At 62.3% G+C, this 57671-nt stretch carries 51 protein-coding genes and 2 riboswitches (1 of these 53 running past the window's edge); of the genes, 23 read left to right on the top strand and 28 right to left on the bottom strand.

The annotated features are described in order from the left end of the window. From ABX74_RS20775 to ABX74_RS20760, 4 genes are all read left to right on the top strand, one after another. Positions 1-1849 carry the 3' portion of a TerD family protein gene (locus ABX74_RS20775; RefSeq protein WP_047889595.1) on the top strand. Its footprint begins 146 nt before the window's first position, so 1849 of the gene's 1995 nt are visible here — the last part of the coding sequence; its start codon lies beyond the left edge, outside the window; it ends in the stop codon at positions 1847-1849. A gap of 22 nt (positions 1850-1871) precedes the next feature. Next, positions 1872-2096, top strand: a complete 225-nt coding sequence (locus ABX74_RS20770) for a GNAT family N-acetyltransferase (protein WP_262982278.1) — start codon at positions 1872-1874, stop codon at positions 2094-2096. 18 nt (positions 2097-2114) lie between these two features. After that, complete coding sequence (locus ABX74_RS20765; RefSeq protein WP_053062062.1) at positions 2115-2564, top strand: GNAT family N-acetyltransferase; 450 nt, start codon at positions 2115-2117, stop codon at positions 2562-2564. A 64-nt stretch (positions 2565-2628) separates the two neighbouring features. After that, the gene (locus ABX74_RS20760) at positions 2629-3990 is read left to right on the top strand and encodes a lipase family protein (protein ID WP_047889593.1); all 1362 of its coding nucleotides are present in this window, start codon (positions 2629-2631) and stop codon (positions 3988-3990) included. A 19-nt stretch (positions 3991-4009) separates the two neighbouring features. On the opposite strand, the gene ABX74_RS20755 is transcribed toward ABX74_RS20760, so the two are convergent. The 3 genes from ABX74_RS20755 to ABX74_RS20745 form a co-directional block, all read right to left on the bottom strand. Then, positions 4010-4714: an MgtC/SapB family protein gene (locus ABX74_RS20755; protein WP_003941187.1), complete on the bottom strand. Its 705-nt coding sequence runs from the start codon at positions 4712-4714 to the stop codon at positions 4010-4012. A 9-nt stretch (positions 4715-4723) separates the two neighbouring features. After that, the gene (gene mgtA, locus ABX74_RS20750; protein WP_047889592.1) at positions 4724-7417 is read right to left on the bottom strand and encodes a magnesium-translocating P-type ATPase; all 2694 of its coding nucleotides are present in this window, start codon (positions 7415-7417) and stop codon (positions 4724-4726) included. A 347-nt stretch (positions 7418-7764) separates the two neighbouring features. Further along, a riboswitch (M-box (ykoK) riboswitch) is annotated at positions 7765-7938 on the bottom strand. A gap of 45 nt (positions 7939-7983) precedes the next feature. Further along, positions 7984-8568 carry a TetR/AcrR family transcriptional regulator gene (locus tag ABX74_RS20745; protein ID WP_029254386.1) on the bottom strand — a complete coding sequence of 195 codons (585 nt, stop codon included), beginning with the start codon at positions 8566-8568 and terminating at the stop codon, positions 7984-7986. Between the two features lie 126 nt (positions 8569-8694). Between ABX74_RS20745 and ABX74_RS20740 the strand changes: the two genes are divergently transcribed. The 3 genes from ABX74_RS20740 to dszD all read left to right on the top strand — a co-directional run bounded on the left by ABX74_RS20740 (position 8695) and on the right by dszD (position 11074). Further along, on the top strand, positions 8695-9798 hold the full coding sequence (locus ABX74_RS20740) for a membrane protein (RefSeq protein WP_003941129.1): 1104 nt from the start codon (positions 8695-8697) through the stop codon (positions 9796-9798). Positions 9799-9813: 15 nt separating this feature from the next. Further along, entirely contained in the window at positions 9814-10287 is a 474-nt protein-coding gene (locus ABX74_RS20735; protein WP_019746727.1) for a YbaK/EbsC family protein, read from the top strand. A gap of 208 nt (positions 10288-10495) precedes the next feature. Further along, positions 10496-11074 carry an NADH:FMN oxidoreductase DszD gene (dszD, locus tag ABX74_RS20730; protein WP_047889591.1) on the top strand — a complete coding sequence of 193 codons (579 nt, stop codon included), beginning with the start codon at positions 10496-10498 and terminating at the stop codon, positions 11072-11074. A 52-nt stretch (positions 11075-11126) separates the two neighbouring features. Here dszD and ABX74_RS20725 read toward each other — a convergent pair whose 3' ends face one another. Beyond that, positions 11127-12572 (bottom strand): NAD-dependent succinate-semialdehyde dehydrogenase, encoded by a 1446-nt coding sequence (locus ABX74_RS20725; protein WP_047889590.1) that lies wholly within the window; start codon positions 12570-12572, stop codon positions 11127-11129. Between the two features lies 1 nt (position 12573). Continuing rightward, positions 12574-13938 carry a 4-aminobutyrate--2-oxoglutarate transaminase gene (gene gabT, locus ABX74_RS20720; protein WP_007727077.1) on the bottom strand — a complete coding sequence of 455 codons (1365 nt, stop codon included), beginning with the start codon at positions 13936-13938 and terminating at the stop codon, positions 12574-12576. A 128-nt stretch (positions 13939-14066) separates the two neighbouring features. Between gabT and ABX74_RS20715 the strand changes: the two genes are divergently transcribed. Further along, positions 14067-15584, top strand: coding sequence for a PucR family transcriptional regulator (locus tag ABX74_RS20715; RefSeq protein WP_047889589.1), 1518 nt, complete (start codon positions 14067-14069; stop codon positions 15582-15584). On the opposite strand, the gene ABX74_RS20710 is transcribed toward ABX74_RS20715, so the two are convergent. The 4 genes from ABX74_RS20710 to ABX74_RS20695 all read right to left on the bottom strand — a co-directional run bounded on the left by ABX74_RS20710 (position 15561) and on the right by ABX74_RS20695 (position 22224). Further along, positions 15561-18797: an NAD-glutamate dehydrogenase domain-containing protein gene (locus ABX74_RS20710; RefSeq protein WP_029254384.1), complete on the bottom strand. Its 3237-nt coding sequence runs from the start codon at positions 18795-18797 to the stop codon at positions 15561-15563. The two genes, ABX74_RS20715 and ABX74_RS20710, sit on opposite strands and share 24 nt — an antisense overlap. 127 nt (positions 18798-18924) lie before the next feature. After that, positions 18925-20613 carry a flavin monoamine oxidase family protein gene (locus ABX74_RS20705; RefSeq protein ID WP_029254383.1) on the bottom strand — a complete coding sequence of 563 codons (1689 nt, stop codon included), beginning with the start codon at positions 20611-20613 and terminating at the stop codon, positions 18925-18927. After that, complete coding sequence (locus tag ABX74_RS20700) at positions 20610-21455, bottom strand: carbon-nitrogen hydrolase family protein (protein ID WP_029254382.1); 846 nt, start codon at positions 21453-21455, stop codon at positions 20610-20612. Before ABX74_RS20700 ends, ABX74_RS20705 begins: the two co-directional genes overlap by 4 nt. Positions 21456-21588: 133 nt before the next feature. Next, positions 21589-22224 (bottom strand): helix-turn-helix domain-containing protein, encoded by a 636-nt coding sequence (locus ABX74_RS20695; protein ID WP_020968310.1) that lies wholly within the window; start codon positions 22222-22224, stop codon positions 21589-21591. A gap of 146 nt (positions 22225-22370) precedes the next feature. Between ABX74_RS20695 and speB the strand changes: the two genes are divergently transcribed. Further along, positions 22371-23327 (top strand): agmatinase, encoded by a 957-nt coding sequence (gene speB, locus ABX74_RS20690; protein WP_003941134.1) that lies wholly within the window; start codon positions 22371-22373, stop codon positions 23325-23327. Here the strand turns inward: speB and ABX74_RS20685 are convergent. Next, entirely contained in the window at positions 23291-23965 is a 675-nt protein-coding gene (locus tag ABX74_RS20685) for a class I SAM-dependent methyltransferase (protein ID WP_020968309.1), read from the bottom strand. The two genes, speB and ABX74_RS20685, sit on opposite strands and share 37 nt — an antisense overlap. A 111-nt stretch (positions 23966-24076) precedes the next feature. On the opposite strand from ABX74_RS20685, the gene ABX74_RS20680 reads away from it, so the two are divergent. Further along, a complete protein-coding gene (locus tag ABX74_RS20680) occupies positions 24077-24514 on the top strand; it encodes a hypothetical protein (RefSeq protein WP_029254381.1) in 438 nt (145 codons plus the stop codon). A gap of 168 nt (positions 24515-24682) precedes the next feature. Beyond that, positions 24683-26284 (top strand): ABC transporter substrate-binding protein, encoded by a 1602-nt coding sequence (locus ABX74_RS20675; protein WP_029254380.1) that lies wholly within the window; start codon positions 24683-24685, stop codon positions 26282-26284. 41 nt (positions 26285-26325) lie between these two features. On the opposite strand, the gene ABX74_RS20670 is transcribed toward ABX74_RS20675, so the two are convergent. The 3 genes from ABX74_RS20670 to ABX74_RS20660 form a co-directional block, all read right to left on the bottom strand. Further along, the gene (locus ABX74_RS20670; RefSeq protein ID WP_223257977.1) at positions 26326-26592 is read right to left on the bottom strand and encodes a 6-carboxytetrahydropterin synthase; all 267 of its coding nucleotides are present in this window, start codon (positions 26590-26592) and stop codon (positions 26326-26328) included. Between the two features lie 159 nt (positions 26593-26751). Next, positions 26752-27117 carry a metal-sensitive transcriptional regulator gene (locus tag ABX74_RS20665; RefSeq protein ID WP_020968305.1) on the bottom strand — a complete coding sequence of 122 codons (366 nt, stop codon included), beginning with the start codon at positions 27115-27117 and terminating at the stop codon, positions 26752-26754. 198 nt (positions 27118-27315) lie between these two features. Beyond that, on the bottom strand, positions 27316-28122 hold the full coding sequence (locus ABX74_RS20660) for a hypothetical protein (protein ID WP_024487558.1): 807 nt from the start codon (positions 28120-28122) through the stop codon (positions 27316-27318). Positions 28123-28373: 251 nt separating this feature from the next. On the opposite strand from ABX74_RS20660, the gene ABX74_RS20655 reads away from it, so the two are divergent. The 3 genes from ABX74_RS20655 (at position 28374) to ABX74_RS20645 (ending at position 31711) form a co-directional block, all read left to right on the top strand. Further along, the gene (locus ABX74_RS20655) at positions 28374-29804 is read left to right on the top strand and encodes an MFS transporter (RefSeq protein WP_020968303.1); all 1431 of its coding nucleotides are present in this window, start codon (positions 28374-28376) and stop codon (positions 29802-29804) included. Positions 29805-29877: 73 nt separating this feature from the next. Then, positions 29878-30405, top strand: coding sequence for a carboxymuconolactone decarboxylase family protein (locus tag ABX74_RS20650; RefSeq protein ID WP_029254378.1), 528 nt, complete (start codon positions 29878-29880; stop codon positions 30403-30405). Then, positions 30389-31711 carry an MFS transporter gene (locus tag ABX74_RS20645; protein ID WP_029254377.1) on the top strand — a complete coding sequence of 441 codons (1323 nt, stop codon included), beginning with the start codon at positions 30389-30391 and terminating at the stop codon, positions 31709-31711. Before ABX74_RS20650 ends, ABX74_RS20645 begins: the two co-directional genes overlap by 17 nt. 79 nt (positions 31712-31790) lie before the next feature. On the opposite strand, the gene ABX74_RS30850 is transcribed toward ABX74_RS20645, so the two are convergent. Beyond that, positions 31791-31934, bottom strand: a complete 144-nt coding sequence (locus ABX74_RS30850) for a YHS domain-containing protein (RefSeq protein ID WP_021342727.1) — start codon at positions 31932-31934, stop codon at positions 31791-31793. A 407-nt stretch (positions 31935-32341) separates the two neighbouring features. Here ABX74_RS30850 and ABX74_RS20635 point away from each other — a divergent pair, with 407 nt between their 5' ends. Beyond that, positions 32342-33301 carry a DMT family transporter gene (locus ABX74_RS20635; RefSeq protein WP_047889588.1) on the top strand — a complete coding sequence of 320 codons (960 nt, stop codon included), beginning with the start codon at positions 32342-32344 and terminating at the stop codon, positions 33299-33301. On the opposite strand, the gene ABX74_RS20630 is transcribed toward ABX74_RS20635, so the two are convergent. Further along, complete coding sequence (locus ABX74_RS20630; RefSeq protein ID WP_029254375.1) at positions 33291-33965, bottom strand: TetR/AcrR family transcriptional regulator; 675 nt, start codon at positions 33963-33965, stop codon at positions 33291-33293. The genes ABX74_RS20635 and ABX74_RS20630 overlap by 11 nt on opposite strands. A gap of 158 nt (positions 33966-34123) precedes the next feature. On the opposite strand from ABX74_RS20630, the gene ABX74_RS20625 reads away from it, so the two are divergent. Further along, positions 34124-35626 carry an MFS transporter gene (locus ABX74_RS20625; RefSeq protein ID WP_019746694.1) on the top strand — a complete coding sequence of 501 codons (1503 nt, stop codon included), beginning with the start codon at positions 34124-34126 and terminating at the stop codon, positions 35624-35626. Positions 35627-35967: 341 nt separating this feature from the next. On the opposite strand, the gene ABX74_RS20620 is transcribed toward ABX74_RS20625, so the two are convergent. Both ABX74_RS20620 and ABX74_RS20615 read right to left on the bottom strand, forming a co-directional pair. After that, positions 35968-37575 (bottom strand): ABC transporter substrate-binding protein, encoded by a 1608-nt coding sequence (locus tag ABX74_RS20620; RefSeq protein WP_029254374.1) that lies wholly within the window; start codon positions 37573-37575, stop codon positions 35968-35970. Between the two features lie 159 nt (positions 37576-37734). After that, positions 37735-38313: a CGNR zinc finger domain-containing protein gene (locus ABX74_RS20615; RefSeq protein ID WP_029254373.1), complete on the bottom strand. Its 579-nt coding sequence runs from the start codon at positions 38311-38313 to the stop codon at positions 37735-37737. Between the two features lie 63 nt (positions 38314-38376). Here ABX74_RS20615 and ABX74_RS20610 point away from each other — a divergent pair, with 63 nt between their 5' ends. Continuing rightward, on the top strand, positions 38377-38754 hold the full coding sequence (locus ABX74_RS20610) for a hypothetical protein (protein WP_003941183.1): 378 nt from the start codon (positions 38377-38379) through the stop codon (positions 38752-38754). A 92-nt stretch (positions 38755-38846) separates the two neighbouring features. After that, positions 38847-39191 carry a hypothetical protein gene (locus tag ABX74_RS20605; RefSeq protein ID WP_029254372.1) on the top strand — a complete coding sequence of 115 codons (345 nt, stop codon included), beginning with the start codon at positions 38847-38849 and terminating at the stop codon, positions 39189-39191. Here the strand turns inward: ABX74_RS20605 and ABX74_RS20600 are convergent, their stop codons facing one another. Together ABX74_RS20600 and ABX74_RS20595 are read right to left on the bottom strand one after the other, a co-directional pair. Beyond that, positions 39192-40403 carry a saccharopine dehydrogenase family protein gene (locus ABX74_RS20600; RefSeq protein WP_037119167.1) on the bottom strand — a complete coding sequence of 404 codons (1212 nt, stop codon included), beginning with the start codon at positions 40401-40403 and terminating at the stop codon, positions 39192-39194. Next, positions 40396-41394, bottom strand: a complete 999-nt coding sequence (locus ABX74_RS20595; protein ID WP_029254370.1) for an alpha/beta hydrolase family protein — start codon at positions 41392-41394, stop codon at positions 40396-40398. Before ABX74_RS20595 ends, ABX74_RS20600 begins: the two co-directional genes overlap by 8 nt. 143 nt (positions 41395-41537) lie before the next feature. Between ABX74_RS20595 and ABX74_RS20590 the strand changes: the two genes are divergently transcribed. Next, positions 41538-42416: a DNA-binding transcriptional regulator gene (locus ABX74_RS20590; RefSeq protein WP_047889597.1), complete on the top strand. Its 879-nt coding sequence runs from the start codon at positions 41538-41540 to the stop codon at positions 42414-42416. Here ABX74_RS20590 and ABX74_RS20585 read toward each other — a convergent pair. From ABX74_RS20585 to ABX74_RS20550, 8 genes are all read right to left on the bottom strand, one after another. After that, entirely contained in the window at positions 42395-43009 is a 615-nt protein-coding gene (locus tag ABX74_RS20585; RefSeq protein WP_047889587.1) for a hypothetical protein, read from the bottom strand. The genes ABX74_RS20590 and ABX74_RS20585 overlap by 22 nt on opposite strands. Positions 43010-43219: 210 nt before the next feature. Continuing rightward, on the bottom strand, positions 43220-44545 hold the full coding sequence (locus tag ABX74_RS20580) for an aminotransferase class V-fold PLP-dependent enzyme (RefSeq protein ID WP_047889586.1): 1326 nt from the start codon (positions 44543-44545) through the stop codon (positions 43220-43222). 53 nt (positions 44546-44598) lie between these two features. Beyond that, positions 44599-44713: riboswitch (SAM riboswitch) on the bottom strand. A 60-nt stretch (positions 44714-44773) separates the two neighbouring features. Further along, a complete protein-coding gene (locus tag ABX74_RS20575) occupies positions 44774-46309 on the bottom strand; it encodes a PucR family transcriptional regulator (protein ID WP_047889585.1) in 1536 nt (511 codons plus the stop codon). Beyond that, positions 46306-47364: a DUF917 domain-containing protein gene (locus ABX74_RS20570; RefSeq protein ID WP_020906014.1), complete on the bottom strand. Its 1059-nt coding sequence runs from the start codon at positions 47362-47364 to the stop codon at positions 46306-46308. The genes ABX74_RS20575 and ABX74_RS20570 overlap by 4 nt, the downstream gene beginning before the upstream one ends. A 6-nt stretch (positions 47365-47370) precedes the next feature. Next, entirely contained in the window at positions 47371-48480 is a 1110-nt protein-coding gene (locus tag ABX74_RS20565) for a DUF917 domain-containing protein (protein ID WP_047889584.1), read from the bottom strand. Further along, positions 48477-50057, bottom strand: a complete 1581-nt coding sequence (locus ABX74_RS20560; protein WP_047889583.1) for a hydantoinase/oxoprolinase N-terminal domain-containing protein — start codon at positions 50055-50057, stop codon at positions 48477-48479. Before ABX74_RS20560 ends, ABX74_RS20565 begins: the two co-directional genes overlap by 4 nt. A 30-nt stretch (positions 50058-50087) precedes the next feature. Beyond that, positions 50088-51455, bottom strand: coding sequence for a purine-cytosine permease family protein (locus ABX74_RS20555; RefSeq protein ID WP_021333723.1), 1368 nt, complete (start codon positions 51453-51455; stop codon positions 50088-50090). 166 nt (positions 51456-51621) lie between these two features. Next, positions 51622-52353: an SDR family oxidoreductase gene (locus ABX74_RS20550; RefSeq protein WP_047889582.1), complete on the bottom strand. Its 732-nt coding sequence runs from the start codon at positions 52351-52353 to the stop codon at positions 51622-51624. 244 nt (positions 52354-52597) lie between these two features. Here ABX74_RS20550 and ABX74_RS30465 point away from each other — a divergent pair, with 244 nt between their 5' ends. After that, complete coding sequence (locus ABX74_RS30465; RefSeq protein WP_003941170.1) at positions 52598-52738, top strand: hypothetical protein; 141 nt, start codon at positions 52598-52600, stop codon at positions 52736-52738. Between the two features lie 15 nt (positions 52739-52753). On the opposite strand, the gene ABX74_RS20545 is transcribed toward ABX74_RS30465, so the two are convergent. Next, positions 52754-53080, bottom strand: coding sequence for a hypothetical protein (locus tag ABX74_RS20545; RefSeq protein ID WP_030245220.1), 327 nt, complete (start codon positions 53078-53080; stop codon positions 52754-52756). A gap of 39 nt (positions 53081-53119) precedes the next feature. Between ABX74_RS20545 and ABX74_RS20540 the strand changes: the two genes are divergently transcribed. The 3 genes from ABX74_RS20540 to ABX74_RS20530 form a co-directional block, all read left to right on the top strand. Next, positions 53120-53524 carry a hypothetical protein gene (locus ABX74_RS20540; protein WP_047889581.1) on the top strand — a complete coding sequence of 135 codons (405 nt, stop codon included), beginning with the start codon at positions 53120-53122 and terminating at the stop codon, positions 53522-53524. A gap of 428 nt (positions 53525-53952) precedes the next feature. After that, positions 53953-55806, top strand: a complete 1854-nt coding sequence (locus tag ABX74_RS20535) for a BCCT family transporter (protein WP_007727149.1) — start codon at positions 53953-53955, stop codon at positions 55804-55806. 122 nt (positions 55807-55928) lie between these two features. Beyond that, positions 55929-57671 (top strand): non-ribosomal peptide synthetase (locus tag ABX74_RS20530; protein WP_047889580.1); only part of this gene is annotated, 1743 nt, incomplete at its 3' end.

Genomic DNA, 57671 nt, shown 5'->3' with positions numbered 1-57671 from the left:
CGACGCGGACTTCGTCTTCTACAACCAACAGGAATCTGCTGACGGCTCGGTTCGCTATCTCGGCCGCCGCGAAGCCGAATCCGGCCCGCACGAGCGCCTCCTCGTCCACCTCGCTGCTGTACCCGAACAGGTCGATGCGATCGCGTTGGTAGGCAGCGTCGACTCCGGCTCTTTCGGAGACCTCGGCAAACTTGCGCTCCAACTGGTCGATTCCGGCGGCTCTCCTATCGCCGAATACGTCACCGCCGACGCATCCACCGAAACCGCCTTCGTCTTCGGTCAGGTCTATCGGCGCAACGGGAAGTGGAAACTTCGCGCCATCGGCCAAGGTTGGGCTTCAGGACTCGCCGGGCTCGCCGAAGACTTCGGAGTCGACGTGAGCGAGGATGCCCCCGTCGAGGAGCCGTCGTCACCTGAGCTGGAGACACCCCAACCGATATCGGAATCCGATCCACCAGTCACCGAACCCACGACGCCACCAAAGCCCGCACGGCAGCGCGGGGTTCGTACAGCGAAGCCCGTGCCCAAGAAGGCTCCACTACCCGAATTCAAGCACGCCGAGTCCGAGACCTGGCAACCTGCACGACTCTTCTCGGTGATCGGCGTCGGAACCGGCGAGGAACAAGAACGACGCACGACGTCGGCATTGGTTTCCACGATGCAAGCGGTTCCATTGTTTGCGCGGGCGGTTTCGTCCCGCGTGGGCGCACCGGCCGGCTCGTTCGAGGGCTATGTCGAAGTTCCCTACGTCAAAGGTGAATCTCGGGTGATCCCGGATGCGGTGTGGCGCATCGCCCGCGGAAGCCGGCTCTGGACCGGCTTGCTCGAAGCAAAGACTGGAGCAGGCACCCATACCCGAGAGCAGCTCGAAAACTATCTCGACGTCGCCAAGAAGAACAAGTACGACGTCGTGATCAGCCTGTCCAACGACTTGCCTGCCGGCGCCGGCGAATTACCCGTCGAGGTGGACAAGCGCAAGCTCACCAAAGTTGCGCTGCGGCATCTGTCTTGGGCAGAAGTCATCCACGAGGCCCGGATGGTGCTCTCGCACGGCGGAATCGACAATCCTCTGCAAGGTTGGATTCTCAGCGAATTTCTCCGGTACATCGAACATCCCAAGTCAGGGGCCGAGGAGTTCGTTGACATGGGTCGTCACTGGGTATCGATACGCGATTCCGTCAGCGCCGGGACTCTACGTCCTGGAGATCCGAAGGCAGCGGCGGTCGCTCAGTCGTGGATCGCGCTCGCACGAAATCTTGCGCTGCGATTCACAGCTGATCTCGGTGTCATCGTCAAACATGTGTTGCCCCGCCGGGTAGTCAACGACGCGGAAGCGCGTACCGCGCTGACGGTCAACGAATTGGCGAACGACGGCACCTTCAGCGCCACCCTCCGGATCCCCGACGCAGCCGGAGAGTTACGGGTTACCGCTGATTTGAGAACCAACAAAGTGAGCTGCAGTACAACGGTTTCCGCTCCTGACGAAGGTACCGCAGGAAAACGGGTTACTTGGGCTTTGCGTCAATTGAAAAATGCACCCGAGGACTTGTTGGTCGAAGCGTTGTTCACCGGTCCTGCCGCGTCGACATGCGAGATTCTTACATCGGCCCGAGCAACACCGCGTCTACTGACGGACGGGCAAGGCGGTCAACTCACTTCATTCGTGCTGACACAGTCCTTCCCCCTCGGCAGCAAGCGTGCGGGCACTGCTGCAAGTTTCATCAGCAGCGTCACGAGTTCAGCCGAGGTGTTCTATTCCGAAGTCGTTCAACCACTCCGGGAATGGGTCCCCGCCGCACCTAAAGCGTCCGATCTCCCTCGTGAAGAACAAGTCGATAACGAAGACTGAAATTGAACGAGATAGTCATAGAGTGGCACCGGACTTGGCGGGCAACCGCCTCGGCCGACGCCTCTTGCAGCACGTGGAACAGAACGCTCCGGAGCACACCACAAGTTTCGAGCTGTTCACCGGAAGCAAGAGCGTGCGGAACATTCGCGTGTACACCCGAGCGGGCTACTCCCAATTGCCGCCGGACCCCAGCCACATCCCCGGAGTCGTCTACCTGTCCAAGCCGAACGCCATCAACTCCGAGTGAACGGCGATACTGACTTCTGTGGTGAACATTCGCGTCGCAGCGCAGACAGACTTGCCGTTCTTACGTGAGCACGACTCACACATCGCAGCCGAGGAACTCGCGTCAGTGATCCAACGCGGCCGGATACTCGTCGCCGAGGACAGCGGGAAACCAATCGGATGGCTGCGCTGGGGCTTGTTCTGGGACGAGATTCCGTTCATGAACATGCTGACCGTGCTGTCTTCGAACCGCGGCCAAGGCATCGGGCGCGCTTTGGTCACAGATTGGGAAAAACGCATGAGCCGCGCGGGACACTCGCAGGTCCTCACCTCCACACTCGCCGACGAATCAGCCCAGAACTTCTATCGCGCAATGGGATACAGCGACGCGGGAGTTCTGTTACTCCCAGGCGAGCCCTCCGAAATCTTCCTACGCCGAGACCTCGGGCCTGCGCCCGATCTGACCGATCCCCACATTACCCGCGAGTAATATATGGTGGTCGTCACACCGCGATCTCAGGGTGGGGCGTGGCACACCAATGTGGAGGACGAGTATGTCGTCAAGGGTCTTATCTCGCACAGCCGTCGGAGTACTCGCGGTTGCACTGACAGGCGTCGGTGCACCGGCAGCACTCGCGCAGCCGGCTCTTGCCCAGTCCCCTGATGACAGTTTCTACAGCTACGAGGGCGCGGCGCCTCTCTCGTCGTACGCTCCAGGCGCGGTCCTCGAGACTCGCACCGTGCCGTACACCATTCTCAACATCCCGACCCCGATACAGGCAGTGCAGGTTCTCTACCGATCAACCGACGCCCTCGGTCAGCCGTCGGCCAACGTCACCTCGATCCTGCGCCCGGCCAACGGTCAACCGGATAAAGTTGTTTCGTACCAATCCTTTTACGATTCACTGAACCCCGACGACAGTCCGTCGCGGGCCATCGCGGGCAACACCCCGATCGGAGATTGGACGCCGAGTGGGCGCAATTTCAACGTCGGCGGAACCTTCACGTCCATCGAGGCAGCCTTGTTCGGGCCGCTCTTCGCCCTCGGCTACACGATCGTCGTCCCGGACACCGAAGGCCCGGATGCAAACTTCGCTGCCGGACCCGAATACGGGATGATGACGCTCGACGCTCTGCGTGCGGCCAAAGATGTCCCGAAAACCGGAATCACCGACGACGCAGAGATCGCGCTGATGGGGTACTCCGGCGGAGCGATCGCCACCAACTGGGCTTCGATCCTCGCTCCCGCGTACGCACCGGAGATCAACGACAACTTGATCGGTGCCGCGCAGGGCGGCGTGCTGGTCAATCCGGCCAACAACCTTCGCTACGCGAGCGGAAGCATCGGGTGGGGCGGCGTCGTCGGCATGGCTATCGTCGGCGTTGCGCGTTCGTACGACATCGATTTCGGAAAGTATCTCAGTGACCGTGGACGCGACGTCATGGCTCGACTCGAAGACGCGTCCATCGGCAACGTGCTGGCACAGTACCCCGGTCTGACCTGGCAGGAACTGGTCAAGCCCGAGTACGCCGATCCCAATACGGTTCCCGAGTACGTCGATGTCGTGAACAAGATCAACATGGGCACCGCAGCCACACCGACGATTCCGATGTTCATCGCCCAGGCAGCCAACGGCACTATCGAGGGCACCCAACCCGGTGGCCCCGGCGTCGGAGCGGGCGACGGCGTCATGATCACGGGCGACGTCCGTACCCTCGCACGCAAGTATTGCGACGCCGGCCTGCCGATTCAGTACGACCAGTACGACACCATCAGCCACTTCCTCGGCGCCATGCTCTGGCTCCCCGGTGCGCTCACCTGGATCGACGACCGATTCACCGGCAAGCCTGCTCCGTCCAACTGCGCAAGCATCGCACCCGGGAACTCCCTTGCACCACAGGAACATGCCCGCTAGCTGACAGAGACGTCCGTTTCTACTTCGACGGCTCCACCTCCCAGCGAACGTGTGTCACCAACGGTTCCAGGCTCAGCCGGCTGACGGCGGATTCCAGGAGTCCGTCGTCACGCTCCGCTGCGGCCAATTCCGCGACCACTCGTACGCGGTCGCTGTCCGGGATGTCGAAGGACTGCACTGACCGGAGTTGGAACTCCGGCCTCGAAATGGACTGCACGGTAAGCCCTCTGATGTGAGCTTCGGCGTCACCGTGGCAGGTCACCTCGAAGGTGTAGTCAGCCGGCGGTTCCTCGCGCCCGGTGCGGGCAGGCTGGTGATCCATCATCCGGCCCAACGGCCTCAACAACGTATTCGCCAACATGATTGCACCGGCACCGAACACCGCAACCCAGTACATTCCGCCGCCTGCCAGCGCACCGACGGCGGCCGTGGCCCACAAGGTTGCGGCGGTGTTCAGGCCGGTGACCGAGGCTCCCTGCTTCATGATCACCCCGGCACCGAGGAAGCCGATCCCCGAGACGATCTGCGCTGCGACGCGCGTCGGATCAGCGTCCGGCCCCTGAAACCCGTACGCGCCCATGATGACGAAGAGCGTCGCACCCAAGCTCACCAACGCGTTGGTTCGCAGACCCGCCATCCTTGCGCGCCATTGCCTTTCGATCCCGACGGCAGCGCCGAGGACGAGTCCGAGCGCTATCCGCACAAGGATGACGTGGATTTCCACGGTGAACTCCTAGAGCCAGGTCGCGAATCGACGGATGAACATTCCCTTGGCCACCTGCGTGACGACGCAGTAAGCCGCGAGAGTGAGGACCAGCCACGGGAAGTAGTTCCACGGCAGTGAAACCAACCCGAGGGAATGGCCCCAGGACGTGAACGGGAACACCAGCGCGAAGACGCAGGCGGCGCCCGTGCTGAGCAGTACCGGAAGCGAAGCACGCGACTGGATGAATGGGATCTTGCGGGTGCGGATCATGTGAACGATCAGCGTCTGCGAGATCAATGACTCGATGAACCAACCCGATTGGAACAGCGCTGCATGCTCGGGAGAGTTGGCAGCGAACACGAACCACATCAGCGCGAAGGTCGAGATGTCGAAGATCGAACTGATCGGGCCGATGAACACCATGAACCGGCGAAGGCTCTTGGTCTCCCACTTGCGGGGCTTCGCGAGGAAGTCGTCGTCGACGCGGTCCCACGGGATCGTGAGCATCGAGAGATCGTAGATCAGGTTCTGCAACAACAGAACTACGGGAATCATGGGGATGAACGGCAGCAAGGCACTGGCGACGAGCACCGAGAAGACGTTCCCGAAGTTCGACGACGCAGTCATCTTGATGTACTTCTGGATGTTTCCGAAGGTACGACGCCCTTCGATGACTCCTTGTTCGAGTACGCCGAGGTCCTTCTCCAGCAAGATGATGTCCGCGGATTCGCGGGCGATGTCCGCCGCTGTGTCGACGGAGATGCCGACGTCCGCCGCCCGAAGTGCGGGTGCGTCGTTGACACCGTCACCAAGGAAACCAACCGTGTGGCCGACCCGGCGCAGCGATTCGACAATGCGTGCCTTCTGCATCGGATCCGTCTTCGCGAAGACGGTTGTCCGCTGCACCAACTCGTCGAGGGCGTCGTCGTTCAACGCTTCGATCTCGGCGCCGGAGACCACGGTCCCGACATCGATACCGACTTTGCCGCAGACGGTTTCGGCGACCAATTCGTTGTCACCCGTCACTACCTTGACCGCGACTCCGTGGCTCGCGAGGGCTTCGATCGCCCCGGCCGCAGATTCCTTCGGCGGGTCGAGGAAGGCCAGCAGTCCAACCAGGGTCATACCCTCTTCGTCGGCCGTCGAGTACTCGCGGCGCTGCTCTTCGACGACTGTCTTGGTTGCCACCGCAAGCACTCGCTTGCCCTGACCGTTCAGTTCCGCGACCAGACGGTCGACTCGGGCCAGCCATCCCGGCGTCAATTGGTGGGTCACCCCGTCCAGTTCCACCGATTCACAGACCGAAAGGAGCTCTTCCACTGCACCTTTGGTGACGATCAGATCGGCGTCGCCGTGGTCGACCACCACGGAGAGTCGACGGCGCTTGAAGTCGAAGGGAATCTCGTCCACCAACCCGTGCCGACGCGAGATCTCCTCGACCACTTCGGGACCGGCGGCCTCGATCACCGCGTCGTCGAGAAGACTGCGCAATCCGGTCTGATTCACGGAATTGACTGCCGCTAGCCGCAATACGTCCTCGGACTTGCGTCCGGCAGTATCGAGATGCTCACCGAGAACGATGCGGTCCTCGGTGAGAGTTCCGGTCTTGTCCGTGCACAGAACGTCCATGGCGCCGAAGTTCTGAATCGCGTTGATCTGCTTGACGATCACCTTCTTGCGCGACATGTGGAGCGCACCCTTGGCCAGGTTCGCAGTCACGATGAGCGGCAACATTTCGGGGGTCAACCCCACCGCGGTGGCGACGCCGAAGAGTAGTGCTTGGCTCCAGTCCTTGGTCAGTCCGTTGATGATGAAAACCGCGGGAACCATGATCAGCATGAACTTGATCAGCAGGTAGCTGACACTGCGGACCCCGACGTCGAAGCTGGTTTCGGGTCGCTTGGACGCCAATTGTGCTGTCATGGCGCCGAAGTAAGTCCGCTTGCCGGTGTGCACCGCGACGGCGGTGCCGCTGCCCGACACGACGGAAGTACCCATGAACCCGATGTTCTCGGCCTCGAGCAGCCGATCGACGTCGATCCCCGTCGACGGTTCCGCCGACTTCTCGGCCGGCATCGACTCACCGCTGAGCATTGACTGATTGACCTGTAGATCCTTGGCCCGGATGATGCGGACATCGGCCGGGATCATGTCGCCGGCGGCAAGCTGGACTACATCACCTGGCAGTAGCTGCTCGATCGGAATCTCAGCCGTGACCACGGTGTTGTTGATCTTGCGGGTGGCCGCGACAGTTGTCGTGACCATGGCCTTGAGTGCCTCGGCAGCCCGAGTCGAACGGTATTCCTGCCAGAACCTCAGGGACACACTGACAAAGATCATCAGCCCGAGGGTGATGATGCCCTCGTAGGAGGGACCGTCTTCCGGGTCTGCCCACACCACGTCGGTCCCGACCATGATCAGTGCGAGGAACACCAGGATCAAGATGAACGGATTCTTGAAAGCTTGCGCGAACTGCACTATCGCCGGTGCCGGGCGGTCGTGGCGGACATCGTTGCGCCCGTATTGCCGACGAAGATCGTCGATCTGATCGTCACGAAGGCCGTTGGCCGTCGTGGTCAGATCTGCGAGAACGGTGCGCGTGTCCGAGGCCGAGTAGTCGACCAATTCCTGTGCGCTTTCTTTTGCCAGGACCGTTGAAGGTGTTTGTTGTGCACTGTTTCTCGTGGGCCGTGGCCGCAATGCGAGAACGGAAAATGACATGACGAATCTCCTCGACTGCCGGCGTGCACGGGACAGTGCCAGCGCATGAGGGCAGCAGAATGCGCTGAACGACAACGGAAGTCGTCAGCGGACGCGACAAAGCCGCGCAGATGAAACCGAGGGTGCGAAGGTCAGAGACTGACGAGCAAAATGCCGGGGTGAGCACCGTCGGTAAGAACAGAAGGATGGGTCGAATATCGACTCGGCGGGTCGTCCACGATGGTCACCTCCTGAAAGTTCGGGGCGTCCGTTGACGCCACACAAAGTACATGCGCACAGCACACGCCAGGAGAACCGAATATCGACGTACTCTCGCCTTCGCCGGAAGAAACCGGCATCAAGCTGCGAAAACACCTCCACGTCCGAGTTTTGGCACTGCACGACGTGTCCCGATCAAGACCGGGAAGCCACTTTGGATCACCCCTTAAGCCGGGGAGATCTGTCCTAACCTTGGGCGTCTCTCGACGTCGTGAGATCAGTGGCCTGTGTTCGTGCAGAAGCCTCACCTAACGAGGTACTGCACCCAGAGGGTAGTTCTCAAATCTGTTGCCTGTCAACCGAGCAACTCAGACGGCGGGCAATCCTGCCCGTGCGACGGCGCCGGCGAAGAGTGCCGTCACGGCGGCACCCATCACGCTCTGATCAACTTCTTCCGGATCCACCGAGTGCTCGAGAACGAGCCCGGATATCAAGGCCATCAACGAGATTGCAGTGGTCCGCACATCGAAGGAATCGTCCACTCCCCATTCGCGGGCACGTTCACCGATCAACTCCACGAGTTGACTGCGCAAGTGGCGACGCTCACGCAAGTACGCCTGAGCGATCTGCGGATCACGTCCGGCGAGCACTCCGAATTCGAGGACGAGCAGTGACCACCCCGGGTCGTCGACCATCCACGTTGCAATGGCCTCGCCACCTTTACCCGCCGCGTCGGCGGGGTTCATCCCGGCGATCTCGGCGAGCACACGGCCGGCCAGTTCGAGAGACCGTTGCGCGAACAGTTCGGCGAACAGATCTTGTTTCGACTCGAAGTTGGAATAGACAGCCCCCTTGGTGAAGCCCGCGCGGCGGGCAACTTCAGTGAGACGTGCAGCACTGAATCCGCGCTCCGCAAACTCTTCCGCCGCAGCGTCGAGCAGTCTTTGCCGCACCACGTCACGTCCGGGGCGGGTTACCGGCGTCCAGTCCGGTTGACGAGATTCAGTCACGATACCTAGAGTATTCAATACCTTGGGTATTGACAAGCTCTTTACTTTCGACAAGATCAGGACTCTTTCGTGACCACTACGCATCCGGCACACGCCGCACCAGACAACAGCTCCACCCACGACGAACACCACCACGACAATCTGCTCGTGAAATACGGCGCACCCAAGGTGATGGCCGCGCTGTTCGTCGGCGTGCTCCTGCTGCAGATGGGCTTCATCCTCAGCTACGTCGCCGCCTTCCATCAGCCGACTCCGCGAGACATCGAAATCGCGGTCATCGCCGATCAGGGCACACCGGACGGCATGGATCAGCAGATCGCCGACAAACTCAATGCCATCGACGGCAGCCCGCTCGACGCTCAGGTGGTCGACAGCACGGCGACCGCTCGCCGCATGATCAACGACCGCGAGATCCAGGGCGCGTTTGTCATCAACCCGGCCGGACCGGACACCCTGATCACCGCGAGCGCGGGCGGCAGCTCCATCGCGACATCACTCGAAGCGGTGTTCACGAAGGTCGAGGCGACGCAGGACCGACAGTTCGTCGTCCGCGACGAGATCCCCGTCGGAGCGCACGACAACCGCGGCCTCTCCGGCTTCTACCTCTCGGTCGGCTGGGTCGTCGGCGGCTATCTCCTTGCGGCAGCCATCGGACTGTTCATCGGTGCGCCGAAGACCCTCCGCCAGGCAAGCGCCCACACGGGCGTGATCGCGATCTACTCGATCATCTCGGGAGCCCTCGGCGCCCTCATCACCTCACACGTGCTCGGAACTTTCGCGGGCCACTGGTTCCCGCTGTGGATCCTGGGAACAGCCGTGGTGTTCGGCACCGCCATGTTCACACTCGGATTGCGCGCTGCCATCGGCGTTCTGGCAGTCCCGCTGGCTATCGCCGTCTTCGTGATTCTCGGCAATCCCAGTGCGGGAGGCGCATTCGGCTCCAACGTGATTCCCTCGTTCTATGCCGCCATCGGCCGATGGATCACACCTGGCGCCGGCACCGAAGGCGTGCGGAGCATCGTCTACTTCAACAACGTCGGCGTCGGCCAGCCTGCTCTGACGCTTTTCCTGTACGCGCTGATCGGTGCGGTCATGCTGTTCGGCTTCACGATCCGTCGTAACCGAAAGTCCACCGACACGACGCCGACTCCAGCTGTGGCGAACGCCGACTAGTCCTAGTCTGAACTCATGACGAGCCTCCTCCACCCCAACGCCTCGCACGTCGCCGAAACACTGATCTCACGGGGTCACCACGGCGTCATCGTCACGCAGCCCGAAGCCACGCACACCGCGGCCGAGGCAGCGGCGGCCGTCGGGGTGGAGGTAGGCGCGATCACCAAGTCGCTCGTGTTCCTTCTCGACGACGACCCGGTCCTACTGCTGGTCTCCGGCGCACATCAGGTCAATCTGAAAGCCACCGGCGAACGCCTCGAAGGCAAGCTCACGCGGGCGCCGCTGGAAATGGCGAAGTCGGCAACGGGCCAGCCGATCGGTGGGGTCGCTCCGCTCGGGCATCCCACCAACCTGCCCACCTACATCGATACCGCCCTCGAGCAGTACCCCGAATTGTGGGCTGCTGCCGGGCACCCGAACACGGTCTTTCGCACGACGTACTCCGAACTCCTTCGAATCACGGCCGGCCTCGCCGTCGACATGGACTGACGCACTTCAGCCAACCCGGTCCGAACCCACTCAGACGTGCGTCCACCTATAGTTGGACGCACCATGTGCACTGCAACCAGGACCCCGGCCGGTAACCACTGGCGTCGACGACACGTAGATCTGTGCCGCACCGACGCATGTCTGTGTATGCCGAGCGCAGTCACCTCGACCACACCGCACACCTCGAGTTCCAGCCGGAGAGTTCCCGTTGTCTGACAAGCCGAATGCCGTTTCCAGCCACACCACCCCCGACGTCCCCGAAGTAGCAGCGACGCCCGAGTTGTCCACCGGCATCTGCGCCGGTGACTACCGTGCAGCGCTTCGCCGCCACCCCGCCGGTGTCACCGTCGTGACCCTTGATTCGGGTACCGGCCCGGTGGGTTTCACCGCCACCTCGTTCTCGTCCGTCTCCCTCGAGCCGCCGCTCGTCTCGTTCAACATCGCGGAGACGTCGTCGAGCATCAATGCACTCAAGGCCGCCGAGTCTTTGGTTATCCACCTTCTCGGCGAACATCAGCAGCATCTGGCCCAGCGCTTTGCGCGTAGCGCCGATCAGCGTTTTGCAGACGAGTCGCTGTGGGCAGTGCTCGACACCGGGGAGCCGGTTCTGCACGGCACCCCCAGCTGGATGCGCGTCAAGGTCGACCAGTTGATCCCTGTTGGCGACCACACGCTGGTCATCGGACTCGTCACGCGGGTTCACGCCGAAGAGGACGACGAATCCGCTGCCGCACCGCTGCTCTACCACGAGGGCAAGTACTACCGCCCCACTCCGTTAGGTCGATAGACAACTGTGCGCCTTTATTAACCGCCCGCGGTTAATAAAGGCGCACAGCAAGTTACAGCGCTACGTACTTGGTATCGAGATACTCGTCGATACCCTCGGTTCCGCCTTCACGGCCGAAGCCCGATTCCTTCACGCCACCGAACGGCGCCGCAGCATCGGAGATCGCGCCGCGATTGACGCCGACCATGCCGGTGTCCAGCTTGGCCGAGACGCGCATCGCCCGGTCGATGTCGCGGGTGTAGAAGTACGCCACGAGGCCGTACTCGGTGTTGTTCGCAGCCGCGATCGCTTCGTCTTCGGTGTCGAAACCGACCACTGCCGCAACGGGTCCGAAGATCTCTTCCTTCAGCAGGCGCGCATCGGCGGGCACCTGATCCAGAACGGTCGGGGTGAAGAAGAAGCCGGCTCCTTCGGGCGCCGATCCACCGGTGCGAACGCGAGCGCCCTTGGACACGGCGTCGTCGACGAGTCCGGTGACGGTTGCGAGCTGCTTGGTGTTGATCAGCGGGCCGATGTTGGTGCCCTCGGCGTCACCGGCGCCCACCTTCAAGGCCGCAACCTTGGCGGTGAACTTGTCGGTGAACTCCTCGCGCACCGAGTTGGCGACGTAGATGCGGTTGGCCGCGGTGCAGGCCTCGCCGCCGTTACGCATCTTCGCGAGCATTGCGCCGTCGACAGCTGCGTCGATGTCGGCGTCGTCGAAGACGATGAACGGCGCGTTGCCACCGAGTTCCATCGACGTGCGGAGCAGCTTGTCAGCGGCACCCCGCACCAACAGCTTTCCGACGCCCGTGGAGCCGGTGAAGGTGACCTTGCGCAGACGCGCATCTTCCATCAGCGGTCCACTGATGGAGGCCGCGTCGGACGTCGGGAGGATCGAGAGCACACCGTCGGGCAGACCGGCATCGGCGAACACCTGACCGAGGAGCTGCATGGTCAGCGGCGTGTCCTCGGCGGGCTTGACGATGATGGTGCAACCGGCAGCCAGCGCCGGTCCGATCTTGCGTGTGCCCATGGCGAGCGGAAAGTTCCACGGGGTGATCGCAAGGACCGGTCCGACGGCTTCCTTGGTGACCAGGATGCGACCGTTGCCGGCCGGAGCCTGCGTGAAACGTCCGCCGATGCGTACTGCTTCCTCGCTGAACCAGCGCAGGAATTCGCCGCCGTAGTTGACCTCACCGCGGCTCTCTGCCAACGACTTACCCATTTCCAGGGTCATCATCAGCGCGAAGTCCTCGGCGCGGGCGTGCAGCAATTCGAAGGCGGTGCGCAGGATCTCGCCGCGTACACGTGCCGGCGTGGCCGCCCAGTCTTCCTGCGCCGCAGCGGCGAGGTCGAGCGCACGGATACCGTCGGCAGCGGTGGCGTCGGCTACCTGGGCGAGTTCCTCACCCGTTGCCGGGTTGTAGACCGCAAAGGTCTTCTCGGCCGGGACGAGCTTGCCGCCGAGCCAGAGATCCTTGGGTACCGAGTCGAGAAGATCCGAGACGTTGGACATGTCAGTTCCCCTGTGCTGCAGTGCGAATAGCGGTCTCGAGGACGGTCAACGCGTCGTCGAGCAGCTCTTCGGAGATGACCAGCGGCGGGAGCAGACGGATGACGTTGCCGTAGGTACCGCAGGTGAGGATCACGACGCCGGCAGCGAGGCATTCGGCGGCGATCTTCTTGGTGATATCGGCGTCCGGCTCCTGCCCACCGGGCTTGACCAGCTCGATGGCGAGCATGGCGCCGCGACCGCGAACGTCACCGATGACGTCGAGTTCCTTTGCCAGTGCGTTCATTCGGCCGACGACGGTCGACTCGATGGTGCGTGCGCGGCCACAGAGGTCGAGCTCGCGCATCTGGTCGATGGACGCCAATGCAGCGGCGCAGGCGACGGGGTTACCGCCGTAGGTGCCACCGAGGCCGCCGGGGTGGACGGCGTCGATGAGCTCGGCGCGGCCCGTGACAGCGGCGAGCGGCATGCCGCCTGCGATGCCCTTGGCGAGAGTGACCAGGTCGGGGACGATGCCCTCGTGATCGCTGGCGAACCAGGCGCCGGTACGAGCGAAGCCTGCCTGAACCTCGTCGGCGATGAAGACGACGCCGTTCTCCTTGGCCCACGCGACGAGCGTCGGGAGGAATCCTTCTGCGGGAACGATGAATCCGCCCTCGCCCTGAATGGGCTCGATGAGGATGGCGGCCGTGTTGGCAGCACCGACCTGCTTCTCGATCATCGTGATGGCGCGCTGTGCGGCCTGCTCACCCGTGATCTTGGAGCCGTCGACGTTGAGGCCCTCGCGGTACGGGTAGGACATCGGGACGCGGTAGACCTCGGGGGCGAACGGACCGAAGCCGCTCTTGTACGGCATGGACTTCGAGGTCAGTGCCATCGTGAGGTTGGTGCGGCCGTGGTACGCGTGGTCGAAGACGACGACTGCGTCGCGACCGGTTGCGTGACGGGCGATCTTGACGGCGTTCTCGACGGCTTCTGCGCCGGAGTTGAACAGCACGGAACGCTTCTCGTGGTCACCGGGGGTGAGCTCGGCGAGACGCTCGGCGACCTCGACGTAGCCCTCGTACGGAGCGACCATGAAACAGGTGTGGGTGAAGTGCGCGACCTGATCCTGAACTGCGGACACGACGGCCGGGTTGGAAGCACCGACGCTGGTCACCGCGATACCGGCACCGAGGTCGATCAGCGAGTTGCCGTCGACGTCGACGATGACTCCGCCGTCTGCGTCGGCGACGTAGACCGGGAGGGTGGATGCGACGCCGGCGCCGACGACCTTCTTACGGCGTTCGGCGAGCGCAGCCGAGCGCGGGCCCGGGAACTCCGTGACGATGCGACGCTCCTGCGGAAGCCGGTATTCGATTGCACTCATGTGACCACCCTCTCGGTTGTGTATTGCATTCGAGTATGCGACGCGCGAAGCATCGCAAGCACTGCCGAAATGGATACCCGAAGCTCCAGGGCTACTCCATATCGGCAACGACAGCTAGCCTTGATCAGGTGACGGTTCCGATCTCGTGGCTCTTGCGCCAGAAACACCTCTCGCTGGCTCTGCTCACCGACCGAGCAGCTGCCACCCACCCCGTCACGTTTGCACAGGCCACAGAGCTGACGGACCCCACCCCGTGGCTTTCCGGCGGCGAATTGGTGCTCACCACCGGGCTGGCACTGGTGGGCGCGGACGCCACCGACTACAGCGAGTACATCGACCGTCTGGCCGCCGCAGAAGTATCGGCTCTGGGTTTCGGGACCGGCCTTTCCCACGAGAGTGTGCCCGCAGACCTGATTGCCGCCGCCCGCAGTCGCGGGCTCCCCCTGCTGGAAGTGCCGTTCACGACCCCGTTCGCGGCGGTCACGCGCGCGGTGATGACCAGTCTGAGCCAGCAGGAATACGAATCGGTACTCCGCGCGGCAGAAGTACAGACACGCATCACCCGCGTTGCGCTGCGCGGTGGCGTGTCGGCGATCGTGCGTGAACTGGCCACGGCCACAAAAACTTCGGTGGCGTTTGTCGGTGATCGGATCACCGCGGTGCATCCGGCAAACCAGAAGTCGTTGATCACCGAGGTTCGCGCGGTCGCGGCCACCACCCGCGATCCCAACGCTCCGGCGTCGATCTCGCAGAGCACACCCGAACGGACGCTGACACTGTCCCCCGTCGGCGTCACCGACAGTTGGCACGGCTACCTCGCCATGGCGGGCGCCGGGCCCCTGAGCAATATCGACAGAGTGTTGCTCGGGCATGCGGTCTCGCTGCTCACTCTCGAACTCGAGAAACCGGTTCGACTACGGGCCGAGCGAACTCGACTCAACGCCATGGCTTTCGGGCTCTTACTCGACGGCCGAATCCCCGAGGACGGTGTGCCGTCGTACTTGGACGAAGCGAGCGACACGCACGGCAATGTCCGTGTCGTCCACGTTCGCGGATCCGGACTCGGCCCTGTTCTTCGCGAACTCGACAACGCTCTCGCGCGAGCAGGCCGGCCGTTGTTCGCGCAATCCGAGGACGGTTCGCTGACCGTCCTCCTTCGCGGAACCGACACAATCGACACTGCCAAAACACTACTGGCGCAGCTCTCCCCCACCGAGGCGAAGACGGTGCGGGCCGGAATCAGCACCCCTCACCGTCTTCTGGACGCACCGCGCGCTCTCGTCCAGGCCCGCGCCGCGGCCAATCTCACGACGGCCACTGCCCGCATTCTCGAGTTCGACGCTCTGAGTGGCTCGACGATTCTGGCATCCGAGCCTGCCCGTGAGGCACTGATCGCAATGGCAGCGGACACCATCCCGGTGCTGACCGAACACGACCAGGCACACGGGAGCGCACTGGTCGCGTCTTTGCGCGCCTATCTCGAGGCAAACGGTCAATGGGAGTCGGCGGCAGCCGAACTCGGTGTTCATCGGCACACCCTCCGAGGTCGCATCGCACGCATCGAGGAACTGCTGCAATGCGACCTCGGACAGGCCAGGGTCAGAGCCGAACTGCTGCTATCGCTACTCGCCTGGGAGGGTCGCTGAACGCTCCGCGGCGTGTACCGAAGCGAAACTGGACGCACCGCGAACGAGTAGTTCGAGTTCGGCGTCGACCGTGCAGAGACGGGCGGTGTCCAGCGCTCCACTGCGGCTCACGCTCGACATCAAGGCCGTGAACCGGCGCACCGCTTGCGGATTGGCGGCGGTCCACAACTCGACGACCTCCGGAATACCTTCACCGAGCGCTCCGGACACGAGGTCTGCGAAACGCGCCGTCAACCTGGCGTGGACGGCAGCGCTGCCCATGACCTCCCAATGCGAGGCGCCGACGGCAACGTCGACGCCCCCGAGAACGTCGCCCAGATCGAGGGTGTCGGAGAGTTCCCGGTAGATCGCAGCCGCGGCCTGAACCGTCGTATTCTCCTGCAACGCAATGTCAGCCAGGGCGAGCGCCCCGAAAGACGCCTCGATGCGGTCGCTGGCCGACAGCCCTTCGGTGAGAGCCCGCACCGGCGCGGCCCATCGATCGATGTCGGCTCGCGGGTTCACGGTGAACCGGCCGGCTGCTCCCGGACGACGCAACACCCAGCTCATCTCGGATTCCAACAACTGCTGCAAGCGATCGAGAGCCTGCAACTGCTCGGTGGCGCGCAGCTCAGAGTTCAAGATCTCGCGCCGAAGGTCCTCGGTGCCGAGCACTTCGCTGACCACTGCGTAGGCCAGAGCCGCTTCCGGACTGTGGACTCCGAGGTGTTCCTCCAGCCGGAACAGCACGCCGGGTCCGACGCGGTTGACCAGTTCGTCGACCACCGAGGTGATGATGATGTCGCGGCCCAACCGATGTGCGCGGACTGCGTCCGGTGCTGCCTCGACGACGGAGAGCGGGAAGTACTGCGGGAGACGATCGGCGAAGATCTGATTGTCCGGGACGGTCGACGCCCCCAATTCCGCCGTCAGCACGTTCTTCGACTGCGCCACCAGCACAGCAAGTTCCGGACGGAGTAGGCCCTGCCCGGCTCGCGCCCTGACCGCCAGCGCCTTGGCGTCCGGCAATGATTCTTCGAGGCGCTTCATCGCGCCCGCCGAGACCAGGTTCTCGATCAACCGTTCGTGCTGATCGAGCAGGGCGGGAGCGCGGTGCTCGGCCAGGCTGATCGCGAGGGTCTGATCTTCACTGGCCTCGAGTACCGATGCGGCTACCTCGTCCTGGGCCGCCGCGAGTAGTTCATTGCGCGAGGTCGCGTCCAACTCTGCGAGTGCGATCTTGATGTTGACCTCACGGTCCGAGGTAGCCACGCCGGCCGCGTTGTCGATGAAGTCGGCGTTGATTCGTCCTCCGCCAGCGGCATATTCGATGCGGGCACGCTGGGTGAAACCCAGGTTGCCGCCCTCACCCACCACGGTTGCACGCAACTCGTCAGCGCTGACGCGAACTGCGTCGTTGGACGGATCGGCCGCGTCGACGTTGCTTTCGGTCGACGCCTTCACGTAGGTACCGACGCCGCCATTCCACAACAGGTCCACCGGAGCGCACAGGATCGCTCGGATCAGTTCCTGCGGAGTCAGCTTCTCCTCGGTGATACCGAGAACCTGACGCGCTTCGAGCGGAAGACGGATCGACTTCGCGCTACGTGGCCAGACGCCACCGCCAGGCGACATCACGGTGCGGTCGAAGTCGTCCCAGGACGAGCGCGGCACGGTGAAGAGACGAGCGCGTTCGGCAAACGTCGTCTCGGTGTCGGGGTTCGGGTCGATGAAGATGTGGCGGTGATCGAATGCCGCGACCAAACGAATCTTGTGCGAGAGCAACATTCCGTTACCGAACACATCGCCGGACATGTCACCGATGCCCGCGACGGTGAACGGATCGGTGTCGACGTCGAGGTCACGCTCGGCGAAGTGGCGTCGAACCGCTACCCAGGCGCCGCGAGCGGTGATGCCCATCGCCTTGTGGTCGTAGCCGGCTGAACCGCCGGAAGCAAAAGCGTCGCCGAGCCAGAAACCACGTTCGACGGCGATGCCGTTCGCGACGTCGGAGAACCGTGCGGTCCCCTTGTCCGCCGCCACGACGAGGTAGGAGTCTTCACCGTCGTACTCGATTACTTCGGCCGGGTGCACCGCTGCGCCGTCGACGATGTTGTCCACCACGTCCAGCAAGCCGCGGATGAAGGTGCTGTACGACTCCTGCACCTGCGCCGGGGTCGGCGACGACGTGCCCCGAACCACGAACGCACCCTTGGCTCCCGAGGGAACGATCGGCGAGTTCTTCACGCTCTGGGTCTTCATCAGACTCAGAGCCTCGGTGCGGAAGTCCTCGTATCGATCCGACCAACGCAGGCCACCACGGGCGACGGAGGAGCTACGCAAATGCACGCCTTCGACATTGGGTGCGCTGACGTAGATCTCGCGGAAAGGAACTGTCTTCTGCGGGGTGGAGAGCAACTGCGAGTCGATCTTGAACGACGCGTACGGCAGCGGCTCGCCGGCCTCACCGCGCAGGTACCAGTTGGTGCGCAGAGTCGCCTGCAAGAATGAACGCACACCGCGCAAGACGCGATCCTCGTCGAGAGTGTCTGCACCGTCGACTGATTCGTCGATGGCCGCCGCCGCGGTGGCCACGGCCGTCTCACGCGAACCTGCTACTGCGGGATCGAAACGCGCGGTGAAGAGTTCGATTGCCTGCCGTACGAAGAGCGGCTTCGCTGCCAACACTCCGACGATGTAGCTCTCGGACAACCCGATACGAGCCTGAGCGAGGAAACGGCACGCAGCGCGCAGCAACTCTGCGTCGCGCCACGTGATGTCTGCTCGTCCGATCAGACTGGAAAATGCGTCCATCCGGGTCTGTCCGGCGATGACGGCTTCGAAGGCGTCCGCCATCTTCTCGAGCGCACTGCCGTCGAAGGTGCTCGGCTCGAAGGTGAAGTAGTGTGCCGAACCCAGAACGGTCGGAAGCGGGCGGTGCGTCGAAACTCGGAGTCCGAGGGACTCGAAGTTCTCGCACAGATCGGAGAGGGAGGGCTCTCCGGACGGCCACAGCACCACACAGGTCAGATCGTCACTGTTCAGGGCACCGCTGTTCAAGTCGTCGCTGTTCAAGTCGTCGCTGTTCAAGTCGTCGCCCTGACGGAAGACGAGTCGCTGGCCCGCTGCTGCCAATTCGGCGACCAGTTCGAGCGCCGGGTCACCGGATCGATCACCGCCCGCGGGTCTCGATTCTGCAGCTGCGGTCTTGGTCGCCGATGATGTGCTCGCCATTGAACACCCTCCTGGAAATTATTGGATCCGAACACTTTCCAGTGTTGCGTGGATCACCGGAAAGAGGTCGTGCCCGATAGGAGTACCAACCCCCAGCGGGCACGACATTTCGGCAGTTGCGGTGAGCTCAGTCGCCCAACCTGATCGGAGCGAGCTCCTCGAACACGTCGCCGGGTCCGGGATTCTCGGTAGGCGCAGCGCCGCCGAGATGGTTGACGACGCCCCATACCGCGTTGATCGCGGTCTGGATCGCGCCCTCGGCCCAGCCGGCAGTCCACGACACGTCGTCTCCGGCGAGGAAGATTCCCCGATGACGCGGTTCGAGATCATTCTGCACGAAGTGAGAGAACAGGCGTTCCTGGTACCGGTAGTGCCCCGGAAGGTTCGCCTTGAATGCACCCATGAAGTCGCGCTCGGTTTCCCACGACAGCGTCACCGGGCTCGAGATGATGTGGCTGCGGAAGTCCACGCCTGGGTAGACCTCTTCGAGCGAACGCAGCATGATGTTCATGCGCTCGGTGGCGTCGAGCGCCAGCAGCTTCAGCGAATCGTCCGACCAGGTGTACGACAAGCAGATCAGGCCTGGCTTGCCCTCGCCTTGATCGAGCAGGTAGGTGCCGCGACTCATACGGTCGGTCAGTGTCATCGACACCGAATCACGGCCGGTCACGGGGTCCTTGTCCTTCCAGAACGGGCGGTCGACGAGAACGAACACCTTGGTCGAACCCATGTAGTGAGTTCGCTCGATCGCAGTCCAGTGGTCGATCGGGAACAGATCGTCGTCACACCTGATGTTGTTCAGCAGCATCCAACTCTGCACTGTCACAACGGCACTCGCATACGTGCGAATGAAACCTTCGGAGTCCGTCACCGTGATGTTGCCGGGCTCGGTACGCCGGAGTTCGGTGACGCGGGGACGCGTCTCGCCGTCGTTGAGCGAAGCGACCGTCGTACCGGCAGGCCAATGCGCCATGTGATCCGGGGCGCGGTTCCACAACCGCATCGGCAGCTGCTGCGATCCACCGACGATGCCGCGGTGGTCGTCGTCGGCGGCCGTGATGACCACACGAAGGATTTCGAGGATCGAGTTGGGGTAGTCGGTATCCCAACCACCCGTACCGAATCCGACCTGCCCGAACACTTCCCGCATATGGAAGGACTTGAAGTGCTTCGACGCGGCGAGGAATCCGTAGAACGTCTGGTCGTCGTAGCGCACCACGAGGTCGTTCCAGATCCGCTTGATCTCTGCGGTGTCGCGGTCACGAATGGCCTGCTGCAACGGAATCAGATCGGCATGCTCTTCGAGAGTGCGCTGCCAGGCCTGCGCCACCTCGGTGTAGATCGGAGGCAGATCCTCGAGAGTGTGCGCGTAGTGGCTCTCACCCTTGAGATCGATGACCGTGCTCGGCGTGACCTCGGCAAGGGGATTGGGGAACTCTTCGGTCTGCAGACCCAGTTCGTTCAGGTAGTGGAACAACGTCGTCGACGACGGTGGGAAACGCATTGCGCCCATCTCGGCGACAACCCCGGGGTGCCCGTCGAACTCGACCGACCGCATCCGGCCACCGATCTGATCAGCTTCGTAGACAATCGGTTTGAGACCGACCTTGAGCAACTCGTAGGCCGCGATCATGCCGGAGAGTCCACCACCGATCACGGCAACTTCTGTACCCAGTGCCAGATCGGGCACCGAGCCGAGTCCCGCCGGACTGGAAACATAGTCGTCGTACGGGAACGGAAAATCCGGCCCGAACATCGTGAGGGGCGGCTGCTTGCCGGGTTCCGAGGAACTGTCCGGAGCTACTGGGATGGTCATCTACGGTTCTCCTTGGAGACAGTCGTGACAGAAAGGTCTGGATACAGATCGAGGCGTCGATCGTCGAGATGCGTGTTGAGGGTGCGCGATTGCGAGACGGTGGCGGCGGCGATATCCGCGAAGAGCAATTCCTGGCCGCCCTCTGCCCGCGCCAACTCGGCACCGTCGGGTGCGATGGCGCACGAGAGACCGCAGTAGGTCAGCTCGGTTTCGGCGCCACAGCGATTGACGTAGGTGACAAACATCTGACTCTCGTATGCGCGGGCCGGAACCACTTGCTGCGCAATGTGTTCGTACGGAGTCATCAACCCCGTCGGCACGATGAGCCATTCGGTACCGGCGTCGGCATGGGCCCGAACCGCTTCCGGAAATTCCACGTCGTAGCAGATCAACAATCCGCAGCGGATGCCCTCGAAGTCGAACCCGACCACCAGGGTCTCACCTGGCCGGAAATGTTCGCGGTCGAGCGTGCCGAACAGGTGTGTCTTGCGGTAGTGCGCAAGCGAAGTGCCATCGCGGTCCACCACCTGCACGCTGTTGTAGACGTCTCCCCCGTCGAGTTCGGGGTAGCCGTAGACGACGGCGATGCCTGCACTTCGAGCAATCTCGGCGACGGAATCGAAGATAGGGCCGTCGGCCGGTTCCGCGCGCAGCGACACCAGTTCGCCGATGTCGTAGCCGGTTGCGGACATCTCCGGCGTCAGCAGGATCTTCGCACCGGATGCCGCAGCCTCGCGGGCAGCGGTGTCGATTGCAGCGAGGTTGAACTCCACCGACGCAAAGGTGTCCGGGGTGGTGAGCGGACCTTGGAACAGGCCAACTCGAACTGAATCGACATGCATGGTGCGCTCCTTCAGGAGTTCCGTGACGCCAATTTTCGACGGTGTGTGTGACGGGGACAACTACCAGCGTGACGGGTGCCGCCAATCATGTCAACTCTTGTTTCCTAAGAATCAACATTCACAGATTCGGGTCTCACGAAGGCGACGCGCGTGGCCCTTCCGGCAATGCCGGATTCAAGACCCACAGAACCTTCGCCAGAACCGAGCCTTCGGCCTGAAAACTATGGTTGTGCGTCGGCGTGAACGTGAAGGAATCGCCCGCCGCAAGCACGACGTCCTCGGCATCGACGGCCTCACCGTTCGGATCCGTCCGACCGCCCTCGAACGAGACCCGCAAGCCGCCCTCCAGCACGTGCACGAAGTTCACGTCGATCGGCAGACTGTAGAACTCCTGACCACTTCCGCCGCCTGGTTCCAGCTCGCCGAGCAGCACCTGAATTCGACGCTCGTTGGTAGGCGTGAGCAGGTACTCCGTCATCTTTTCGCCGCCGAAGCTGATTTGCGGCATGGCGTCGGCGCGGACTACTTCACCGGCGGACGCATTCTCGAACAGGGATCCGACGGGGATCTCGAGCACCGCGCACACCTTGATCAGGGTCGCCACCGACGCGTTGACGTGATCGCGCTCGAGTTTCGAGAGATACCCCTTCGTCACACCACAGGCCTCGGCCAGGTCGTCGAGGGTCAACCGCTTCGATTGACGTGCCGCCTTGAGCCTCGCCCCGATGCGCGGTCCGACCGGCTCGACCGCTTCCTTCGCCTTGGCCACTGAACCCACTCCTTCACGACCGCCGTGTCCCTTTCAGGAAACAGGGGTTGACAACCGAGCCTCTTGAAGAAACCATACTTGCTCAGAGAGCTACATCACTGAAGGGCGCCCGGTGTGCGCCGAATCGAGAGCAGGGACCTCTGCACATGGCTACCAACAACCCCGGATCGTTCATCGGACCCGTCGACGCCACGCGCGTCCCCCGCTACGCCGAGCCGACCACTTTTGCGCGTCTGCCGCGCCTGGACGAGGTCTCGCGCGCCGACGTGACAATCCTCGGCATCCCCTTCGATTCGGGTGTCAGCTACCGACCCGGCGCTCGGTTCGGTCCGGGGCACATCCGCGCTGCGTCGAAGCTGCTGCGTCCGTACAACCCCGCGCTCAAGGTCTCCCCCTTCGCCAACCAGCAGGTAGCCGATTTCGGCGACATCGGAGTCAACCCCTTCGACATTCAGGAAGCTCTCACGACGGTTCAGTCCGCCGTCACCGACCTGCGCGCCGACGGTTCCTCTGTGCTCACGCTCGGCGGCGACCACACCATCGCACTTCCGATCCTGCGTTCACTGGCCCGCGATCACGGCCCGATCGCCGTCCTGCACTTCGACGCTCACCTCGACACCTGGGACACCTACTTCGGTCAGCCTTTCACCCACGGCACCCCCTTCCGCCGCGCCAGCGAAGAAGGCCTGATCGACATGGAGCGTTCGCAGCACATCGGCATCCGTGGACCGCTCTACAGCGAGAAAGACCTCGAAGACGACCGCGTCCTCGGCTTCCAGGTGATCCGCAGTGACGACTACGAGGTCGACGGCGTCGCCAGCATCGTCGAGCGCATGCGTAAGCGCCTCGACGGTGGCCCGGTGTACGTCTCCGTCGACATCGACGTGCTCGATCCCGCCCACGCTCCGGGTACCGGAACACCCGAAGCGGGCGGCATGACCTCTCGCGAATTGTTGAACACACTGCGCGGGTTGGTGGGACTCAACGTGGTCGGCGCCGACATCGTCGAGGTAGCGCCGGCGTACGACCACGCCGAGATCACCGGTATCGCAGCGGCTCACGTCGCTTACGAGTTGCTGTCGGTGCTCGCACTCAATCGCTGAAGCAGCACAACGGTATCCGTCGTGTGATGCATCTCGGGGTTCGCGGGAAGATCACGTTCCCGCGACTCCGAGACCAACACCTTCCAACCATCGGTGAACAGCGACTCCACGTATTCGGGTGTATGGAGCATGGCCCGATGATGCTCGGTCGGCGACTCGTGTGGCGAGTGGCCCACGATCAGCAAATGCCCGCCGGGCGCGACCAGATCTCCGAGAGCACGGAACAATTCCCCGCGCGCGGGTTCGAGCATGTGGAAGAACTGCGCGGACACCAGATCGAACGAGCGCCCCTGCGGATCCCACTTCGTCAGGTCGGCTTCCAGCCATTCGATGTCGACGCCCTCGCCCTCGACGTGAGCCTGGGCGCGGCTGAGCGCAACCGACGATATGTCGGTGCCGGTGACCTTCCACCCGCGACGTGCCAACCACAAAGCGTCGGCGCCTTCGCCGCAACCGACGTCGAGTGCAGTGCCCGGTTCGAGGTCGGAGGCTTCGGCAATCAACTGTGGGTTGGGATTTCCGCTCCAGCGCGCGGGACGTTCCTCGTACAGCGAGTTCCAGAACTGTGCGTCCGCCTTGGCGTACGGATTCTCGGTGGTTTCAGAGTTTTCGTGGTGATTGTGGTGTTCGTGGCTCATGCACCCAGGATGAACGACCTTCCACAACTCACGCAACCATCTTTGCCGAAACAGCAACTTCTCCATTTCGACGCTCTGCTAACGTCACGCTTCGTGGCAGGTGGATTTCCCGTGTTTCGTCTCTACTGCAACTCAGAGGGCTCACACGTTTTGTGTTGTGCGCATTTCCCCGAGTTCAGCGGTTCGAACGCGGACGAAGAGTTCACCACTCAGCAGAGTTTCGACCGCGCAGTCGAGAAGATGCTGCGCGAGGCGTCCTTCGAACCGACAACCCTGACGTTGGTGGGCGAGCAACAGGGATATCCAGTCGGAGACCACCTGTTCGATGCGACGGTTCCGCGAACCGGCAGAGTCTCCTTTGCCTTTCAAGAAGCCGGACCGCCGTGGATCGTTCTCGGCCTCGATGTTTCTTCTGAAAAATTCTGGTCCGAGATCGACGAAGACGAAGATCTCCTCGCCCTCGGCCCGATCTCTCCGTTGACGTCGGTCCCTGCCGTTGTACTCACTGCGGCCGGGTGGCCACGGCAAAATGACCTCGACTCACCGTGACCTGAACTGGTTCATCACCCCGGTTCTCGTGAGATCGAACAAAAATCGGCATGATTTTCGTGAAGATCGACCGAGATGCCCGTCACGTCCTACGCCAAGATTTAGCGGTCACACTCGACCGCGCCCTCTCGAACTTCGCTCGGGCCCTGGCTCCTTCACGGAGGCACAATGAAACACCGCTCTTATCCGGCACTTGCAACGGCCGCGGGGCTCGCACTCGTGTTGTCGGCCTGCAGCTCGGGAGGCACGTCCTCGGGCTCCGACGGCGGTGAACCTCTGACAGACGGAACCTTCCGTTATGCGTTGCAAGCCGATCCGGGTGCACTCAACCCGATCATGTCCGGCTCCGCGGCAACCGCTGACATCTCGAGGCTGGCCTACGACTCCCTGGTCTACCAGGATCCGGACACCAGTGAATTCAAACCGTGGTTGGCAGAGAAATGGGAAGAGACGCCGACCTCCGCATCCTTCACCATCCGCGAGGGAGTGACCTGTACCGACGGGTCGACGCTGAACGCGCAGACCGTCGCGAACAACATCAACTTCGTGGCCGATCCGGCCAACGGTTCACAACAACGCGGCACTACGGTCCCCGTAGGCGCTTCGGCCACTGCCGATCCCGCGACCCGCACCATCACGGTCACCACTCCGGCGCCGAGCCCCTTCCTCCTCCTCACGGTCAGTCGCCTCCCGATCATGTGCGACGCCGGACTCGCGGACCCGACCGCCTCGAACAAGAAGTCTCTCGGTTCCGGGATGTTCGAAGTCACCGAAGTCGCCGCCAACGACCACTACACGTTCGAGCGTCGTGACGGCTACAACTGGGGCCCCGACGACACCACCTCCGACACACCAGGTGTCCCCAAGACCGTCATCGCTGTCATGGCACCCAATGTCAGCACCGCCGCAAACCAGCTTCTCTCCGGCGAACTCAACGCATCTCCGATCGCCGGTCCGGACAAGGACCGGATCGAAGCCGCCAATTTCGCCTCGATCAATCGCCCGATGCCGTCCGGTCAGATGTACTTCAACCAGATCGCGAACAATCCCACCAGCGATCCCGCCGTTCGCAAAGCACTCATCCAGGGAGTCAATCTCGACGATCTGGCAGAAGTTATCACTGCCGGCCAGGGCACCCGCGCAACAAGTCTCGTCGGTGTAGAGCCCCGCGCCTGCGTGTACGACTCCGTCACCGGCAACATTCCGGACTACGACGTCAGCGCAGCGAAGGCAACCTTGGACGCGGCCGGCTGGACCGCCGGGTCGGACGGAAAACGAAGCAAAGACGGAAACCCGTTGACACTCCGCCTCTTCTACGCAGGAGGCGAAGAGGCTCGCAGCGCAGCAGCCGAACTCGCTCAATCTGCATGGTCGGATCTCGGCGCAAACGTCGAGGTAACGGGAGCCGACCAGACCAAAGTTGTCGACGTCATGCTCAGCGGTAAAGACAACAATCAGTGGGACATCGCATGGATCCAGATCAACAATTCGATTCCCAGCGGGTTCACCCCGTTCTTCACCGGACCTGCTCCGGCAGCCGGTAAGAATTTCTCTTCGATCAACAACCCCGCCTACGAAGCAGCGGTGGCCAAGGCTTCCGGGTTGACCGGCGACGCAGCGTGCGCAGAGTGGGCAGACGCCGAGTCGCAGATCACCAAGACGGTGTCCGCGGTGCCGTTCGCGAATACGAACATGAGCTTCTACTTCAACAAGGCCGGGCTCGCATTCGGTAAGTCCTTCATCGGGTCTGCACTGCGTCTCTACCAGTAGTCCGATCGATCGAAACCCCTGTGGCAACGAGATATGTCAGATCAGTGCGATCTGACGTATCTCGTTGCCACACCTATCGTCTCGTTGTCCAGCTCGACGTAGGTCAGCTGAGGAATCGTGGACGCAAGTTCCGTGAAAGACCACTTCGCAACGTTCTCGAATGACGGACGGAAATCGAAAATCTCCGGCCAGACACCGCTCGCCAATCGCTCGGCGCACCGATCGACGGACTCGTCCAGAGCGTCCGTGTCGACAAACCATCCACGTTCGCCGAGTTGGTCGTCCTCGAACGAGAACCCGACTCGCATCGTCACGCGAAATCCCTCGGCAGGCATCAGCGGCGGCAAATTCTTTGCGTCCCGCACGGGTGCCGGAAGCCGCCGGAAACCCTTGCCTCACAGCGAATGTACGACGGATCTCGATGCTGAACATGACGACCACGGTATCAATGTTCGTCGAGCACAGTTCTACGAGCGAACGAGCCTCGCAATCGCGTCGGTCGCTTCCTTCACCTTTGCCTCCGCCTCGGGACCACCGTCAACGGCAGCTTTGACGACGCAGTGGCTGATGTGGTCCTCGAGCAGCCCCATGGCCACCGCGTGGAGAGCCTTGGTCATCGCCGAAACCTGCGTGAGAATGTCGATGCAGTACTTGTCCTCGTCGACCATGCGCTGCAGGCCGCGGGCTTGACCCTCGATGCGACGCAGGCGCCCTAGGTAGTCGTCCTTGGCGGTGATGTAGCCGTGGGAATCACCCGTGCAGCACACATCGCCGGTCGTATCATTGCCCGGGGCACTGCTTGGAGCGTTGCCCACTTCTGTCGCTTCCGACATTCGATGTCCTCCTGTTCGTCAACGCGTGACTTCGCAACAATTCTCGTTACCGGGGCGATGTGCGGTTACTCTTCGACTTCCGTTGTCTTGCAGAGCAATCACTGCGCACATCGCCACGCATTTCGCTACTGCACGAACAGATGGGTGCATGGTGATCGCCCATGCCCGTTTTCCCGTTGCTGCGAAACTCATTCGGTCTCAGTGCCCGTGGTGCGAGTGGCTCGAGTGTTCGGCCCCAGGCGTGGTCGCATTGTCGGCAGTCAGAGTGAATTCCGCCGTACGCACCACTTCGCCATGTTTGAAGTCCAGGAACAACCGGTAGTCCTCAGCGCTCGGCATGTTGGCGTAGAAGGTGATTGCCGGTCCAGCCGGCGTGACACCGTCACCCGGATGACCATCCGGATGCACATGGAGATAGGCGAGGTCGGAGGCACGCAACGCGACCAGATGCCCGTACGCGGCAAGGTAGGGCTGCAAGTCTGTGACCGGGATTCCGTCACGACTGACCGAGAGCGTGAGCTTCGATGTCTGGCCGGCATGGGCCGCGCCTTCGAGAGAGACGGTATAGCCGTCGACCGTCGTGACGGCAGCAGCGGCGGGCAACGGCCGAGGATCATAGGACCCGGCGACGCGTACATCCGCACTCAGCGTCATTCCGTCACCCCCGTCCGGGGTGAAGTCAGCGAAGACTCGGTAGTCTCCCGCGTGATCGAAATCGACTGACACACGCCAGTTTCCGTTCTCGTCCAATTCGGGATGCACGTGTTGGAATCCGGTCAGGTCCAGACCGACCACGATCAGATGCAACTGCTTGTCGTGGGTGTCGGTGTACCTGGTCAACGGAGTTCCAACCGAATCCAGGATCCGGAACTGCAAGGGGACATGGCTGCCGACGGCCGCCTCCGACGTTGCCAATTCCAGTGTGTAGCCGTTGCCGCTGAACATCTTGCCCTCCAAAGTTTGGGTCGGCAGCACTTCCGTTGCCGTCTGCGTCGGGTTCGACACTCCTTGAATTCGAACCTGTTGCAATTTGTACCATACCCCCCTAGGGTATGCAACGAACTACTCGAACACCCTGAATTCGCTCGAAGGAGATCCGATGCGCATCTACGCAGAGCGCCGGCCGAATGAGTTCCAAGAACAGCATTTCCCCGCGCACCTCAACGAAGCGCTGCGCCGATGTCGCCCAGGCCCGCTTTCGACACCCCCTGACCACACGAGCATCATCTATACCCCGTACAGGTAAGGAACTCAGAATGTCCACACAACCGAAATCCACCCGTAAGTGGTGGGCGTTGGCGTTGATCGCCGCCGCTCAGTTCATGGTCATCATGGACACCTCGATCATCGGTGTCGCTCTCCCCCAGATGCAGAGCGATCTCGGCTTTTCCCAGGAAGGCCTGACCTGGGTCTTCAATGCGTACGTCATCGCATTCGGTGGGCTACTCCTCCTCGGCGGCCGCCTGTCCGACCTGTTCGGCGCCCGCAGAGTGTTCTCCGCTGGTTGGCTGATCCTGCTGATCGGTTCCGTTGTCGCCGGTGCCGCCGGTAACGTTGCCGTCGAACTTGCGGGCCGCGCCGTTCAGGGTGCCGGTGCCGCACTCATCGCACCATCGGCGCTCACCTTGCTGATGATGCTGTTCGGCAGCACGCAGAAAGAGATGACCAAGGCGCTGTCCATCTACGGCGCTGCCGCCCCGGCAGGCGGTACGGCCGGAGTGTTCCTCGGCGGCGTCATCACCGAATACACCAGCTGGCCTTGGGTGTTTTACCTCAACATTCCCATCGCCGTCATCGCGCTGATCGCTACTCCCCTCCTGATGCCGAACGCACCGGCACGTACCGGGTCGATCGACTTCCTCGGCGCACTCGCTGTCACCGCAGGTCTTGCTGTCGGAGTCTTCGGCATCGTCAGAGCACCTGATGTCGGATGGGGATCCGGGCAGACGTGGCTGGCGCTCGCCGTTTCGGCCGCTCTGTTGGGTGCATTCGTGTTGATCCAGTCCAAGCGTCGGGAACCTCTGGTGCGTCTGGGAATCTTCAAGGCGCCCAACCTCGGTGCCGCGAACATCGCTCAGCTCGTCCTCGGCGCTGCCTGGATACCGATGTGGTTCTTCCTGAACCTGTACCTGCAGCAAGTGCTCGGATACAGCGCCTTCCCGGCCGGTGCGGCGCTGCTGCCGATGACGATCTTCGTCATGCTCGGCATGGTCGTCGTGGCACCACGGGCCATGGCACGCTTCGGTGCAAAAGCGATGATCGTGACCGGATTGCTGGTACTGGGAATCGGTTTGGGTTGGATGTCGTTGATCCGGCCCACCGGCAACTTCTGGGTCGACGTACTGCCGGCGTCGCTCGTGGCTGCGGCAGGTATGACGCTGGCGTTCATTCCCTCACTCGGTACGGCGATTTCGGCTGCACGCCCGGAAGAGGGCGGATTGGCCTCCGGCATCGTCAACGTCAGCTACCAGGTCGGCTCGGCTGTCGGCCTCGCGGTGATGACCGCGATCGCAGCAGTGTTCGGCGCTGATCAACTCGGTGACCTGACGGAGTTGACGAACGGTTTCTCCGCCGTGTTCCTCGGAGCAGCCGCCATCGCAGTGGTTGGCGCAGCAATCACCGCGGTCGTGATGCGGTCGACCAAGGTCGACGATCCTCGAACCGTTCAATCCACCGTCAATTCTTGACCAACTCCGGTGGTGGGTTCGGCCGGCTGTCACCAGCCGAACCCACCACCGGCGGAACCACTTAGGACTCGTTATGCCGCGCCTTGCATCTCTCACGCCCACCACCGCTGTCGGTGCATCTAAAGACCTTCTCGCCGAACTCGTCAACCGTCATGGACAGGTCGGTGACATGGTCGCGGCGATGGCTCATTCGCCCGCCGTACTGGGTGGCTATCTGCAACTCAGCCGGGCAATGAAGCGAGCGAAACTGAGCCGCAAGATCACCGAGCGAATCTCGATCGCCGTGCAGGTCCAGCAAGGTTGCGCTGTTTGCCTCGAAGCCCACGTTGCCGCCGCGCACGCCAACGGCGTCGAGGCGGACGAGATCGAGCGTGCCCGCGCGGGCACGTCCGCCGATCCTGCCATCGCGGCAATGATCGACCTCGGACTTCGCGTCTATCGGGAGCCTGCCTCGATTTCAGACGAACACATCGCGGGCCTTCGAGCGCACGGCTACGGTGATCGCGAGATCGCCGACGTCGTCGGAATCGTCGCCCTCAATGTCCTGACCGGAGCTTTCAATCTTGTCGCGGGAGTGAAACCAGATGAACCGGACCGCTAGGACCGCACCGGAACGGAACAGCATGCGTCTGTTCTTGATTCGCGACTATCGCCTGCTCTTCAGCGCCCAGATCATCGCGCTGTTCGGCACCGGATTGGCGACGGTTGCGCTGGGTCTACTCGCCTACGAACTCGCTGGGCCGAGCGCCGGAGCTGTGCTGGCCACCGCGCTGACGATCAAGATGTCCCTGTACGTCGTGATCGCTCCACTCGCGGCGGCGTACGTCGACCGGTTGCCGAGACGGGCTTTCCTCGTTGCCCTCGACGCCCTTCGTGCAGCGGTCGTGATCGCATTGCCCTTCGTCAGCGAGATCTGGCACATCTACGTGCTGGTAGGCGTTCTCCAAGCTGCGTCGGCAGCGTTCACTCCCACGTTCCAAGCGGTCATTCCTGACATCGTGACCGACGAGGCCGATTTCACCCGCGCACTGTCGGCATCGCAGGTCGCTTACACTATGGAAAGCCTGCTCAGCCCTGTTCTTGCCGCAGTCGCACTGTCCTTCATGACATTCAACCTGTTGTTCGTCGCCACCTCCGTGGGCTTTGCGGTCTCGGCACTGCTCGTGCTGGCCACCCGAATCCCCAACGCTCGCCGGAGTACTCACCGCAAGGCGTGGGATCGGATCGCGTCGGGGGTGCGAATCTTCGTGACCACACCGCGACTGCGCGGCATCATGGCACTCAATCTCGTGGTGGCAGCAGCCGGTTCGATCGTCGTGGTCAACACCGTCAACTACGTCCGCGACGAGCTCGGTGGAACCCAATCCGACGTGGCGTGGATGCTTGCCGCGTCAGGCACCGGCACGTTGGTGACCGCGCTGCTTCTTCCACGCGTTCTCGACAGAACCGCTGAACGCACTGTGATGACAGCGGGTTCCGTTGTCCTGGTCGTCAGTGCCAGCGCGGCAGCAGCCCTCGCCGTGGCCGGTGTATTCACGTGGATGCTCACTGCCGCAGTGTGGGCACTCGTCGGCGCCGGGATGGCCATGATCGTCACGCCGACCGGAAAAGTACTTCGGCGCTCCGTCGACCCCGCAGGTATACCGGAGGTATTCGCAGCCCAGTTCTCCCTGTCGCACCTTGCCTGGCTTGTCACCTATCCGATCGCCGGATGGGTTGGTTCGAGCGCGGGATTTGCGGTCACCTGGAGCATCCTTGCAGCGCTTGCCGCAGTGGGAGCCGTTGCAGGATTTGCACTTTGGCCTCGGGAGACAGTTGCTGAATTGCCCGGACAAGCGACGTACGAAACCACGCGAGGCGAATGCACCTTGGCGGCCACCCAGTGCGCGTGCGCTCGCACCGTCTGATGTCGACGGTCTGCCCGAACCCCGATTGGGCCTCAACGAAAGTGGTGGTGCAGCCATCGCCTGCACCACCACTTTTCGCTCAGCTCACGTCAGCGTACTTCCGCGGATTTGCGTCGAATCGAGGACCACAACCCTTGCAGCAAAACCAGTACCGATTACCTTCGTAGTCACGGAACAGGCCTTCCGCTTCGGCACGCGCCTTTTCGATCACACTGCCGGGCATGACCCGACATTCGACGAGTTCACTACTGCCAGAGTTGAGTAGGTCTTTCCCACCGGTCGGCATCGCCGTACCGACAGTGCCTACAGCGCCATTGGCGTCGGCCTTCGGGGTATTTCCACAGCCACAACTACTCATTGGGATTCCTGTTCTTTTGCTGGACGGATGTGGCCCGGAAAGCGAGCCCGACACAACCACCAATATACCCCCTATAGGTATATTGGAGATAACTTGAAGGTCTGCGCGTACAGCACCTCGACACATAAACCATTGCAGGAGAACGAATAATGCGTCCCCAGTCTCGGATCACCTACAGCATCATGACACAAGAAGAATTATACCTACTGGGGGTATAGGGTAGGTCTGGCATCGGCCATCCATGTCCGCGAGGTCGTCGACGAAGAGGCGCAATGAAGAACTGGAAAGCAATCGGCAGCAGCCGATTCGCCGTAGTTGGAGCTTTGCTGTTGGTCGGCGCGCTCTGGGGAAGCTCGTTCCCCCTCGTTGCTGTGGCAGCACCAACACTCGGCGCCGTCGGCACGACGCACGGCCGCTTCATTGTTGCAGCGTTGGTTCTCGCACTGATAACGGCTTCCAGCAGATCGACCTGGCGCGCGGTCGGTCACCGGTTTCCTGCATTCCTACTGCTGGCAGCCCTCAACGTCGCTGGGCCCCTGACGCTTGTCGCAACTGCGATCGTCGGCCTCAACTCGTCGACGGCGTCGATCCTGAATGCCACGACGCCGATGTTCACCGTATTCGTCGCCGCTTTCTGGCTTCGACAAAAGATCACCTGGCGAAAACTCTCGGGGGTCGCGATCGGCATCGTCGGCGTCTCGGTGCTCGTCGGTGGAATTCCGTCAGCGATCGACAGTCACGCAATGCTGGCCATTGGCGCATCTTTGACCGCGGCGCTGCTGTACGCAGTCGGAGGTGTCTACGCACGAAAGTCGTTCCAGGACACTCCACCGATGACACTGGCCCTCGGACAACAACTTGCCGCGGTTGCCCTATTGATGCCCGTGTCCGCCGTCGCTCCCCCACCGGGGCCCATAACCGTCGGTCCACTCATCGCCGTGGCAGCCCTGGGGCTGGGGGCTACCGCCGGTGGCTACCTGGTCTACTTCTGGATAATTCGTCAGGCGGGTCCAGTCGCGGCATCGGCCGTCACTCTTCTCGTTCCGATTTCGGCATCAGCCATCGGAGTGCTGTGGTTGAACGAGCCTGTTACCTTCGCGCTCGTTGGCGGTCTTGTCATCATTCTTGCCGGAGTGGGCTTGCTCCTGGATCTTCCGCCGACGCGAGATCCATTGCGCAGGGTTGCCCCGGGGCGGGCGGCTAGCGCGGACAAACGGCCGGTCAGCGGCTGATCGGAGCCGTCCAAAGTCCGACCAGCGCGTCGACGAGGTCGGTCGTGAAGTCCTCCCATGACGTGACCGCTTCCGGCCCCTCTTCGGCAAGCGTGCGCTCACGTTCGGCGAACATGTGCACGATCGCATTGCGTCCGATGTCCGCGCGGGCGCGTCGAACACTCATCGGCATGTCGGCCAGACAGTCAGAGAGTCCCCGAAGCGTCTCCTGCAGGGTGGGCGAGGCCAATACCTCGTCGTAGACGATTTTCCGCAGGACCGGGTCGGTGAGAATCTGTGCACTGAACCGCGCGTACCAAGTCGGGCCACCCATTTCGGCGTAGTGATCGGTCGACGCCCGAACCAGACACGAAATCCAGTCACGAACGTTTGTGGACCCTTCGATCTCACACAGCAGTTCGCCACGCTTCTTCTCGACCTGCTGGGAATGCTTGTTCACGATCGCGCGGACCAGATCGGTCTTGGTCCCGAAGTGGTATCCGACGGCTGCATTGTTGCCCTGACCTGCCGCTTCACTCACCTGGCGGTTCGAAACCGCGAAGACTCCGTGCTCGGCGAACAGCTGCTCGGCGACGGCGAGAATGCGGTCTCGGGTTGCAGCAGAGCGCGCGGAATTTGCGGCGCCGCCGACGTCGGCCGACGCGTCCTCAGTCCTCGTAGTCATGGACACCATCATCCTCGACCATCCGAAGCTGCTCGGCACCGGAGATATTCGTCACGATCGGAGGCGCACCCTTCCGTTAAGTCAGTCACTTGATTTAACTTTAGTTCAATCAACTGACTTAAACCATTATTCGTTCTTCCTCCGATGGAGTTACCGCAATGTCGTCAACCACTTCTCCACCACCGACAACGCCGCCACAGACAACGAAGTCGCCAGCCACCACCGCAGTGGTGGCTGTTCTGGCGTTTTCCGGCATCGTCGTCTCGCTCATGCAGACGCTGGTCATCCCGATCATCCCGCATCTGCCCGAGTACCTGAACGCGCCGGCGTCCGATACCGCGTGGGCTGTGACCGCCACGCTGCTCGCCGCCGCCGTCGCCGTCCCGACCATGGGCCGCTTGGGCGACATGTTCGGCAAACGCCGTCTACTCCTGATCAGCATGGCGCTGTTGGTAACCGGTTCGGTGGTCGGAGCACTCAGTTCGAGCGTTATCCCCCTCGTTGCCGGCCGAATCCTGCAGGGTCTTGCTGCCGGCGTCATCCCGCTCGGTATCAGTGTGATGCGCGATGTACTTCCGCCCAAGAAGCTCGCCGGCGCTGTTGCGATGATGAGCGCTTCGCTGGGAGTCGGTGGCGCTCTGGGGCTTCCGATCGCGGCTTTGATCGCCGAGTACGCCGACTGGCACGTCCTGTTCTGGGCGTCAGCCGTGCTCGGCGCGCTTGCGGCCGTTCTTGTTGTCGTCCTGGTCCCCGAATCGGCGGTTCGCACAGGAGGCACGTTCGATTTCGGCGGAGCAATCTCACTCTCAGCCGCCCTCATCGCTCTGCTACTCGCAATTTCCAAGGGTGGCGACTGGGGTTGGACGAGCACGCTCACGCTTTCCCTGTTCGGCGCCGCGATCCTGATATTCGGATTCTGGGCATGGTGGGAACTACGCACCCCCAAGCCGCTGGTGGATCTACGCGTATCCATCCGCCGCCAGGTGCTCTTCACCAACCTCGCATCCATCGTGTTCGGATTCGCGATGTTCGCCGCCAGCATGGTCTTTCCCCAGGTAGTCCAGTTGCCTGAAATCACTGGTTACGGCCTCGGCGGTTCGATGCTCACCGCAGGTCTGGTCATGGCTCCCTCCGGCATCATCATGATGCTGATCTCTCCGCTGTCCTCACGCATCACCAATTCGCACGGCCCCAAAGTGACGCTCATGCTCGGCGCCATTGTGGTCGCAATCGGTTACGGCATCGGCATTTTCGCCATGCACTCGATTTGGGAACTGATCGTGATCGCAGTGATCATCGGCGCCGGTACCGGTATGGCTTACGGCGCAATGCCCGCTCTCATCATGGGGGCTGTTCCTCCGTCCGAGACCGGTGCAGCCAACAGCTTCAACACTCTGATGCGCTCCCTCGGTACATCATTCGCCAGCGCCATCGCGGGTGTCGTCATCGCCCAGATGACCATGTCCGTCGGTGGGGCAACGCTGCCGTCGGAGAACGCTTTCCGCGTCGTCATGGCCCTCGCTGCCGGATCCGCCGTCATCGCACTCGTCCTGGCCGGTTTCCTCCCTCGGTTCAACGGCTCGAACTCCCGCAAGGAGATTGGTAGCCAGCACACCGATACGTCCCCGACCACGTCGAAGGAATCCGTCCCGACGCACTGAGCAAGTGCGCAACACACACAGCACGGCCCCGGCGGAGTCCAACTCCGCCGGGGCCGACGCGTTTCACACATTTTGCGGTTGATACACCTGCAGACGACCGTTTCGTGACATGCTCCGTTGAGATGGGTGCTCGTTCGATACTCGGGGAAAGGATGCCGCGATCGCCGCTCCTCGTGCTGACGTCGCCCTTGCCGTCGCCGCTGCTGCCGTCCTGGGCATAGGCGTCGGTGTTCTTCTTGCCGATGTCGTCGCCGGCCTGGCTGCAGGTGCCGGTGCTGCAGTGGTATTTCGGTTTGCACTTCGGATGATCAATACCCGAAAGTGAGCGTTTGCCGAGGGTCCTACTTCAGGACACGGATCGCCGAGCCCGGAAGGATTCCGCTCGACGGCGGGTAGATCGACGTTGCGCCGTTGAAGAACATGTGAGCGGGAGTCGTGGATACCGGCAGCAGGTCGATGTCGTTGAACAACGCGCGCTCACTTTCCTCCCAGACCTTGCAGGACTCGTCACCGGGAAGAAGCGAAGCCTCAGTGGACAATTCGATGTACGTCTTGTTGTCGAGGGAAGCGAAGTTCACTCCTTCAGGTTTGGGCGGGCCGGTGAAGTACTTGGCAAAGATGCTCGGCGTATCACTCCCCAGCGTCAAACCGATGGAAACGTCCCACGACGACAGGTCGGTGGTGCTGAATGTGTTGGCAATGACGAAACTGTAGTCGCCGCCGGTCAGTTTCACCTTCGCGCCCAGTCCTTCCCACTGTGTTGCTACGTATTCCGCGGCGGCAGAGTTTGTATCGCGTGAGTTGTTGAAAATTACGTTGAGGGCAAGCGGTCGACCGTCCTTCGTCAGGAGGCCGTCGGGACCCGCCTTCCAACCTGCGTCGGACAGCGTTTTCTTTGCTGCATCGACGTCGAAATCGGGGATCGTCCCTTCGACACTGTTGTAGTCGCAGGCAAGGGGTTCCGAAACCGCGAGGGCGCGTGCACGGGTTCCTTTACCGCCGGTGGTGATCTCGGTGTAGTCGTCCAGGTCTACTGCCTGCACAAGGGCCTGCCGTACAGCACGGTCTGCCGTGGGTAGGGCCGCGAAATGATTGAAGATGAACTCGCCGGACAACGTGGTGTAGGTCTTCGAATCCAGACCCGCTGCCAAGACTCGTTCCTCGTCCGAACCTGTCACCGCCGCGGCATTCACTCCACCGGTGAGAACAAGATTCGCCGTCGTACTCGGATCGGTGACAATCTTGATCGTCACTGTCTTCGGCACCCCGAGAGTGTCGGAAGTGGTCTCACCGTTCGGACTCCAGGTGTAACCGTCGCGGCGTTCCATCGTGATGTGATCGTTGGGAACAACTTCGGTGACCTTGAACAGACCCGTTCCGTTACTACTCGAACGGATACTGGCCGGGTCTTCGAGCGTCGCAGCGCACGGAAGCCGCATCGATCCTATTCGGGAGAGCAAGAAGGGTGCCGGTTCGGCTGTCGTGACCGTCAGTTCGTCACCGTCCGCGGACGCGACCGTCGACGACGGCACGGTGGATCCTCGTAGCGGTGAAGCGTTTTCAGGGTCCATGACCCAGTTGATGTCATCGGCTGCGGTCTGCGCGGTGAAGGAAGTGCCGTCGGCACAAGTGACGCCCTTCTTGAGCACGAACTTCAGCGTGTTTCCTTCTTCACGCCAACTCTCCGCCAGATACGGACGCACCGTGCGGGTTTGCGCATCGATGTCGATCAACGAATCGTACGAGTACGCGTTCACGATCTGAGTCGACGTAAGGTTGGTGATCAGAGGGTGCAGATTTCCGGGATCGGCGTTGATGACAGTCGTGAAACTGCCGTCCTTTGCATACTCACCGACCGAACCTTCGGGGCCGGATGCGCCGCCACACCCGGCCAGAGTGAATACGCCAACGCTGATAACTGCTGTCGCGGAGACAGAACGGGCTTTCATACGAGCCGCCATCTACTAGGAGTTGCCATGGCGACAATCGTGCGGGACTGACGTGGTCTGTATCTCGTTGAAGTTCCCCATACAGTCGGCCGTACTCTGTTCGATTGTCACTATCGACCGGGCAATCGCAGACGCTAAGTACGACGCCATCGTTGACGACTAAGTACGACGCTGCCGTTGACGGTGATTCGCGACGTTGATTCGGTTGCCGCACAACGCCGGCATGCAGTAGCGGCGTCGCCCTCCCCGGCTCGTATCGACAAACACCCCGTTGCACGTCGGCGATGCGCATGGGCGGAATCGTTCGTACCCCAATGTGCGCAGAGTCCCCAGCAACGAGAAGCCGATCAACAACGCAAGCTCACCCGTGAGATCGATTCTTCTGTCCGGTACCGCATTCCATCGATAGTCGTACTGGGCATCAGGCACGAGTCGAACGTGATGCGGGACAGTCTGCAGGAGTTGATCAGTGCGATCAACGAGCTCATCAGAAGTCGGAGCATCGAGAATCGAACGAATCTCCTCTCTGAGTGCCTGCACGTCGGCAAGTTCACCGCTGGTAAGCCGACGCCCGTTGCGGAGCGCATCCGGCGAGAGTCCATGTTCATCCAGTAGATCGTGAAGCGCCTGGGGGTCAGCCAACGCGTCACCTGCCTCCACCCAGACCCGGGGCGAGGTGTTGACCAGGTCGGTCGCGAACGACGCACCGACGACGTAATCGTCTAAAACTACTTGCATCCCTTACCGCCCTGCCTTACCGTAATTGAATAACCCAACTTTACACCTTACGGAGGCAGCGGGATGGAACATTGCGCAGACCACAGACTGCCCGAGATACTCCGAGACACTCATCACCGATTGCGCCGCGCCGGCACCGTGGCATCGGAGACGCCTGTCGTCGCTGCCGATCTCTACTGGTCGATCGGCGCGCTCGCCCAGTGCCTGACCGCGATGGACGAGGTCATTTCACAACTTGGAATCAATGCCCGAAAGCAGTTGCGAGCTGGAAAGTTCGACGTCCAGAGCGGACCGTTCGAAGGAGAGCCCGACGCCGCCTTACTCACCGCAGTTCTTGCGCTCGCCAGAGCATCGAGTAGTTGCGAACCGGTTCAGGCGGCAATCGGCAACGCTCAGATCGCGGTGAGCGATCTCGTCGTCGCGAGGACTACCAGCGCCTGACACTCGGGCGGGCCACCCGCCCCAGTAGAGACTGTATGGTTGGTTTTCGGCATCCGCCGAGAGCGTCGAACAGCAGGGACCGGGTTTTCACTGTGAGTACAGGGACATCAACGATCTACGAGGACAGGACCGTCCGAATCGACGATCAGGGCGTCACGATCCGCCACTATTACTTCCCGTTTGTCAGCAAGTTCGTTCCGTACTCACAGATCGAATCCGTCGACCTCGGAGTCATGTCATGGCTGAGTGGACGCTTACGAATTTGGGGAACAACAGATTTCAGCTCGTGGTACAGCCTGGATCTTTCACGCCCGTGGAAGGAGACCGCGGTGGTACTCACCCTCGCCGGCCGCGGAGCGCCTTCATTCAGCCCCAAGGACGGAGATCGCGTCGAGACCGAAATCCGCAGTCGCATCGGATCGCACGCCGCGAACTGACTAGCGAAACTCGGATTCGACGGTAACGATGTCACTCCAGTCGGTTCGACCGAACAACCGCGCCAGTGCAGTGAACAGAACGTCCGGGTCGATGACGCTCTCGGCTGAGTGCACACCGACCGGATCCCGAATCGTTCCGTCGGCCAGCCGGGACACCACCTGAGCAAGGCCGAGCGCCAAGGGGATTCCGGTTGCACCGGCCATGTCCGACAGTAACGCCGATACCGGTGAATCGTCAGCGATCCGTGCCACGACGCGCATCTCTCGACCTTCGCGCACCCCGGTCGCCGAGGCGAAAAACAACGGCAAGGATCCATGACCGGCACGCGTGAGCATTCGAGGCGCAGCACGGATCATCCGCCGGAGCGAGGGCTTGCCCAATTCTTCAGCAGCCGAGTCGAGATCAATTCTCCCCTTGTCGATATCTGAGCGGAGAACGTCGAGAAACGCCACGGTTTCCGGTGTGATCACCATCAGATTTGCCGAATGCCCTGCAGGATTGATGGTCCGATGAAACATCACCGGCTCCGGATGCCCGACCACGTAAGCGTTCCCCCGACGTCCGCCGGGCAGTTCGAGTGCGATGGAACGCAACGGTTCTTCGTTGACGATTCGCCCCGCACGAACCACTGGAACCGTGCCGCTGATCTGCTGCATCCAGTGAACGGCCGCTGCACTCAATGTGTCCACCGACTCGTCCTCGCCCTCGACATCAACCGGCCAGGCTGTATACAGATCGTCGACCACGTCCAATCGCGAGACTGCCATCGCGGCCAGGAGGTTACTCATCCCGGGACTTGCGCCCATGCCGACTACCGCACAGATTCCGGCTCCCCTCGCGGCACAGTCCAATTCCAGCATGTCGACGGCCGGCTCCCAGTCGTCGCAGATGTCGAGATAGTGAGTCCCGGTCTCGATCGCTGCCTGGAGAATGCCGACGCCGAAACGGAAGAACGGTCCGACCGTATTGACGACCACGTCTGCGCCGTCAAGCAATTCACGTAGCGTGCGACCGTCCGTGACGTCGATGCTGCGCGCCTCGACTTCCGCTGACGCCTGCGCCAGTTCAACTGAAAGACGCTTCGCAGCATCGATATCGCGATCCGCGACTACTACCTTGCCGATTCCCGGCAATGTTGCGGCCAGACGAACTGCTGCCGAGCCCATGGCACCGGCACCACCCAGTGCGACAACCGTGATTCCGTCAGCCATGAATTCCCTCCAAAAATGCAGTCTGATCCGCTAGATAGCCGGGAGCGAAGATCGAACGGGGAGCAAGAACGGCCACCAGAGCCGACATCAATTCCGAGTCTTCGAGGTCCTTCTCCACAATCGAGTGAGTGGCGTCGGGGTACTTCTTGACCACCAGTTGCCCTGGCGAGTCGAGTAATTCGCGGTACACCCTTTCGGTATCAGCCACGTCGACGTTGACGTCTTGTCCGCCGATGATCAAGAGCACCGGAACCTTCACGGTTTCGAGATCGGCTCGCGCATCCGAGAGGTAGTTCTTTCGGATGAAGTTCCACCGGTCTTCGGTGAGACCGTCGGCCTCGCCGGAGGCCACGAGATCGTCGAACGATGCATCACGGGCCAACTGATCCAAGTTCTTCGCACGATCGACCCGCGCTTTCTCGAACTCGTCGGCCGACGCATTTCTCTCGGAAAGTTCGGCTAGGGTATTGAATTCGCCTTGTTGGAGCCAGTTGATCGCGGGACCCACGGCAATGACGAACGCTACGTCCGGGTCGAGGTTCACCACCTTGGGCATCACCCACCCTGCCTGGCTTGCACCCCACAGACCGATACGAGACGGATCGATATCCGAACGTCCCCGCGCCCACTCGATTGCCGCTTCCGTTTCTGCCGCGCGATCGTCCATGCTCTGATCGAGCCAATTGCCCGGTGCCCCATTCACCCCCGGCTTGTCCCAGGAGAGTGACGCGTACCCCGCCTTTGCGAACGCCTCCCACACCGGTCGATAGAACGTCTCATGTGTTGCATCGACCGGGCCGTCTCCGTGGACGAAAACCACGAGCCCGAAGGGACCGTCACCGTGTTCGGGCAGTGCAAGGACTCCCTGGAGCGGCACCGATCCCCCGGTGATCGTCACTTTTTCCTCACGGATGTCATAGGTGTTCTGGTACAGCGTCCAGCCCACCAGAGTCGCGATCAGAACAACGACCACCGCCAGGGAAGTAACCATCCACCTGCGTAAACGAGGCTTACTCTTGCCCTCGCTCATCGATTCCGCTGCCATCTTCCCGCCCTAACGTACGAATTTGAAACGATCGTATTGCATTCGATAGTACAGTTGTGGGCGAAGATGTCGAGAAGCGAGGAAAGGACATGGCGATGACCGACATGGACGTCGATGTACCCACGAGGATCTTGATCGAGGGACTACTGCGCACGGACGGAACTGTCGACGGACGCACCCTTTATGCCACCGCCGACGCCCTCGACAAAACTGATCAACAGGTTCGGCTGTGTATCAAGCGGTTGGTCACCGAGGGGAAGTTCACTCAGGAAGGTCGCGGGCGGCAGGCCACGCTACGAGCAACGCCGAAAGCCGTGCGCGAGATGGAACCCGACGTCGAATTCGTTCGGCTGGCCTATCAACAAGACCGCGACACTGTGACGCCGTGGGACGGGTATTGGCACCTGGCCGGGTTCGCAATTCCGGAGTCATCGCGGAAAGCGCGAGATGCGCTGCGCACCAAGGTCGTTTACCTCGGCGGCGCGCTCGTCCAGGGCGGTCTGTACGTCTCGCCGCACGCCTGGGAACCGTATATTCGCGATGCGGCCGCCGAACTCGACGTCGAACAGCACCTGTCTTCTCTCACCACTCGAGATCTGAAAGTGGGCATGCTCGTAGACCCCGTGAAGATTGCCGCGCAGTTGTGGCCACTGGACCAGATCGCTGACGGATACGAACGGCTGCTCGACGTAGCGACCGCACGCCTGCACAAACTGCAGAACGGTTCCGGTACCGATGCTGTCACGATGACCATCGAGCTCGCGGCGGAATTCACGCGAGCCATGGAACCGGATCCGCTGTTGCCGCCGGAACTACTGCCCACCAACTGGATCGGCACGAGGGCTCGGTCGATCACTGCGCAATGCTGGACGCTTCTGGCACAGGTGGACGGTGCCGACGAATTACCGTCGCTGTTCCACCTGTACGCAGATGCAATCGGTGACGATCAGGACGCAAGCGTGCGCTGACGGGGCGGCAGTCCGAAACGCCCGAGAACCTCGTCGACTGCGGTGGACGGTGTGACAAGTCCGCGATCCTGAAGCCACGGAATGGTGCTGTCCACCAGATGCTCGAGCGCGCGAGGCAATGCGAGAGGCAGCAACGTAACGCCGTCGGCGACCTCGGCAGCTCGGATATCGGCGATCAAACTGCCGAGACCGGAAGGCGTTCCGACGTAGTGAAGCGAAACGGGAACCCGCGGCGCCGTCAACGCGCTGTCCAACTGTGCAAGCTCTTTACGGGCGGAGCGAGCCTCCGGCGCGATCAGAATCTCGAGATCGACCAGTACTGCGACACTGTCGGGATCGCGTCCTTCTTCGGCGACAGCAGCGCGTATCCGTGCACGTTCGAGCTGTGCCTCACGCAGGTCCGCAGCGCGAATCCGAACCACATTGGTAGGGAATGAGGCTAAATCGAGAGCCTTTTCGCCCTCGGTGAGGTCCACCCAGTAGTCGCCGCCGATGATGGGCAGGTTGCCGGGTGCGCCCTCAGCTGCCGGATGGTGACCGGATCCGGTCAACTCGACCGCTACGTGCAGAGAATGCGAAGCGCGTGAAGACATGTGAGACCTCCGAAAATCAGAAAAGTATGGGATGAGCGAGACGAATCGTCAGCTCGAACACATTCCTGACGAGGTGCGGCACAGATCGACATGGCGACGGCACCACTGACCGAGAGTGATGCTCACTCTCGAAGGGGTGGCGGGGAAATCCGCTGGTGCCATGGCTGCCATGCTAGTTGTCCGTTCGAGTTTTCGGGGACCGAGCTCAGCTCAGACGCACTCGGCTGCGCCGGCGTTGTCGTCTGCGGCTCCGAGGAAGGGGCGGGTCTCGGGCACGGGGTTCCACGCACCGGCAGTCTTGGCGTAGTTCCAATCACGCTGATTCGAAACCAGGATGTTCACGGCGTCTACCAACCGCGTCACGTCGTCCGAGCTGCTACCGAGGCCGAGGCTGGCGCGAACTGCACCGCCGGAGAGGCCGAGGCGTGCGAGAACCGGGTGTGCGCAGAAGCGACCGTCGCGAACTCCGATGCCGTGCTCGGCGGAGAGGAATGCGGCGATTTCGCCCGCTTCGAATCCGTCGACGGTGAAGGTGACGATTCCGACGGCGTCCGGTGCGTCATTCCACAGTCGCACGAGCGAGACGCCCTCGATGGCGGACAATCCGTCGGTGAGCTGGGCGGTGAGTGCCTTCTCGTGCTCGGCGATGACGTCGAAGTCCAGCGCGTGCAGGGTTTCGCATGCGGTCGCGATGGCTGCCGCACCGAGAACGTTGGGGGAACCTGCCTCGTGGCGGGCAGGCGCGCAGGCCCACTCCGTGGACTCGATGGTCACCTCACGCACGGCGCCGCCGCCGGCGAGGTACGGCTGAGCCTCGTCGAGCCAGTCACGGCGTCCGACCAGAACACCCGCGCCGAAGGGCGCATAGAGCTTGTGACCGGAGAAAGCGATGTAGTCGACCCCGCATTCCTGCAGGTCGATGCGACGGTGAGGAGCCAACTGAGCTGCGTCGACGAGGATACGTGCGCCGCAACGATGAGCGATGTCAGCCAAGCGTGCAATCGGCAGGATCTCGCCGGTCACGTTGGAGGCACCGGTGATTGCGAGCAGCGCTGCAGGCTTGGTGCACAGTTCACCGATCAGACGCTCGATCGTCTCTTCGATGGTGTCTGCAGCGGTGACGATACGAGCGTCGTTCCACGGCAACAGGTTTGCGTGATGCTCGACATCGAGGACGACGGTGCTGCCGGGGACGCACTGCGCAAGCAGGTTCAGCGAATCGGTGGTGTTCCGGGTGAAGACGACAACCTGATCGTCGGCACAGTTCACGAAACGAGCAACGGATTCACGAGCGTTCTCGTAGGTGAGCGTGGAGATCCGAGACGCGTAGCCGGCACCGCGGTGGACGCTGGCGTATGTCGGCAGCAACTCGGCGATACGGTCGGTGACCTGGGCCAATGCCGGCGCACTCGCGGCGTAGTCGAAGTTGGCGTAGGAGCATTCGCCGCCCTGAACCAATCGAACCTGCAGGTCAGCACCCGAAACCTTGGCAATCGCGGTGGTGCGGCAGGTGTCGGCACTCAATACAGCAGTCATCGAAGACAATCCTCACGTTCAAGGACTCGTTCGTCGGGTGATGGCCCCGGAAGAGTCCGCGCTTGCCGCATTCGTTTTCGAACGCAGCCGGGTCGTCACCCGGAGCACCCCACCGCGGAGGAGGGTTGCCGACCAGCAAGCCGGGGCTGAACACTGGTACTCGTGACCTGGCAACGAGGATGGCAGGAACCTCCCTTGCTTGTCAAGACGAAGCCGCGAAGATCTCCGTCAGGGCGCGATGGTCCGGCAAGCAAGGTGGAGCGCGAGTCTCGTTTCCGGATCTGCGAGATCCACCGAGAGAAGGCGCTGAATTCTATCGATCCGACTCGATACGGTGTTGCGGTGCAAGCCCATTCGGGTTGCGGTGTGAGCCAGAGACGATTCTTCGTCGAGGTACGTCGACAGAGTCTCGAGCAACTCTCCATTCGAATCTCGTAGCGGCGCGAGCAGTGCCGCGGCTGCGGGCTGAAACGTGTCGGTTCGCGTCCACGCCAGCAGCAACTGCGCCAGACCCAGGCGGTCCACGTGCAGGAAGCGGCCTGTCTGCGACCTCGAACCCGCGAGCCGAGCGGCATCCCCGGCCTCAGACAGGGACGCACCGATTCCAGCCGGACCGTCGTGTGCGCGTCCCACACCGACCCAGGTCTCCATCGTGGGTTCCAACCTCGCCTGAGCTGCACGGATGCTCTCGGCGATCCTGGTGATCGACTCCGGTCGCGGCTCGCCCGGCAGAGTGGTCCACGCTGCCCAGCCGTCAGCCTGTTCCACGACATTGGCGTCGATTCCCTCGGCGGCGAGGGCGTCTGAGACCTCACTGCGCCTGGCCACCAGGTCGACCTCACCGACCGCCAGGACTTTGATGCCGATATGCCATCCGTCCAGTGCCCAACCCGCGTCGAGTGCGCGCCGGAGCAGTCCGGGTGTGGCGTCTGCTGACGTGTCGATCAGTTCACCGAGTAGCGCGCTACGCCGGCGCGCTTCACGCTCGTCGACCATGCGTGCAACGGCCAGTCGGTGCCCGGCAGCCAACGAGGCCACGTCGAGAACCACTGAGAGAGAAGCCTCTTCGACGCTTTGACGCACCGGGAGCAGCACCGCCAGCCAGGGCTCTCGGGCTGCGCCGGACATCACCGGGCACGCAATCAGGACCCCGCCGGAGTCCAATTCAACAGTGGTGGGCGCCCCGCGGCCCGACAACATACCGGCGGCTGCTCGATCAGCGTCGGACAACAAATCGGCGCCGGTCAGCGGGCGTCCGGACGCGTCCAGGAGGATGAACGAACGCTGAAATGTGTTCAGCAGCACCGACAGAAGATTCTCGACGCTTCCGCCGGCCCGCTGGCCCGCGTGTGTCGCCCGCAGTACCGCGTCGGCCATCACCGCCCGCGAATTCGAGAGAAGATCACGAAGATCCACGCTGAACTGCCACGGGTCGGATACTCCGAGCACCACCAGTCCGAGGCGATCGGCAAGCAACGAGAGATTCGCATCCTCCGCCGCAGTGCTGTGTACCGCGAGCACCCGGCAGCCGGTCGCCGCCGTGCGTCGAAGGAGAGCGTCGAATCTCCACTCCCCGACGTCGATTCGATCGAGAATCACCAGAACTGATCCTGCACCCGCCGCACCCGACACGGCCTCGGCTGACTGTGCCGATTCCCCGGTGAGCGCTCCCACTGTCGTCACGACGGGATCACCTTCGCCGGCAAGTCGATACAACCCGACAAAAATCGGGTTGTTCAGCAACGCCGACACACTCGCGCTCATTGCGCCTCCATCAGCACTGCGTCGTGGTCGATCCCGAAGGCCCGCGGGCCGACAACTTTCAACCTGCTCACATCTTCCGCCCACCACTGAGGGCCGGGCAGAACCAACACGGCCACGTCCTGCCCCTGGTGCACTGATTCGCACGAGACGAAGGCACCGGTCCGGACGTCGAGCAACGTCACGATGTCCGGACATGTCGCAATCATCTCGCCGTCCGACGCGACGGTCAGGAACTCACTTTCGAATTCGACTCGTATCACCGCAGAATCGTGTTCGAGAATCACGTTGCCCCGACGATCGCCGGCGTTCGGGCGACTACGACGCACCGCACGCACCCGGCCTGTCCCCATTACTCGCCCCCCGGAGCTTTCGGCGATCTCCCGCCAACTGCCGAGGGTCCCGACGTGCTGACCCAGTTCATATGCTCGGGACAGAGTTCCCGGAATGCACGCCTCCTGCACAGTCCGCGCATCGATCGACGCGATCGCCAGAGCGCCCCAACCGCTGGTTCTCCCGATCAACGACCGCACTGCTACCTCGGCGCCCAGCACATCCACTCCGTCGACGACGGTAATGAGGCCGCCGGGCTGGGCGAGAGTGACCGGGCACAATTCCAACCCGGCTGCGGCGAGAGAGAAGTGATCGAGCCGAGGCATCGCTCGACCGAGCAGGTCCGCGTCGACCACGGGAATCCCCAACGCCAACGCCGCCGCAATGCCGGAGAGAGCGTTGAGTCCACCGCCTTCGAAAGTCATCACCGCGGTCGGACGTTTACCAGTCCACCGCGTCAAAGCTGCTGCAGTGTCGGCAAACTCATGCCCGGAGGGCAGTTGCTCTTCCAAAGCCAGGGCCGATCCGACGATTCCCACCGGCATGATCATCGCCCCGGACGGCAACTGGTCCGGCGCGATGACTTCTACCGACGTTGACGTCATCAGTGGACGCAGCATTTCCACGAACAGGCGTGGATCGCCGCCCCCACCGCAGCCCAAGACCACCGCCCCCGCTGCGATCGCGTCGAGGTCGGCCTCCCGGACCGCGTGCAGCCTGCTCACGGCTCGCTATTCTGCCAGTACAGGTTGCTCGAGTGTCTCCACCGGCAGGAACGGGCGATCGAGTCCGAAGCTTGCCGGGCCGAAGACCGCCAGTGCCTCCGGTGTTCTCATGATCGGCGGAGTCGCGATCCCGATGACCGCAACTCGCTGCCCGTACCGCAATCCCTCGGTGGTGATGGGCTCGGCAGTGTCGGCCTCGACGATGCAGATAAGGTCTGGCACGATCGCCACCATTACTCCGGATTGCACGGCGATCAGATTTTCGTTCTGGAATTGAACTTCCAGCTCTTCGTCTCCGACGCCGGCGATCCGCACCGAACCTCGAGCGAACCCCTCATCGGTTCGCCGGTCGACATCGATCACCTTGCCGTGAAAGAGAACTCGCCCGTATCCGTAAAGCGTGTCGGAGAGACCGTCCACCAGCGCCTGAACCGGGTCCACCCGCTGCTCACGTGAAAGCCTGATGGACCGACCGATGGCCAAGGCCAACGACAGAGTCCGTGGGATCGCCGTCCGCTTCACATCTGCACCCGTCATCGAGTACTGCGCGATATGCGCCATCCCACCGAACCTCGACGTCACCCCGCGAGCGAGGCCCTCCAATCTGCTGTTGTCGCTGCCGGTGTCGAAGATCGCCACCTCGTCGTGCTCGTTCGCCATGGCGAGCGGACTCGCCGAAATCCCGTACACCGAGAAGGTTTCCATCTCGAGCTGAGGAAAGGCTCGTCCCATCCCGTCGGCGTCGACAACCGGCAGTCCGCGCCGCGCTGCCACCAGCAACGGAATCATCGAATTGATCCCGCCGCACTCCATCGGCATCGTGGCATCTGCAGTTCGCCCCGTGTGCTTCTCCAATGTGATCAGCGCCAGCTCGGGTTCGGTTCCGCGCGGCATCTTCTCGACCACGACGGTCGGTGCACCCATCTGCGCGACGGGGATCACCCACGCGTCGTCGTCGAGCTCCGCCGGATCCAGAATCGTGATTTCACCGGCTTCCCCGAGCGCCTGCGTGACCAACATCTTGCCGACGAACGGATCTCCCCCGCCGCCGGTCCCCAACAAAGCTGCGCCCCTGGCGAGGTCGTCGAGGTCTGCCGTTCGTAGTGTCCAACTCATCGTGAGCCTTCCTGACCGGTGGAGACCAGACCACTGTGCAGTGCCAAGTCACCGACTGCCTTCACTCGAATACGTGTTGCGTTGCCCGGCAGATACGGAATCGGGACCTCGTCGAACTCCACGATCTGCACCGACTCGGGCCGTGCGCCTGCTGCGACTGCCCGATCGATCGCCTCCTGGCGAGCGTCGTCGGCAAGAATCTGCCTGCGCCCGTCCCGTACCGCTTCGACTCGATCTACCTCACCACTGACCTGCGCGATCGCAGCGCCGATCGCATTGGCAACGTCGAAGCGCTCAGGACGAATCACCGTTCCCAGGCCGGGAAGTTCGTGCTCCAGCAAAACCGATCCCCCGCCAACCGCCACAACGGGAAGTGGATCCGACGTGGTCCGCATCTGTTCCACGGCGTCGGCGACCCGGCGCGAGATCCGGTCGAGTGCCGTCGACACCAGACCGCGGTCGAGGTGTGCCACCGCACTGCGATCTCCGACGTCGGCCAAGCCTGCCGCGACGGCTATGTCGGTGGCCGTCAACGTGTCACCGCCGAATACGAGTGCCCGTGAACCCAATTCGTATCCCACAGATTCGGGTCCGACTGTGAGTCCGTCCGCATCCACCAGCGAACCACCACCGATACCGATCGAGAAGACGTCCGGCATACGGAAATTGGTCCGTACCCCCGCGACCGTCACCTCCGTGGTGGCTTCTCTAGGGAAACCGTTGGTCAGTACGCCCACGTCGGTTGTGGTGCCCCCGATGTCGATCACCGCACAGCTGGCCAGACCGGACAGAACAGCGGCGCCTCGCATGGAGTTGGTCGGTCCCGACGCGAAAGTCGCCACCGGATAACGCCTTGCGTACTCGATGTCCATCAAGGTTCCGTCGTTCTGGCTCAGATACAGCGGTGCGGCGATGCCGTGCTCGACCAAAGAACTGGCAAGACCGTCGACGATGTGATCGGCAAGCTCGCGCAGCGCAGCGTTGATGATGGTCGCGTTCTCCCGCTGGAGTAGACCCACTCGACCGATCTCGTGAGAGAGCGAAATTGCGACGTCCGGACCGAGTTCCTGACGCACGATCTCCGCTGCCGCCGCTTCGCATTCGAGATTGACCGGAGAGAACACCGACGATATTGCGACCGAACGAGTACCGCTGCGAGCCATGTCGGCGGCATGGCGACGAATCTCGTCGGGATCCAGCGGTGAGATACGACGACCGTCGAACTCGTGCCCACCGTGAGCGAGGTAGTGCCTTCCTTGCACAGCGGAGACCAGGTCTCGCGGCCACCCCACCATCGGCGGAAGCGCTGCGGTCGTCGGAAGCCCCAATCGCAGAGCCGCTGTTGGTGCAAGTCCTCGCTGCTCGATGAGAGCGTTGAGAAAGTGCGTCGTGCCGATCATCACTGCTTGAACAGCGCTGGGAGAGAACGAGTACTGCTGCTGCAGCGCCGTCAGAGCTCCGCCGATTCCGCCGGTGATGTCCTTGCTGGTCGAGTGTTTGACATGCCCGATGACGGTGGTCCCGTCCATCAGGACCGCATCGGTGTTTGTACCACCGACGTCGATTCCGATTCGCATCGCGAACTCCCTTCTACAGTGTTTGCAGTGCTAGTGCGTGAGCGCAGATGTTCCCGAAGGCTCTTGCGGCGCTTCGGTTGTGGTGCGTCCGACCCCGCGAATCAGGCCGAGTCGACCCGCGACGACGTAGAGAACGAATGCCGAGGCCACCGCGTTGATGGACGGCAAACCGAAGGTGCTGTAATGCCCGATCAGCGCCGAGACGATCCAGATCACCAACGTGGCCGGTACCCAAGTGGGCGCCGAGTTCGGGAGGGTACCCGCGGCTCGACTCTCCTCCAGGTCCTTGCGCCAGGTCCTGACGATGAAGTACTCCGCCACCATGATTCCGGCGATCGGCGGGAATCCGACGCCTAACAGGATCAGGAAGTCGGTGAACGAGTTCAGGATTCCGGCAGCCGCGAGGATCGAACCGGTCACGCCGACCACAGCTGTGACGACGGCGCGATTGATGCGTCGCCCGAACACGACGTCGATGAAGTTCACGATGCCGAGCCCCGAGCTGTACAGGTTCCAGTCGTTGATCTTGAAAGTTCCGAGAACAATGATGAGAACGCCGACCCAGCCGACCGACGACAGGATGATCGTGGCGATGTCGGAACTGCGAACGGCATGCGCAAGAAGTACACCGGTCAATCCGATCACGTATTCGCCCAATGTGATTCCGACGAGTGTCTGCTTCACGACGTCACCCGCCGTGCGGTTGAATCGCGTCATGTCGGGTGTGATCACTGCTCCGGCAATGAAACCGCCTGCGACGATGGTGGTTCCGGCGAGGAAGCTGAGCTCCGGTCCGGCTGGAGCAGATGCCATCAGATCTGACAGCGAGTGATTGCGCAGTTCGGCGATGACGGCCCAACCCACCAGAAGCAGGAACAGGGGAACGGTGATGTTTGCGATCAGCTGCATCGAGCCGAATCCGCGAAGGACTATCGCGGTGATCAGAAGGCCGAAGACCAGGGCCCACGCCCACTGCGGCAGAAACGGCATGATTCCGTGCAAACCTGATGCAGAGACAGCAGATTGGATGCCGAACCAACCGATCAGGCTGACTCCGATCACCAGGCCGATCACCGCGGAACCAGCGTGCCCGAATCCACACCAGCGTGCGACCACCGACGTGTTGAGCCCTTCACGAACCCCGATGATGCCGATGAAAATACAGACAACCTCGAGAATCACCGCCCCGACTGTCAATGCCCAGAAGGCATTCCAGAACGTCATGCCGTAGCCGAGCGTCGCACCGAGCAGGAACTGTGCGAGTGCCGATACCTGACCAAATCGCTGTACTGCCACCGAGAACCACGAATACCGTGCTTCGTCGGGAACGCGGGTGAGCGCGTAGTCGTCACCGTCGGACACTTCACCGCCGGCGGCGGTCGTTGATGTGTTTTTCATGACGGACTCCTCGAATAGTTGGGAAGTGTTCTCGGAGAAGACGGTACGAATGTGGCCGGGGTCACGCCTATGGGCGAATTGGCGTTTCTTCGTGTTACGACAATGCATTTCGCACAGTCGTCTTTCACTCAGTCGTCATTTCACTCAGTCGTCAAATGGCACGGGTCTAGCGCAACGCGTACCCGCCGTCGGGGTACAGCGTGGAACCCGTTGTGTACGTGTTGGTGAAGAGATAGAACACCGCTTGTGCAATCTCGTCTTCGTTCCCGACACGGCCGAGCACGTTGTTCTCCGCACTCCAGGTGAACGCCGCCTCCCGAACCTCCGCCGGGCGCTGAGCCCACAGATGCCCGTCGATGGTTCCGGGAGCAACGGTGTTGACGCGAATCGGCGACAGTTCGACCGCCAGCCCCCGCCCGAGTCCCTCGATTGCCGCATTGGCCGCAACGTAGGCCGCGGCAGCCGCGGGTGGCCGCACACTGGCAGCACCGGACATGAGGACCACCGATGCGGTGGGTGTCAGCCTGTCGAGCGCAGCGTGCACGACGCGGTACTGCCCCCAGAACTTGGAGGTGAACGGCGACGCCGCTTCCTCGACGCTCTGTTCACGGAACGAGCCGACCTGGTAATCGGCAGCCGTGGTGAAGAGAGCGTCGACGCTGGGGATGTTGGTGAAGAACGCTTTCACCGAGTCGTCGTCGGAGGTGTCGACGGTGAACCAGTGCGCCGCCGCACCCAGCTGCGTGGCCGCTGCTTCCAGCTTGGATGCGGTTCGGCCACCGAGAACTACCTGCGCGCCGGCGTCGACGGCAAGCTGCGCCACCCGCAGCCCGATGCCTGTTCCGCCGCCGATCAGTACGACGGTCTTGCCTGAGAGAGGAGAAGGTGTCGTTGTCATTTAGCGACTGTAAGGCTCACCGAATTGTCCCGACATGTGCAGAATGCACAGATTTCACTACGCCACGGTGCTAAGTATCCAGACTAAGCCGGTAGAGACTGCCGCCCCCAGGGATCTCACTTGACTGAGTTTGCTGCGTCGAAACTGCCGTCACATGCACTCCTCCTTCGAGTTCGCTTGTAACAAAACAACTCCCACGACCGAAAATGTCGGTGAACCACAACCGCGAAGGGAAGTAACGAATATGGGATCAGCAGATGTCATGGCCTGGCTCGCCGAGGGTTACCTCGCCGGCGACCCGATTCGCTATCCGCTCTACGTCGGATCGATGTTCCTCGCGATGCCGTTCCAGTTGATCGGCGTAATTCTGGGTCACCCCTTCTGAGTCGCCCCTATTGAGTCACCCCTTCCGAATCGTCACATCAGGCCAGGGCGGTCGACGTAGAACGGCCAGGGTTGCGATCACCGCGGCCGCCAACCCGATGAACTCCCCCATCAAAGCCGCCCTGGTGTGATCGACGGCCGGTGACCACGACGGCTCACCCTCGTGGATCGAGAACACTCCCACTGGCACCGGTATCGGGTCGCCCCGCCACCGCCGGTGTAGACGCGAAACCGTGATGATCGTCGATCCGTCGCTGGTCTGGTGAGGTTCTCCGAAGATCGTCGAGGTCCCTGATTCCCCTCGAAATCGCTCCACCGCATCACGAATCTCCATGATCTCCATCGTCGCACCGAAACAGCAGCCCTGTGCGAGTATCGGTCGATGGCAGAGTGGTGGAATCCGAGCAGGCGCGTCGAGCGATGGTGGCAGACGATCGTGCTGGTTTGGCTACTCGTTTTCTTCGGCCCAAGCACCATCGACAAGGTCATCACAGAACCCACAGCTTGGAATTGGACATTCCTCGCAATCTGGCTTTTCGCGACGGCCGGGTCTGCTTACTACGCAGTCCAAGCCTGGCGAAACAGGAACAAACCTCAGTCGGTGTGGTGGGAAGGGACAACTGCCCCCACCGAAATCCCTGCCGACGACGTCCGTAGTGCACTCGCGTCGACTGACGACCGTATTCCGGCAATCAAGGCACTACGCGAACTGCATCCGGGCTTGGGTCTGAAGGATGCGATGGATCTGATCGACGCTCAGCGGGGCGAACAGGGCCCGCATCACTGATAGTTGCGACCATCACAATCACAGTTAGGTATCGACACCTGACCGCCACGATCGGGCAAGCACGCCAGGAGTTAACCACCTGACAGACAGGCTGTTTCGCCGAGTTTGACAAATGTGGTCAATCGGTGAGCGTCGACTCGACCGATTCAACTCACCGTACCAATCGAATTCGCCGTTCAGCATTCCACTCATGGCCCAATGCCACTATTACCCAACGATTTACAACCGGAACTACGGCATCCAGTGAGAACTTTCACGACAGTGCAGCATCTTTCGTCCAGTTGAGTTGACCGAAACTTGACGTTACGTTGAATTTCAAAGCAATAGCCCGGTCTTGACCTGCGATGGTGTGAGCGAAACGCCCACCTACGCGTGACACGTGGCCGCCCTGATGGGCGCTGTGAATGCCTGAACGTTCGAGGAGTGGAATGACTGCGGTCAAAACTGCGTGGCGTGAACTACGGAAACCCGTGTTCATCCCCGCGTCGATAGTGATCTTTGCCCTGATCGCCTTTGCCGTGATCTACGCGGGAACCGCCGCGGATGCTTTCGAAACACTCAACAACGTGATCAGCGACGGCGTCGGCTGGTGGTACATCCTCTCGGCCACCGGTTTCGTGATCTTCGCGCTGTACTGCGGAATCAGCCGCATCGGCAACATCCGATTGGGACGTGACGACGAGCAGCCCGAGTTCGGGATGCTCTCGTGGTTCGCGATGCTCTTCAGCGCCGGCATGGGCATCGGGCTCGTGTTCTACGGAGTAGCCGAACCACTTTCGCACTACGTGACCCCACCCGTCGCCGGGCAGATCGCCGGATCCACGGACGCCGCAGCCAATCAAGCCATGGAACTGACGCTGTTCCACTGGGGCTTGCATGCATGGGCGATCTACGTCGTCGTCGGCCTTGGTCTGGCGTACATGACCTACCGAAAGGGTCGCCCGCTGTCGATCCGTTGGCTGCTCGAGCCGCTCCTCGGACGGGCTCGCATCGAAGGAAAGATCGGCCACGCCATTGACGTCGTCGCCATCGTCGGCACGCTGTTCGGTGTCGCGACGTCGCTGGGCTTCGGTGTCCAGCAGATCTCGGCCGGCCTCGACTACCTCGGCTGGGTGGAGACCGACAACTGGTTGGTCATCACCATCATCGTCATCGTGACGGGCATGGCGACCTTCTCGGTCGTCTCCGGTGTCACGAAGGGCCTCAAGTGGCTCTCCAACATCAACATGATGCTCGCTGCCGCGCTGGCACTGTTCGTCCTGATTCTGGGACCGACGCTGTTCCTCATGCAGTCGTGGGTGCAGAACCTCGGCGGATACGTCCAGGCCTTGCCCGAACTGATGCTGCGCACGTCCCCTTTCGCCGAAGACGGCTGGCAGGGCGCATGGACCATCTTCTACTGGGGTTGGTGGATGAGCTGGGCACCGTTCGTCGGCATGTTCATCGCGCGCATCTCACGCGGCCGCACCATCCGCGAATTCGTCTTCGGTGTGCTGCTGGCCCCGACGCTGGTTGGTTCGTTGTGGTTCACGATCTTCGGTAACTCCGGCATTCTGCGTCAGCGCAACGAGGGCACGATGCTCGACGCATCCGGCGCAGTGGACACCAACACGTCGCTGTTCACGCTTCTCGACGGACTTCCGCTCGGAACGATTTCGAGTGTTCTCGCGATCGTCGTGATCGTGTTCTTCTTCGTCACGTCCGCGGACTCCGGCTCGATCGTCATCGACATCCTCGCGACCGGTGGCAGCTTGGAGACCTCCAAGATCACGCGTGTCTACTGGACGTTCCTCTCCGGTGCCGCGGCCGCAGTTCTCCTCATCGTGGGTGGCAGTGGATCGCTCACGGCGCTGCAAACCGTTGCCATCGCCACGGCGGTACCGTTCTCGGTCATCATGGTGCTGGCATGTCTGTCGATGCTGAAGGCGTTCCGATACGAGGTCGCGTCGGCACCACGCTACCTGCGGGTTTCTACAAATGCCTCGGCATCGACCGACGTTCCGCAACCCACCGAAAAGCGGCTCCGCGATCTGAAGATCTCGTCGACCTTCGCCGGGCTCACCCCGTCACAAAGCGGAATCATGACGGATCCCTCCGACGCCCACATGCTCGTCGCGGTCCACGAAGTTCCCGCCCATGCGGTCAACATCGACCCGGATACCGGCGCCGTCGACTTCTCCGAGGAATCGAAGGTCGTCGATCCGCTGGGCGGAGAGGTGTTCGACACACCCGAGTTCGCCGACTCGGCAGAAGGCCACGCGCAAGCTGCCAGTACGGACTGACCGGCACGTTCGGCATGTTGCATTAGGCATATCTGTTCACCAACTCGCAAACTTGTCATGAGACTTTCAACTCGACAGTTCGCAGGACTCTAAGTTTCGTGAGTAGAACAGGACCAACGGGTTTGCCACTCCAGTCGCAGTCGGAGACGGAACAATCTTTCGGGATTCCGTCCGTATTCCTACGGTCGGCGCATGCACCTGCGCCGCGCACGCTCATCGACATCGTGCGGGCCTCAGCCGAGGCCAACCCGGAAGCACCTGCCATCGACGACGGCGACACCACACTGTCGTACTCGGAGTTGCTCGACGAGATCGCGCTCGGTGCGCGCTGGCTCGGTGATGCCGGCGTCGGCGCAGGTGACCGCGTCGGAATCAGGATGCCGTCAGGTTCGCGTTCGCTGTACGTGGCGATCCTGTCGATCCTCGCGGCGGGCGCCGCCTACGTTCCCGTCGACGCCGACGATCCGGAAGAGCGCGCCGAGTTGGTGTTCGGCGAGGCGCAGGTAGCGGCGATCATCACCGGCGACGGAATCCAGCCGGGGACGGCGCCGAAGCGGCTCGAACATCCACCGGTTCGCGAACCCGAACCCGAGGACGACGCCTGGATCATCTTCACCTCAGGATCCACGGGCACCCCCAAGGGCGTCGCGGTCACTCACCTCAATGCCGCAGCCTTCGTCGACGCCGAGGCGCGCATGTTCCTCCAGGACGAGCCCATCGGGCCTGGTGACCGCGTCCTCGCGGGACTCTCCGTGGCATTCGACGCGTCCTGCGAGGAGATGTGGCTCGCGTGGCGCCACGGCGCCTGCCTCGTCCCGGCTCCTCGTTCGCTGGTTCGCAGCGGCATGGACCTCGGCCCGTGGCTGGTCTCGCGTGACGTCAGCATCGTCTCCACTGTGCCGACGCTTGCGTCTCTGTGGCCGGCCGAGGCCCTCGAAGCCGTTCGACTCCTGATCTTCGGCGGCGAAGCCTGCCCACCCGAACTGGCCGAACGCCTGGCCGTCGAGGGCCGCGAGGTCTGGAACACTTACGGCCCCACCGAGGCAACCGTCGTCGCCTGCGGCGCACTGATGGACGGCAAGAGCCCCGTCAGCATCGGCCTCCCCCTCGACGGCTGGGACCTTGCCGTCGTCGACGCCCAGAGCAATCCCGTCGCGGTCGGCGAGGTGGGCGAGCTGGTGATCGGCGGCGTCGGCCTCGCCCGTTACCTCGACCCCGCGAAGGACGCCGAGAAGTACGCGTCGATGCCCTCGCTCGGGTGGGAACGCGCCTACCGAAGCGGCGACCTGGTCCGGCTCGAGACCACCGGCCTGATGTTCCAGGGCCGCGCGGACGATCAGGTCAAGCTCGGCGGCAGGCGCATCGAACTCGGTGAGGTCGACAACGCCTTGCAGAATCTGCCGGGTGTGAGCGGCGCTGCCGCAGCCGTGAAGAAGACGGCAGCCGGCAACCAGCTCCTCGTCGGGTACATCGCCAGCACGGATCCCGACTTCGATCTCAAGGCCGCTCATGCACTGCTCAGCGAGCAGCTACCAGCAGCCCTCGTGCCGCGTCTGGCGTTGATGGACGAACTTCCGACGCGTACGTCAGGCAAGGTCGACCGCAATGCGCTGCCGTGGCCGTTGCCCGGCGCCGGTGAAGATGCCGGGGCCGCGTTGGGCCTCGACGGCACCGCTGCCTGGGTTGCCGGCCTGTGGGGATCGATCCTGGGAGCCCAGATCACTGGACTCGACGACGACTTCTTCGAAGTGGGCGGCGGATCCCTCTCTGCTGCTCAGTTGGTGACCGCCCTGCGCGAGCGGTTCCCCGAAGTGACCGTCGCACAGCTCTACGACCATCCACGGTTGGGATCGCTCGCCGAATAT

The sequence above is a fragment of the Rhodococcus sp. ARP2 genome (assembly GCF_001029585.1).
In the GTDB taxonomy this organism is placed as follows: Bacteria; Actinomycetota; Actinomycetes; order Mycobacteriales; family Mycobacteriaceae; genus Rhodococcus_F; species Rhodococcus_F erythropolis.
The sequence above is the reverse complement of the archived record's forward strand: the minus strand, read 5'-3'. Positions and strand labels throughout refer to the sequence as shown.

What these genes read in the sequence shown, in the direction of transcription:
- ABX74_RS20595 (WP_029254370.1), bottom strand. Translation starts at nt 41,394, where the DNA reads ATGGTTACTTCCCTGGCGGTGGTCGTTGTTCTGATCGCGACTCTGGTG.
- ABX74_RS20610 (WP_003941183.1), top strand. Translation starts at nt 38,377, where the DNA reads ATGGAACATTGCGCAGACCACAGACTGCCCGAGATACTCCGAGACACT.
- ABX74_RS20645 (WP_029254377.1), top strand. Translation starts at nt 30,389, where the DNA reads ATGAACCGGACCGCTAGGACCGCACCGGAACGGAACAGCATGCGTCTG.
- ABX74_RS20620 (WP_029254374.1), bottom strand. Translation starts at nt 37,575, where the DNA reads ATGAAAGCCCGTTCTGTCTCCGCGACAGCAGTTATCAGCGTTGGCGTA.
- ABX74_RS20575 (WP_047889585.1), bottom strand. Translation starts at nt 46,309, where the DNA reads ATGAGCGCGAGTGTGTCGGCGTTGCTGAACAACCCGATTTTTGTCGGG.
- ABX74_RS20585 (WP_047889587.1), bottom strand. Translation starts at nt 43,009, where the DNA reads ATGTCTTCACGCGCTTCGCATTCTCTGCACGTAGCGGTCGAGTTGACC.
- ABX74_RS20590 (WP_047889597.1), top strand. Translation starts at nt 41,538, where the DNA reads ATGGCGATGACCGACATGGACGTCGATGTACCCACGAGGATCTTGATC.
- ABX74_RS20540 (WP_047889581.1), top strand. Translation starts at nt 53,120, where the DNA reads ATGGCAGAGTGGTGGAATCCGAGCAGGCGCGTCGAGCGATGGTGGCAG.
- ABX74_RS20535 (WP_007727149.1), top strand. Translation starts at nt 53,953, where the DNA reads ATGACTGCGGTCAAAACTGCGTGGCGTGAACTACGGAAACCCGTGTTC.
- mgtA (WP_047889592.1), bottom strand. Translation starts at nt 7,417, where the DNA reads ATGTCATTTTCCGTTCTCGCATTGCGGCCACGGCCCACGAGAAACAGT.
- ABX74_RS20555 (WP_021333723.1), bottom strand. Translation starts at nt 51,455, where the DNA reads ATGAAAAACACATCAACGACCGCCGCCGGCGGTGAAGTGTCCGACGGT.
- ABX74_RS20700 (WP_029254382.1), bottom strand. Translation starts at nt 21,455, where the DNA reads ATGCATGTCGATTCAGTTCGAGTTGGCCTGTTCCAAGGTCCGCTCACC.
- ABX74_RS20675 (WP_029254380.1), top strand. Translation starts at nt 24,683, where the DNA reads ATGAAACACCGCTCTTATCCGGCACTTGCAACGGCCGCGGGGCTCGCA.
- speB (WP_003941134.1), top strand. Translation starts at nt 22,371, where the DNA reads ATGGCTACCAACAACCCCGGATCGTTCATCGGACCCGTCGACGCCACG.
- ABX74_RS20630 (WP_029254375.1), bottom strand. Translation starts at nt 33,965, where the DNA reads ATGACTACGAGGACTGAGGACGCGTCGGCCGACGTCGGCGGCGCCGCA.
- ABX74_RS20580 (WP_047889586.1), bottom strand. Translation starts at nt 44,545, where the DNA reads ATGACTGCTGTATTGAGTGCCGACACCTGCCGCACCACCGCGATTGCC.
- ABX74_RS20565 (WP_047889584.1), bottom strand. Translation starts at nt 48,480, where the DNA reads ATGAGTTGGACACTACGAACGGCAGACCTCGACGACCTCGCCAGGGGC.
- ABX74_RS20705 (WP_029254383.1), bottom strand. Translation starts at nt 20,613, where the DNA reads ATGACCATCCCAGTAGCTCCGGACAGTTCCTCGGAACCCGGCAAGCAG.
- ABX74_RS20760 (WP_047889593.1), top strand. Translation starts at nt 2,629, where the DNA reads ATGTCGTCAAGGGTCTTATCTCGCACAGCCGTCGGAGTACTCGCGGTT.
- ABX74_RS20665 (WP_020968305.1), bottom strand. Translation starts at nt 27,117, where the DNA reads ATGTCGGAAGCGACAGAAGTGGGCAACGCTCCAAGCAGTGCCCCGGGC.
- ABX74_RS20685 (WP_020968309.1), bottom strand. Translation starts at nt 23,965, where the DNA reads ATGAGCCACGAACACCACAATCACCACGAAAACTCTGAAACCACCGAG.
- ABX74_RS20545 (WP_030245220.1), bottom strand. Translation starts at nt 53,080, where the DNA reads ATGGAGATCATGGAGATTCGTGATGCGGTGGAGCGATTTCGAGGGGAA.
- ABX74_RS20725 (WP_047889590.1), bottom strand. Translation starts at nt 12,572, where the DNA reads ATGTCCAACGTCTCGGATCTTCTCGACTCGGTACCCAAGGATCTCTGG.
- ABX74_RS20560 (WP_047889583.1), bottom strand. Translation starts at nt 50,057, where the DNA reads ATGCGAATCGGAATCGACGTCGGTGGTACAAACACCGATGCGGTCCTG.
- gabT (WP_007727077.1), bottom strand. Translation starts at nt 13,938, where the DNA reads ATGAGTGCAATCGAATACCGGCTTCCGCAGGAGCGTCGCATCGTCACG.
- ABX74_RS20650 (WP_029254378.1), top strand. Translation starts at nt 29,878, where the DNA reads ATGCCGCGCCTTGCATCTCTCACGCCCACCACCGCTGTCGGTGCATCT.
- ABX74_RS20600 (WP_037119167.1), bottom strand. Translation starts at nt 40,403, where the DNA reads ATGGCTGACGGAATCACGGTTGTCGCACTGGGTGGTGCCGGTGCCATG.
- ABX74_RS30850 (WP_021342727.1), bottom strand. Translation starts at nt 31,934, where the DNA reads ATGCCCGGCAGTGTGATCGAAAAGGCGCGTGCCGAAGCGGAAGGCCTG.
- ABX74_RS20735 (WP_019746727.1), top strand. Translation starts at nt 9,814, where the DNA reads ATGACGAGCCTCCTCCACCCCAACGCCTCGCACGTCGCCGAAACACTG.
- ABX74_RS30465 (WP_003941170.1), top strand. Translation starts at nt 52,598, where the DNA reads ATGGGATCAGCAGATGTCATGGCCTGGCTCGCCGAGGGTTACCTCGCC.
- ABX74_RS20625 (WP_019746694.1), top strand. Translation starts at nt 34,124, where the DNA reads ATGTCGTCAACCACTTCTCCACCACCGACAACGCCGCCACAGACAACG.
- ABX74_RS20710 (WP_029254384.1), bottom strand. Translation starts at nt 18,797, where the DNA reads ATGGCGAGCACATCATCGGCGACCAAGACCGCAGCTGCAGAATCGAGA.
- ABX74_RS20615 (WP_029254373.1), bottom strand. Translation starts at nt 38,313, where the DNA reads ATGCAAGTAGTTTTAGACGATTACGTCGTCGGTGCGTCGTTCGCGACC.
- ABX74_RS20635 (WP_047889588.1), top strand. Translation starts at nt 32,342, where the DNA reads ATGAAGAACTGGAAAGCAATCGGCAGCAGCCGATTCGCCGTAGTTGGA.
- ABX74_RS20655 (WP_020968303.1), top strand. Translation starts at nt 28,374, where the DNA reads ATGTCCACACAACCGAAATCCACCCGTAAGTGGTGGGCGTTGGCGTTG.
- ABX74_RS20550 (WP_047889582.1), bottom strand. Translation starts at nt 52,353, where the DNA reads ATGACAACGACACCTTCTCCTCTCTCAGGCAAGACCGTCGTACTGATC.
- ABX74_RS20670 (WP_223257977.1), bottom strand. Translation starts at nt 26,592, where the DNA reads ATGCGAGTCGGGTTCTCGTTCGAGGACGACCAACTCGGCGAACGTGGA.